This window comes from Sphingobacterium sp. UBA6645 (genome assembly GCF_002455685.1).
GTDB classification, from domain to species: Bacteria; Bacteroidota; Bacteroidia; order Sphingobacteriales; family Sphingobacteriaceae; genus Sphingobacterium; species Sphingobacterium hotanense.
The window spans coordinates 22,868-80,538 of record NZ_DKLH01000016.1 but is presented as its reverse complement, the minus strand read 5'-3'; the positions used below and the strand labels follow the sequence as shown (position 1 = coordinate 80,538).

The window sequence follows — 57,671 nt, the reverse complement described above, 5'->3', positions numbered from 1 at the left end:
AATAATGAGTACGAGTTGAATTGCTGGATCCATTTAATTGTCGATTAATAAAAGTTTCAATTTACTAAAGATATAAATTTTATTTAGAAGAGTCGGTTGTTATTTCAGTTTTTCGCGGTTTAATGCAAGTTTATTCGCTATATTTAATTCTTATATCATGATTTTAGATAATGTATTTAAAGGAAGTGGTAAATGCCGCTGATTCAAAACAATTCCTTGAATTGCCGGCCATAATAAACCGAGCTAACCGAAATTATATTCACCCGCTGAACAGCGATATCGAGTCGGTCTTTGACCGATCGAAGAACTCATATTTTGAGAAGGGTGACCTCATGCGCTGGAATCTTTATGATGTTAAGGACGAGGTTATCGGACGGATTGCCGCATTTTATCATTTCGATGATAAACTTGGAGAGAACCAAGGTGGATTCGGCTTTTTTGAATGTATCAACCAACAAGAAGCTGCAAACTTACTGTTCGATCAGGCAAAGAGCTGGCTTCAAGAGCATGGCTTGAAACAAATGGACGGTCCCATTAATTTTGGCACACGCGATCAATGGTGGGGTTTGCTGATTGCTGGATTCTACCCGCCGGTTTATGGCATGTTCTACCATCCCCCCTACTATCAATCGCTGTTTCGACAATATTCTTTCGAAGCCCTATTTGAACAATATACTTATCGCCGGAAAATATCGGTAGCATTCAGTCCCGCCGTCCTACATCGGGCGAGTAGGATTCAACAAGATCCGAACTATCGCTTCGAAGACATCAGTAAACTTTCCGAAAAGGAAATAATTACTTCTTTTATGGAAGTTTATAATGCCGCATGGAAAGATTTTGATGGTGTTAATACACTGAGCAGAGCCGAAGTAGCGCAATTAATTGCACATATGCGTCCAGCGATGGACAAGAAAATAATTTGGTTTTCTTACTTTAAACAACAACCGATAGGCTTTTTCATCAATTTGCCAGACCTAAACCAGCTGTTAGTGAAATTTTTACGTAACGGAAGTTTAAACATTTGCCAAAAAATTCGATTTTTGTACCGAAAAACAACAAGAAAGTGTACAACAATGGTAGGGATGGTTTTTGGAATTCATCCGGACTACCAAGGGAGAGGTGTCGAAAGCGCCTTCATAGTGAATTTTGCAAATTCCGTTTCTCAATTGCGTCCCCCGACATATCAGGAGATACAAATGAACTGGATTGGGAGCTTCAACAGAAAAATGATTGCCGTTGTCGAGTCCATCGGAGCAGAACGCTATAAAACACATTGTACGTATCGATTAACATTTTAACAAGGATATTATGTCATTAGACATGTTCAAACTCAAGTCAGCGCGGTTACAGGCTATGGTAAGCATCATAGTGGCGACTTTGGTCATCATATTCTCTTACTGGTATTTTACTGCCAAGCAGAAGGAATATACCGGTGCGATGAAGGAATATATGGATTTAGCGCAGGAGAAATTCTATTTGATCCAGGATTGGGAGGTAGAAATTCAACAGATTTCTAAATTCAATTCCTTGGAACATAATGTAGACGCTTATTCCAGAGAGCGTGCGCGTACGAATATTAATGCAACCATCAGCAAGCTGGCATCGACGAACATTTTAATCGACACTGTTCCACAAAGTATTGCGAAGATTCAAGCAGTCAGCGATAGCATTCTGAGCCGTAGTGCTATGAAATCCAGCAACAGCTTAAATACGATTTCTAATAACCTGTCTGATGAGCAGGATATGATAACGGCGGCGAGCAACATGATGACCAATGAGATTATCGCAAAGCGTGCTACAAAGACCGAACAAAAGCTAAAGTTTTTAGAAACTACGCGTTCGATTACGCTGGCACTAGGAATTGTCTCCTTGTTGGTTATCTTATATGTTATCTATCAGATCATGAAGCTTTCGATTTATTTGACAAAAACGTCGGAAGCAGAGCGTAAGCTCAACGATGAGTTTCAACGTACGACAGATAAACTGGAGGAACTAAACTGGGTTTTGCAGAATTCGGCAAAAGTCTACAATATTGTCAATGGCAACCTTTCAGAACACCAAATCGCCAAGAATGCTTTATCCATTGTCCGAGATGTATTGGAGGGACATGCTGCTGCGATTTATATTCGAAAAATTGATTCGTACGAGCTGACTTTAAAGGACTCTTATGGATTAGATTCCAAACAGCTTTTGAGCAACATATTGATTGGTGAAGGAATCGTCGGCCATGTTGCCGAGTCAAAACTGCCAAAGGTATTCGATATCACTGAGCTCAATCAAGTTAAATTGAGTTCAGGGATTGTTTCGGCACTTCCTGCAAAAGTTATTATCTTCCCTATCGTGTTCGAAGAATACTGTATTGGCGTACTTGAAGTTTTTGGTTCCTTCAGCAAGGAACGTGAAGAGAATATCTTAAATTTCCTTACGCGCGCCGGTCGCGCAATTGGTTCTGCGATCAAATCCAGACAAGATCAGAGTCTAGTAGAAGATCTATTGGCTGAAACGCAACATCAGACCGAAGAGTTGGAAGCGCAGCAAGAGGAACTACGCATCACCAATGAGGAGCTTGTTTATAAGACGAATTTGTTAGAAGCCTCGGAAGAGGAACTGCGGGTACAGCAAGAGGAACTTTCGCAAGCGAATAAAGAACTTAACCAAAAGGCGGCAGAACTGGAGAAACGCAACGTGGATTTGAAAGATGCGCAGCAAGTTGTCGAGCAGAAAATTACCGAGGTAGAGCAAGCCAGCAAATATAAATCGGAGTTCATGGCTAATATGAGCCATGAGCTAAGAACGCCATTGAACAGTATATTGATTTTGGCGAAGTTACTTCAGGACAATAAACAAAAGAATCTATCGGAAGATCAGATCAAATATTCATCCGTTATCTATAATGCCGGCTCGGATTTATTGCAATTGATCAATGAGCTGCTCGATTTGGCTAAGATTGAATCAGGTAAAGTTGAATTAAATAACGAAGTCATTCCGGTTGCAGGATTTGCCCATAATATCGAATCATTGTTTAAAGAAATTGCGGATGATAAGAAGATTGACTTTAAAGTGGATATCTCCGAGGCTCCTGCAGAATTCGTTTCCGACGAATATCGTTTAGAGCAGGTGACAAAGAATTTTCTTTCTAACGCATTCAAGTTTACGGAGCGGAATGGACAGGTCAGCTTGAAGATTAGCTTGAATCAGAATAATCTTAATTTCGCCGTTACCGACTCGGGCATTGGTATTTCGGCAGAAAAACAGACCTTGATTTTTGAAGCCTTCCGACAGGAAGATGGCTCTACGAGTCGTAAATATGGCGGAACCGGTTTGGGATTATCGATTTCTAAGGAAATAGCCTCACTTTTAGGGGGGCGCATTGTTCTTGAAAGCGAACCAAGTGTTGGAAGTAAGTTCACACTGATCATCCCTTATGTCGCACCTTCTGCCCTATCGCTAGAAGAATCGCCACAACCGCAAGAGGAACAAACGCCTGTAAGAGAGGTTGAGAAGCCAAAAGCGCATATTACTCCTGAACCAGCTGAAGAAAAACCGCTGAGCAGTGCTGAACTTGCTGGCGAAAAGGCTATTCTGATTATTGAAGATGATATTAATTTTTCTGAAATATTAAAAAGTTTTGCTGAGGGATACGGTTTTACGGCCCTTCAAGCTTATGATGGAGAAACCGGTATTCAATTAGCGAAATCGAAGCTTCCGGACGCTATTATCTTGGATGTGATGCTTCCGATTGCCGACGGCTGGGAAGTGTTGCGTACGCTAAAAAATGCGGAGGAGACGAAGCATATCCCTATTCATATGATGTCGGCAGCAAGTTTTGATAAAAAAGAGTTCTTAGAAGATGGAGCAATTGGGTTTATGTCAAAACCTGTAAGCGAAGCGAGTATAGAATCCGCATTTGAGAACATCAATTTGAACTTGAACAAAGGCGTTAAGAAAATTTTGCTGATCGAGGATCAAGAGTTCCAAAGTGATTTGATCAAGAAAGCTTTTGCAGAACAGCAGATCAATGTGATCCAAGCGTTCACCGTAGAATCCGGGCTAAAGAAATTAGAACAGGAAGGAAACTTCGATTGTATTATACTAGACATCAAGCTTCCTGACGGTAGTGGATTAGAGATGCTCGACAAGATTAAATCGGATAAAAAATACGAGAAGCTTCCGGTGATCATCAATACAGCATACGATCTATCGACCGAACAAACGGAGCGCATTATGCGCCATACCCAATCTATGGTTTTGAAATCGAGCAAATCGAACACCCGTTTAACGGATGAGGTGAATTTGTTCTTGAACAAGTTGACAGAGCCGACGTATAATCCTGTCAAGAATCTAGATAAGATTGCCAATAAGGAAAATTACGGAACCAGCAATTTGGACGGTAAGTGTGTGTTGATTGCGGACGATGATATGCGGAATGTTTTTGCATTGACTTCATCGCTGCAGGAATACAATATGCAGATTGAGATTGCTAATAATGGTCGCGAAGCTGTGGAGATGGTCAATGACCCTGCAAACCATATTGATATTGTGCTCATGGACATCATGATGCCTGAGATGGATGGCTATGAAGCTATACAGTTAATACGTAAAGAGAAAAAGAATAATAATCTACCGATTATAGCCGTTACAGCGAAGGCAATGAAGGGAGATAGAGAGAAGTCTATCGATTTGGGGGCTAGTGATTACGTAAGCAAACCAATCGATATCGACAAGTTGGTATCATTAATGCAAGTATGGCTAAGTTAGAGGATTCTTACGAATTGAGTTTTACAGAAATCGAAGATTTGATTTTTCTGTTGAAGAATATTTCCGATTTTGACCTTTCTGGCTATACTCGTTCGTCGTTGAAGCGCAGAATTCAGCGGATTATGGGTTTAGAGCAGATGGATATCGTCGACCTCAAGAACGCCTTGGTCAATGTACCAGGCTTTCAGACATATTTTGTTGAGGAAGTGACAGTCAACGTGACGGAGATGTTCCGTGATCCGGGTTTTTATAATAAGCTGGTTAACGACATTATCCCCTATTTATCAACCTTTCCAAGAATTAAGATTTGGAGTGCCGGATGTTCTACAGGTGAAGAGGTTTATTCCCTCGCCATCCTGCTAAAAGAACATGGGCTTAGCGATCGCTCTTTTATCTATGGAACGGATATCAACAGTAAGGTATTAGATATTGCGAAAAAAGGAATCTATCCGTTGAAGAAGTTCAAAGAATATACCGAGAATTTCAATGCCTTCGATTCCAAAGAGCATTTTGCGTCCTATTATACCGCACGTTACGATGCGGCTATCATCAATCATGATTTAAGACAGAATATTTTATTTTCTACACATAACTTGGCAACGGATCAAGTTTTTAATGAATTTCATTTGATAACCTGTCGAAATGTATTGATTTATTTTGATTTGAAGCTTCAAGAGCGGGTCATGAATCTGTTCTACGAATCTCTTGCGCTATTTGGCTTTTTATGCTTGGGTACTAAGGAAACCTTGTTGCGCCATGAGGTCATGAAGAATTTCAAAGTGGTAGACAAGGAATATAATATCTACCAAAAGATTAAATAAAATGGAAGAATTGGCAAAAAATATCATTGTGGTTGGTGGGTCCGCGGGGGCTTATGAAGTCATCGTGGATATTTTAGATCACCTTCCGGCATACTTTTCTGCGGCGATCGTAGTGGTTTTACATCGTAATTCTAAATATGAAACGAAAGTAGAGTCAAGTTTATCGCGACGCCTGAACAGAAAGGTCACTTCCGTGAAAGACAAGTTGCCCATTCTGGCCGACAACATTTACTTCGCACCTCCGGGTTATCATTTAATGGTAGAGCCAGACCATCGATTTTCGTTAGATATTTCGGAACCTGTTCAGTTCTCAAGACCATCTATCGACGTATTCTTTGAGTCTGTCGCTGACGTGTACAAAACAAACACGACGGCATTTTTGTTGTCAGGAGCAAATTCTGACGGAGCGAACGGTTTGAAACGCCTGGCTGAGCTGGGTGCCACCTGTTATGTGCAATCGCCCGAAGAGGCGAAAATCGATACGATGCCGAAAAGCGGTCAGAAAGTATCAAAAAATGTTACAACACTTACTAATGCTAAAATAATTACCTATTTTAGCCTATTAACATAATTGCTAAAATGAAGACTATCAACATTTTGCTCCTTGATGATAAGGAAGAAAATATCATCAGTTTGAGCGCATTATTGGAAGATGTTGACCATGTTAATCTTATTTCCTCAACAGATCCCAATGACGCATTGAAAATCTGTTGGAAAGAGGACATTTCTATTGCTTTAGTTGATGTCCAAATGCCCAAGATCAATGGATTTGAGTTTGTTTCAATTCTTAAATCCAATCCAAAGACGAGCCATATTATGGCGATCATGGTTACTGCGATTTCCAAGGAGGATAAGTATTTATTACAGGGGCTTGAAAGTGGCGCTGTCGATTACCTCTACAAACCGCTGAACCCCGAAATTACCGTTGCGAAAGTACGTTCTTTTGTACAGCAGATTTTGGTGCAACAAGAGCTGAAAGAGAAGAACCGCGAATTGGAACTTTCTCGACAGGAGTTATTAAAAACAAAAGAAGAGGCCGTACAGGCCAGAAAATCTAAGGAGATTTTCCTGGCGAACATGAGCCATGAGATCCGAACGCCTATCAATGGTATTATGGGGATTATGCATATGTTCAAAAGTTCGGAGCTCACCGCAGAGCAACGCGATTGGTTAAAGCGATTGGATAATGCTTCGCAATCGCTCCTGCTTATTATCAATGATATCCTCGACCTCTCCAAGATTGATTCGGGAATGCTGAAGATCGAATTCGAAGACTTTAGCTTGCTGAAAATGATTGAGGATATCGATCGAATATTTAAGATAAAGGCAACCCATAAGAATCTAAATTTTGAAATTGAAGTTGACGAAGGTGTTCCTCAATATATTCGCTACGACTCCCTGCGCTTACAGCAAATTATCAGCAATTTCATTTCGAACAGTTTAAAGTTCACCGAATCGGGTTCTATCATTCTAACGGTGAATTTGTTGGAACAGCGTGCTAATAACTTTCTGCTGCGCTTTATTGTCAAGGATACGGGGATCGGTATCAAAGCGGATTCTGTAGAGAAAATCTTTATGGCTTTCGAACAGGCTGATGATGGTATTACGAAGAAATTCGGTGGTACTGGACTTGGACTTGCGATTGTAAAACGTCTAGCGAAGTTGTTAAATGGTCAGGTGGGTGCAAAGAGTGAATATGGTAAGGGTTCGGAATTCTATTTTGAAGGCTGGTTTGAGGCATCGGACCATGACGAGCAGAAAAATGAGACGAATGCGCCTTCTTATAATACCTTTCCGAAGTTTAGCAATATGCGCGTCTTGGTAGCAGAGGATAATGATTTAAACTCCTTCATGCTTGCTCACATGTTGCGCAGCTGGAATTGTGAAGTAGATATCGTTCGCAATGGCCGCTTGGCTTTAGAAAACGTAGAAGCAAATCATTATGATTTGATCCTTATGGATACCCATATGCCAATCATGAGCGGCTTCGAGGCTATTAAAGAGATAAAAAATCATATTATACCGGAAAAACATGGTATTCCTATCATCACGATCTCCGCTTCTGTATTGGAGCATGAGCAGGCTGCAGCCTTCCAGGCGGGTGCAGACGGTGTGATTGGGAAACCTTTTGACCCGATTGAACTATATCAAAAGATTGTTTCTGTCACGGCAAAAATTAATTCTTAAATTATCTTTCATTTCGTAACGTTACACTCGTTAAAATGAATTATTTATAGTAAATTCGGAATATTAAATTTAATATTTAGTTATGAAAAAATTAATTTTAGCTCCTGCATTGGCTCTAGCTATTGCGGTTTCTTCTTGCGGAAATAATGCAGAGAAGAAAGAGGAGACTACTTCTACGGAATCCACACCGACTACTGAGGCTCCTGCTTCAACTACAGAAGAAACAGTACCAGGAATCGAAAATGTAACATCTTCACAAACTTGGACAGTTGAAGGAAATGATCAAATGCAGTTTAACATCAACTTAATTCGCGTTAAAGCGGGTGAGCCAGTTGAATTGACGTTGAAAAACGTAGGATCAATGCCTAAAGAGTCTATGGGTCACAACTTTGTAGTTTTGAAACCAGGTGTTGATATCCCTACATTCGGTGGCGAAGCTGCAGCTGCTGCTGACAGCGAGTACATCCCTAAATCATCACTTACTTCTATCGTAGCACACACGAAATTATTAGGTCCAGGTGAGTCTGATAAAATCACTTTCACATTGGAAAAAGGAGTTTATCCTTATCTATGTAGTTTCCCTGGTCACTTCGGTATCATGCAAGGAAAAATCGTAGCTGAATAATCTTATTTAGCTCCATTCATAAAATTAGCCTCGACTTGTTCGGGGCTTTTTTATTTCTGAAAGTGTCTGTTTTCAAAGTCCATCAAGAACTTTCATGCCTGTTGGTGTTTCATGGAAACATGAAAGTTTTGTTTCTATATCGAAGTATCCTGTATGCCTGTCATTTCAACGTAGTTTATGCATACGTTTGCTATAGTAAATATTGATTTACGTTCGTTAGTTCCATAGATAAATAGTAAATTTGAGGCCGTTAAACAAATAAAAACTCTATGCAATACGACGTAATTGTAATCGGTAGTGGTCCAGGTGGATATGTTGCCGCTATCCGTTGTGCTCAACTTGGTTTGAAAACTGCTGTTATCGAAAAATATAGCACATTTGGTGGTACCTGTTTAAATGTAGGTTGTATTCCTTCAAAAGCCTTATTGGACTCTTCGGAGCACTATCATAATGCCGCTCATAATTTTGATCAACATGGTATCTCTTTGAGCAGCTTAAAAATTGATATGAAGAAAATGATCGCTCGTAAAAACGACGTCATTGCTCAAAATACGGCTGGTATTACTTTCTTATTCAAGAAAAACAAAATCGATAGCTTCGAAGGCGTTGGTTCATTTGTGGATAAGAATACTATCAAGATCACTAAGAACGATGGTTCTACGGAAGAAATCAAAGGTAAGAACATCATTATTGCTACAGGTTCGAAACCAACAGCATTACCTTTCTTGCCAGTTGACAAAAGTCGTATCATCACTTCAACAGAAGCTTTAAACTTAACAGAAGTACCTAAGCACCTGATCGTAATTGGTGGTGGTGTTATCGGTCTAGAGTTAGGTTCTGTATATGCACGTTTGGGAGCTAAGGTTTCCGTTGTGGAATACGCGAAGTCAATCATCGCAACTATGGATGGTGGATTAGGTAAAGAATTACAACGTGTATTGAAGAAAAACTTAGGTATGGAGTTTTTCATGAGCCACAAAGTTACTGGTGCTGTTGCTAAAGGCAAAAAAGTAACGGTTACTGCAGAGGACTCAAAAGGACAAGAAGTTGTTTTAGAAGGCGATTACTGTATTGTAGCTGTCGGTAGAACGGCTTACACTGAAGGCTTGGGCTTAGAAAATATCGGTATCAAGACGGAAGAACGCGGAAACAAAATCACAGTTAATGAGCATATGGAAACTTCAGTAGAAGGAGTTTATGCAATTGGTGATGTTGTTCGTGGTGCTATGTTAGCTCACAAAGCAGAAGACGAAGGTATCTATGTTGCAGAACGCATTGTAGGTCAAAAACCTCATATTGATTATAACTTAATTCCTGGTGTAGTTTACACATGGCCAGAAGTTGCATCTGTTGGTCAAACTGAAGAGCAATTGAAAGAAGCTGGTAAGAAATACAAATCAGGAAGTTTCTCATTCAAAGCATCAGGCCGTGCGAAAGCATCTGGTGACACGGATGGATTTATCAAGGTATTAGCAGACGCAGATACTGATGAAATCTTAGGTGTTCACATGATTGGTCCACGTGCCGCAGATATGATCGCTGAAGCTGTAGTAGCAATGGAATACCGTGCATCTGCAGAAGATATCGGTAGAATCTGCCATGCTCACCCAACATTTACGGAAGCATTAAAAGAAGCTGCATTAGCAGCAACTGCAAATAGAGCGATCCACGCTTAAGCAGGATTATAATATTTAGAAAAGGCAAGCTGCGGCTTGCCTTTTTTTGTGAATGCTCTATTTCCAATAAATATCTAGAACTTCCATTTCTATTGGTATCTCAATGGAGACATGAAAGTTTTGTTTTAAATTTGCTCCATGAACTTTTATACTAGAAAATGGGTTAAACCTGAAGACCTAAACCCTAACGGCTCCCTATTCGGAGGAACTTTGCTTCGTTGGATAGACGAAGAAGCCGTTATCTACGCTATTGTGCAGCTGGGCAATCCACATGTGGTGACCAAGTTTATCTCCGAAATCAACTTCGTATCCTCCGCAAAACAAGGCGATATCATCGAACTGGGAATCGAAGCAATTAACTTCGGGAACACCTCTCTGACTATGCGTTGCGAGGTCCGAAATAAGATCAGTAGAAAGACTATCCTATCGATTGATAAGCTAGTATTCGTAAATTTAGACCCAAAGGGGAATCCTGTTCCACATGGTAGAACGGAGATTACCTATGCCTATATGGGGGTTGATAGAGACGTGAATCGACGTGATTAAGCTGCCTTTTGCGCTTGAATTTCACGCTTAAGATCTTTCTCTACCCAGAAAGAAACAACAGGGATTAAGCTTAAGAAGAAGTATTTTACAACGCGTCCAAACGACCAGTTATAAGTCTGCCAACAAGCTACGAGGAGAACAACAAAAATCACTACTAAGAATCCGTGAATTGAACCTGCCACTCGTACGGCCTCAGGAATCCCTGCGAAATACTTTAACGGCATGGCAACGAAGAAGAGTAAAATAGTAGAAATTGCTTCCCAAAGGGCTACTTGTTGAAAAATACGTAACATAGTGTGAATCTTAATTTGGCGCAAATTAATTGATTTGGCGGAGTTTTCGAAGCTGCTTGTCCTATCTTTCTAGTTTATGACACTTCTATGCCTTTTTCCAACCATTTAGGGTAAAGAAATGGAGAGACTAAATAAAAAATATGTATTTTTGGATAATTGTATAAGCATAACATAACGACACTTAATATTTATGAATTACGACATTATTGTTATTGGTAGTGGACCTGGTGGATATGTAGCTGCCATCAGAGCCTCTCAATTGGGGTTCAAAACGGCCATTATCGAACGTGAAGCATTAGGAGGAATTTGCCTTAACTGGGGTTGTATTCCTACAAAGGCACTTCTCAAAAGTGCGCAAGTATTCGAATATTTAAATCATGCAGAAGAATACGGTATCAAAGTAAATGGCGGAGAAGCTGATTTTGGTGCAATCGTTAAAAGAAGTCGTGGCGTCGCAGACGGTATGAGCAAAGGTATCCAGTTCTTGATGAAGAAGAACAAAATCGATGTGATTATGGGTACTGCAAAAATTAAAAAAGGTGGTAAAATTGATGTTAAAGCTGCTGACGGGACAACCAAAGAGTATACAGCAAAACACACCATCTTAGCTACAGGTGCTCGTTCAAGAGAATTACCTAACCTACCTCAAGACGGAACTAAAATTATTGGATACCGTCAAGCAATGAATCTTCCTAAGCAACCTAAATCAATCGTAGTTGTTGGTTCTGGTGCTATTGGTGTTGAGTTTGCTTATTTCTATAATGCAATCGGAACCCAAGTTACGATTGTGGAGTTCATGGATCGTATCGTTCCTGTGGAGGATGAAGAAATCTCAAAACAATTAGAGAAATCTTTGAAAAAAGCAGGTATCAATATCTTAACTAAATCAGAAGTAACTTCGGTAGATACGAAAGGTGACCTTTCTAAAGTGCATATTAAAACCGCTAAAGGCGAAGAGGTAATCGAAGCTGAGGTTGTTTTATCTGCTGTTGGTATTACGCCTAACATCGAAAACTTAGGACTTGAAGAAGTTGGTGTAAAAACCGATAAAGGTCGTGTTCTAGTTGATGATTATTATAAGACAAACATTGATGGCGTTTATGCTATTGGTGATATCGTTAAAGGACAAGCTTTAGCACACGTTGCTTCCGCAGAAGGTATTACATGTGTTGAGAAGATCAAAGGATTACATGTAGATCCGATTGATTATAACAACATCCCTGGATGTACATACTGTTCGCCAGAAATTGCTTCGGTTGGTTTCACGGAGAAAGCAGCTAAAGACGCTGGATACGAAGTTAAAGTTGGAAAATTCCCATTCTCTGCATCAGGTAAAGCATCTGCTGCGGGCGCAAAAGATGGATTTGTGAAAGTTATCTTCGACGCGAAATATGGCGAGTTCTTAGGAGCACACTTGATCGGTGCGAATGTGACAGAAATGATTGCTGAAGTTGTGGTTGCTCGTAAATTAGAGACTACAGGACACGAAGTATTAAAAGCTGTTCACCCTCACCCAACAATGAGTGAAGCGATTATGGAAGCGGTAGCTGATGCTTACGGCGAAGTAATCCACCTATAGTCGTTAGACAATAGATATAAGATTTTAGATATAAGACGCCTATATGGCGTCTTATTTTTTCTGAAAGTGTCTGTTTTCAATGGCCATCAAGAACTCTCATCCCTGTTGCTGTTTCAAAGGAAACATGAAAGATTCTTATCCCTAATCTATGGAGAATGTCTTACGATTATAGCCTATCGACTATCTTTCTTCTTCCAAATTTTCTCGGCCCATCTTCCGACAAACCAAAAGGAAACAGCTAGAATTAAGAAGAATACCGTGCGGTTGATGTTATCCCATAGATACTCAACGAAGCGCGTGTAGAGGTTCAGGATAAAAAAGACAAAGCCAATATCTCTGGACACATTATCTTTAGCTTTCATCCCATATAGAGCAAGCCCTAGAGATACACCAATCCCCAACAATCCCCAATAGAAAATTTCATATTGACGAACGGAAGACCATTTTTCGAGGTCACTATAATTTCCGAAGATGGAAAGCAGCCAGAGCGCAATCATCGTGTATAAAAGTCCAATCACATAGGAAGTAGATCGGAACATGGCTAGTGGCTTTATTTTATCTTGCGCAAAGACTGCGAAGGCCGTTAGTAGCGCCCCGAAGATCGTGAAGCGTAAAGGATAGTTCATTCCCCAGAATTTGAAACCCCAATTGCTATGCAAGGCGGTTTCCGTCGCGAACCAAATTCCCAAAGCTACTAAGGTGAACACCCAAATAAGCTTCGAGCCTAGTTTGACAGAAAGAAAGCCATAAATAATAATGGAGAGCAAGAATAAAATGGTGAAATAATGATCTGTTCGATCTAAGATCTGTCCCAAGAAACCAATACAGGCTGCTGTGGAAAAAGAACCTGCCAACATTAGTGTTTCATTGGAAAAAGTCTTTTCCGGATTCTTTTGTTTATTTCGGAAGCCCAGCATATAGAACAGCACGGCCAATCCAGCAAATACTAAACAAAATACTACATTGGGAGTATCATAGAATTTCTCAATGAGTGTATTGAGATAATCGTCCGAAAAGAGCGACACGACCGAAAATATCAGTGACGCTAATGCCACCCAAAACGCATAACGCGCCAATACCCCCCATTCAAATCCCTTATCATCCAGATTATCTTTTAGCTGCTTAACTTTATCATCATCCAACAGCGATTGCGATTGCCAATGTGACAAAGCGTCTTCAATAATCTCGCGTTCGTTTTTACTTACATCTAATTTCTTCAAGTGGCTCTATTTTTCTGATAGTGTACTTTCGTATTGTTAAATAAAGGTAATACTTTTTTAGGAACCGCTTATAACTCATATTTAAGGAACGCTCCTAATAATGTTCCTATAAAAATCTGTAACTTTGCATCTTGCAAAACACGGAGATATTAATGGCCCAGCATAAAGTAGTAGACCTAGGAGATCAGAGCGAAGTTGAAGTATTTGGAGCACGCGAGCACAACCTGAAAAACATAGATGTATCCTTTCCGAGAAATCAACTTGTTGTAATTACAGGATTAAGTGGCAGTGGTAAATCATCGCTAGCCTTCGACACCATCTATGCGGAGGGACAGCGCCGTTATATGGAGACTTTCTCTGCATATAGCCGACAGTTCTTGGGCGGCATGGAGCGTCCAGATGTTGATAAGATATCCGGATTGAGCCCTGTGATCTCCATTGAACAAAAGACGACCTCTAAGAACCCGAGATCAACCGTTGGAACTATTACCGAGATCTACGACTTTCTGCGCTTATTCTATGCACGCGTTAGTGAGGCTTTCTCCTACGTATCGGGCAAGAAGATGGAACGAATGTCTGATGATGAAATCACAGACCGTATCTTAAAAGAATTTGATGGCGAGGGGATCTACATTCTTGCGCCTGTCGTAAAAGGTCGTAAAGGACATTATCGCGAACTCTTTGAGCAGATCAGAAAACAAGGCTACACCAAAGTTCGCGTAGATGGAGAAATCTTAGATTTAGTTGCTAAGATGCAGGTCGATCGATATAAGATACATGATATTGAGATCGTCGTGGATCGCATCTTGGTTGAAAAAGATTCCAGAAAGCGTCTTTACACCTCGATTGGTCAAGCCTTGAAGACTGCAAAAGGTATTATCAAGATTGCCAACAAAGAGAACAAAGAACAGTTCTTCAGCCGATATTTAATGGATGCTGAGTCCGGAATCTCTTATGACGAACCGCAGCCCAACACCTTCTCCTTTAACTCTCCATATGGAGCTTGTCCAAAGTGTGATGGCCTAGGCTATATCTTCGAAATCGATAAGAATATCGTCATCCCGGATAAGTCACTCAGCATACAAAAAGGTGCTATTGTACCTTTAGGCCCCCTTCGTGAGTCCTGGAACTTCGCCGTACTAAAGGCCGTAGCAAAGAAATACGACTTCTCGCTGACAACGCCAGTAGAAAAGCTGTCTGATGAGATCATCGATATGTTGCTGTTTGGAGAGGAAGAACCTATCTCACTAACCGTATCCTATGGCTCGTACGGAGCCCGTGAATATAAGATTCAATTCGCTGGTATCTTCAAAATGCTTGAAGAGATGAGCGGAAAATACTCCGATGAAAGTCCCGCCTTGGAAGACTTCCGTACGCAGGTGGTTTGTCCTTCCTGCCATGGCGATCGTCTGAAAGTGGAGTCATTACATTTTAAGATTGACAACAAGAACATCGCTGAGCTTTCAGCATTAGATATTGTTGCTTTAAATGACTGGTTTGATGGCTTAGAAGAAAGACTGAATGAGCGTCAGGTCGTCATTGCAACAGAAATCATCAAGGAAATCAGAACCCGATTAGGCTTCTTATTAGATGTCGGTTTGAACTACCTAACACTTAATCGTAGCTCCAAAAGTCTATCCGGTGGAGAGGCCCAGCGTATTCGATTGGCAACACAGATTGGCTCGCAATTGGTCAATGTATTGTATATTCTGGATGAGCCAAGTATCGGTCTACACCAAAGGGACAACGAAAGACTCATCAATGCTTTAAAGAACTTACGCGATATCGGAAACTCCGTATTGGTTGTGGAGCACGACAAAGACATGATCCTCAATGCGGATTATGTAATCGATATGGGGCCAGCAGCAGGGCTTTACGGTGGGAGAGTCGTAGCAGAAGGTACTGCCGAAGATATCTTGAAAGCAGACTCCTTGACCGCAGCCTATCTAAATGGCAAAAAAGAAGTCACAGTACCTGAGAAACGTCGCGAAGGGAATGGACATAGCCTATCTTTAAAGGGCGCTACAGGCCATAACTTAAAGAATGTTGATATTGATATCCCACTTGGGAAATTAGTTCTTGTAACGGGTGTATCAGGCTCTGGCAAGTCATCGGTAATTACCAATACCCTATACCCTATCTTAAACCATCATTTCTTTAGGGCAAAGGCAAAGCCCCTTCCGTACAAGAAAATTGAAGGATTAGAGCATATCGATAAGGTGATCGAAATCGACCAGTCGCCAATTGGACGTACGCCACGATCGAACCCATCAACTTATACCGGTGTATTTTCAGATATCAGGTCATTATATGTACAGCTTCCTGAATCGAAGATTAGAGGTTATAAGCCGGGCCGCTTCTCTTTTAACGTGAAAGGCGGACGTTGCGAAACCTGTCAGGGAGCCGGCATGAAGATCATTGAAATGAACTTCCTTCCGGACGTTCAAGTTCCTTGTGAAACCTGCCATGGCAAACGCTATAACCGGGAAACCCTGGAAGTTCGCTATCGCGGAAAATCGATCGCTGATGTATTAGACATGAGTATAGACGATGCCGTGACCTTCTTTGAGAACATCCCTTCCATCTACCGTAAGATCAAAACCTTGCAAGATGTCGGATTAGGATATATTACCTTAGGACAGTCGTCTACAACCCTATCGGGTGGTGAAGCACAACGTGTAAAGCTTGCGACCGAACTGTCTAAGAAGGATACCGGAAAGACGTTCTACATCCTGGACGAACCTACTACAGGTTTGCATTTCGAAGATGTCAATGTCCTATTGGGTGTTATCAATCGTTTGGTCGACCGCGGAAACTCCATCCTCATCATTGAGCACAACTTAGACGTCATCAAAGCGGCAGACTGGGTAATCGATATGGGACCGGAGGGCGGAAAGAATGGTGGAACTGTACTATTCCAGGGAACGCCGGAAGGCTTGATCAAACAAAAGAACTCCGAAACCGGAAGATTCCTTAAGCTGGAAATGAAAGGATAGCATCCTCAACCATAAGTATAAAAAAATACCCTTAGCAAATCGCTAAGGGTATTTCTTATTTTAATTCAAAATCTCCAACGATATTCTGTCGAATTCTTGTCCTTACGGCTTTATCATTTTTCAATCCCGGATGCCACTTCGGCGAGCGCTTCATGACTCTTAACACTTCCTTCGCGAAAGCAGGACTAATTTTGTCTTTATTTGCTACGCGGATATCACAAATAGATCCATCCTCGCAAACGGTAAATTCCATGATCGCAGTCTGTCGAATTCCAAAATCGACGTAATCTGTACTATCTAAACGCGATATTACATCATAAGCATCAAAGCTTCGACTTATGAAACTCGACCATGCCGATACGCCACCAACAAACTCCGGAACCTTGTCCACATTGCGTACAATCGCAGTATCTAGCTTCACACTGTCAACACGCTCCTGAGCGATTGCTGAGGATGCAAGTAATAAGCCAATGAAAGCTAAGATAACACGCATCATCTTTAAATTTACAAAAAATTAACGAGGAAGACCTTCAACAGTTTTAAAGTTACCTTCTTCATCCTTAATAAAGCTCATCGGGTTTTCAGGATCCTTAATAATCTCAAACAAGGTATAACCCCATGGATTCCAGAAATTCTCCAAAACCTGACCATAGGTCTTCGCTTGCCAATTATCAAATATCGGCTTCATCGTCCAATCATTTAGCGGCATCGGTTCTACAAATACCTTGTCGCCAACCTCCATATAGGTGTATTCCGGCAATCGATTAAATAAATAGGCCGTATAAAAATACTTAGCACCAATCTCTTCAAATTGAACGGGATGTAACTTTTCGCCTTTTGTTAAAGCCAAGGCTTCCTCATGATAGATAGCGTTTGTTCCGTTATCTTGTAGCGTAGCAATCAAACCGAAGTCTTTCATCCGCAAGGAGAAAATCAAGGTATTGATTTCATCACGATATAGGAAAGTGTCCTCCGCATTATCAACATGAAAAACCTCAATGGTAAATGGATTTTTATGTTCAAACTCCATCGGGATTACCATAGATTGCAACATGGCATGCAGGTTCCTGAATTTCTGAACCAAGGCTTGCGAGAAGTTCAGCTCCTCACCGGTCATTACCGCATGACGGATACCCGCCTGTATCTCGTTAAAAACTACCCCATAGAGTATCTTTCCAATCCATTGGAACAAAACTTCCTGTTCCAATTCACGAACAGCTTCATAGCCCTTCTCTACAGCATGCTCGACTAAACCATCCACCGCTGCGACAGCCGCGGCAGCCCTTGTCGAACAGGGAAGCTGCAACTTTTTGTAGGTACTAAAGCTCTCGTCTAGCATCTTGAAAGGCTTCTCCTCCAGATCAAAAGCACGCATCATCCACATCGGAAACACCTGAATCTGCTCATCCTCAGACTGCAATGTCTCCCCTGTCAAGAAACAGGTTTTGTTATCAAACTTAAAATCTAAAAAGGGATTGTAGAGTTTTGTTGCCATAGCCCGCAAAGTTAATAGAAATGATTATTGGAAAGGTATAGGAAAAAACATATTACGGTCGAATGACCTTAAAATTCGGAGATTAAAAGATAAAATTACGAATTGGAAATGATATCTCTTTCCCTCGATTGTATATCATAAAATGCCCCCCATCCTTAATTTTTATATCCCAAACTACATTGTTAATTGGAAAAATTCGATCCTTTTCCCCATGAATGTGTAAACAATTAGTAGGACTATAGACGCTTTCCCAATGCATAATTTGATTCGTTGCCCATTTTAAGAAATCAGGAGCTGTATCCTGGATAATAACATCCAATAAGGCGCCTTCTTCTTTTGTCTTCACCCCAAACGCCCAATGTATCGCTTTCCTAGCCATCATCCCTGAAGGCTTTCTTGGCATTAACTTATATAGTGAAAACAATCTAGCAAGTTTTATGAAAGCGGGAATCTCAAATTTATTTTTCACGGAAGATACAAGAATCATTTTTTCGAAATCATAGTACTTAGCGAGTTCTGAAATACATAAACCTCCAAATGATACCCCTAAGACCAGCGCGCCTTGTTTTGGAATTTGGTGATATTCAGCTAAACGAAATAGATAGCTTTCCAAGCTTTCAGAAGCTCTAGGTTTCAACCATTCAATATGTACAGGCTGAAATCCAGACAAATCAAGATTCGAAAAGACTCGATAGTCCGCACCTAAGCCGGAGAACAGATAAATGGTTTTCATTATCTCAAGTTAATGAATCTATCCAATAACCGCCTTAAAATTTTCCAACAATAAGGAAGCATTCACCATGGATCCATCCGTATTCCTCAGCCCCTTCAGCTCCGAAGTCTTCCCTTTCTCCAAAAGACTCTTCATCTCCTTCTCTTCCAGGAATACACCGTGCAGCGTTCTCCATATCTTAAAATCACAGCCTCTGGCGTAATGGTCACATTGTGCCACCTTATCATATAATTGCACCTGACCCGCCGAACACTTCGGACACTTAATCTTACCTTTTTGCTGTGGCTTCAATTCTTCATGAGCAATCGCTACCCGCAACTGCATCAACTCCGAAGTAATCTTCACCGTATAGTCTTTGATGTGCTTCATAAACACATCATAGCTCACCTTATTAGCGCGCATCTCTTCCAGCTTCTGCTCCCACTTTCCAGTCAACGTAACTTTCGCAATCGAACGATCTTTTACCAAGAAATAAACCGCCAATCCTTTTTCCGTCGGAATCAGCTTCTTCTTATCCCGCTTGATATAATCCCGTTGAAATAAAGTCTCTATAGTCGCTGCGCGAGTAGCCGGAGTTCCCAAACCGCAGTCCTTCATCGCCTGACGCATCTCATCGTCTTCAATCTCCTTACCCGAGGTTTCCATGGCTTTCAGCAAAGACGCCTCCGTATGGATTGGCCTTGCTTTCGTGAAACGCTCCCCCAACTCCAACGTCAATATCTCCAACAATTCCTCCGCCGTCAGCTTCGGTAATTGCGCATTCTCATTATCCTGATCATCCGTATTTTTATCCTCATCGGGCGTATCAATCTGATCAGCCGATAGTCGCCATCCATATTGGCGAATAACAGTACCTTTTGCAATCAATTCTACGCCGGCAGCATCGATGGTCACCGTCGTAATATCTTTCAAGCAGACCTCCGAAAAACTCTCCACCATCCGCTTGGCAATCATATTATAGATGTTCTGCTGATCCATAGGCATAGGCCCCGGTTTCTCATCCGTAACCAAGAGGGCATGGTGATCTGTTACCTTCTTATCATCCACAGAGCGCTTGTTCAGCTTAGCTCCGATCAAATTCTTAGAGATTAGTGCAATGCTCTCCTGCGCGGTATCTGCTAGATGCTGGAATAACTCGTCGATCTTCTCAAAAACGTCCTCACCGATATAGCGAGAACCCGTACGCGGATAAGTAATCATCTTCTTCTCATATAGGGTCTGTGCGATGCTTAGGGTCTGATCCGCAGAATAGCCCCACTTCTTATTCGCATCCTGTTGCAAGGAAGTCAAATCGAAAAGTAAGGGTGGCTGTTCTTTGGTCTCCTTCGCTTCCACATTCACAACCTTCGCATTGCTACCCACCTGAATCTTCGCAATGGTCTCTTCCGCTACATCCTTCTTGTCGATCTTGTTAGAAGTCGCCTTAAATTGTATGCCCTCCTTCTCGAAGCCCGCCTGTATTTTATAAAAAGCTTGCGGCTTAAAATCCTTATTCTCCAAATATCGAGAACAGATCATCGCCAAAGTAGGCGTCTGCACCCGACCGAGAGAGAGCAGTCCCTTATTGCCGGCGGCTAAGGTCAATGCTTGCGTAGCGTTGATACCGATCAACCAATCCGATTCCGAGCGCGAACGAGCCGACATATAAAGGCTGTCATACTCAGTGCCCTCCTTCAGGTTGGCAAATCCTTCCTTAATAGCCTTATCCGTTTGGGAGGAAATCCACAAACGCTTGAACGGTATATTCGATTTTAAATAATAGTAGATGTTGCGAAAGATCAATTCCCCTTCGCGCCCGGCATCCGTCGCCACAATAATCTCTTCCGCCTGCTCTAATAACCACTTGATGGTGTTCAGCTGCTTCAAAGCACCCGCATCATCCATCTGCTTCCCATCCTTACGGACCTTCTTCACCTCCAATGCAAACTGCGCCGGAATAATCGGCAGATTCTTCATCGACCAATTGTGAAATCCATAAGCCTGCGGAGTACACAACTGCACCAAATGCCCAAAAGCATAGGTAAAAGCATACCCATTACCGGCAATATATCCATCTTTAACCTCCTTGGCGCCCATAACTCTTGCCAAATCACGCGCAACGGAGGGTTTCTCTGCTATTACTACTTTCATTTTACTGTAGAAACTTTTGGTAGTAGTTAGTAGTTAGTATTTAGTATTAAGACCCTAAACTTCAATTCAAAGCTCGCTAATAGAATTAATAAAGAGGAATTTTAAGAGGCTATGATTTATGAACCCCTCAGTAATAGAAATAAAATCTACCCCTATGTACTGTCTGATAAATCCTAATCAACTTCGGGTCTTACAAATAAATTCTTAAAAAGTATAGCCCACCATAGATCTAATTAATATCCACTTAATTCTAACGAAATAGTAGCCACCATAGGTCTAACTACTAAATACTAACTACTAAATACTAATCTAATGAGGCTATAGAAATCCCTTTGATCTTCCTATATAAGTCTACGGCGTAGACATCCGTCATGCCGGATACGAAGTCGAGTACGGCTCTGATTTTCGAGTAGGTATCCTCTTTTTCGGAGTGGAACTGCTCTGGCATCATCGCCACCAACTTTTTATCGAACATGGATTTATTTGTTTTAAGGTAAGCGGGAACAAACTCTTCTAAAAGAGCGTTCATCACTTTAAAACCTGCTATTTCAATTTGTACTACGGTTGGCGCATTGTAAATACGCTTGACCGAGATATCAGATATCTTCTGCATATGCGCGACGATATCTGGATTTAGGGCGTCCATCAATGCTTTGTCGAAGGTGCCGGCAAGGAAATCTTCCTCGCGGTCGACAAATACTTGCGCACAGCCGTTAATGAGTGTATTGATTGCTTTTGCCCGCAATAGGGATACCTTGCTGGCCGTATCGGCTAGACTATCCAAACGCGCACGCAGATCTTCGCCAGCACATAATGGCAACAAGAGTTCTTCAACTTCCTGATAAGCTAAAATCTTCAGATGGTGTGCATCCTCCAAATCAATGATATTATAACAGATATCATCTGCCGCTTCTACCAGATAGACCAGAGGATGGCGCATATAGCCTTTCGGGTTCTGCGGATCCTTGGCAATGCCAAGCTCAGCCGCGATCTGCTCGAAAGCTGCTTTCTCTGAATCGAAGAAACCATACTTTTTGCGGTGATGCGAACCTTTGACATGGCCATCAATAGCTGCACATGGATACTTTACGATGGAAGCAAGGCTAGTATATGTCAATGCGAAACCTTTCGGATCTTTCCCGTTGAAGGCATGTGTCAAAATACGCAGGGCATTGGCATTCCCTTCAAAATGTGTCAGGTCTGCCCACTGCTCTTTAGAAACCATTTCCTGATATTTTACGCCTTTACCGTCGGTAAAAAACGTAGAAATCGCCGCCTCGCCGGAGTGACCGAAGGCAGGGTTGCCCAAGTCGTGCGATAGACAGGCTGCCGAAATAATATTCCCAACCTCTTGTAAGAATGGTGCTTCCTGATCAATGTTCGGGTGTTTCTTCTTCAACAGATTATAAACCAAACGACCAAGCGAGCGCCCAACCGAAGCAACCTCCAAACTATGGGTCAATCGGTTATGAACGAACACCACGCCAGGAAGCGGAAAAACCTGGGTTTTATTTTGTAAACGACGAAAAGGTGAGGAAAAGATTAGGCGATCGTAATCGCGTTGAAATTCCGAACGGGCGTCAAAATGTTCGCTTGGCTCCCGATGCTCATATCCCCAGCGCTTTGCCGATATTAACTGATTCCAATTCATTAAAAATATCAGATTTTGCTAGGCAAATATACATTTTAAAAACGGGAGCTTAGGACAGATCACCCCTTTTTTGATAAATCATCCCCACAGATAAATTCAAAAAATACAGCCCTTGCATTAGGATAAGAACAAAAAATGAAATACTATAAAAGCCCTCCACGCGCATGAACATCTCACCTAACTGCTTCACCTGTTGGGCATTTTCCTTCAGCTCTTCAAAGCGCATGACAAAACGATTGGACAGCGCATTCCAGGTATAGAAATTAAGTGCCAAGCAAACAAAACAGATGAAATGCATAATCGACCAACGGTGGGAATAGAGCAGATGCTCCGTATAGCGATAAAGCACACTGAACAAAACTGCAAAGAAGGCAAGCGCAAAAACCGTTTCCTTCAACGGAACTGCGAGCACCCAGCCCACCCGCGGCTCAATAATAAAGGATGAATCCGGCGCGACGGAAAAAAAGCCAATCAGCAGTAAGAGAATGGCTATCGTGATGAAATAAGTATATATGGGTTTCATTACGCTTATTTTCCATTAATTTACAAAATACAGCGCGAATGCTCAAGTTTTTCTTTTGGCTAAGCATCGCTTAATTGCTATCTTTAGAGATAGAAATGCATCCTACAATGACTGTTTATAAACTCCCCGAGAAAAAAGATTTTGAAAGCCGTATACAAGGTAAGAACACCCATCTGATAACGCTTACCAACCGGGCAGGCATGCAGGTAGCCCTTACGGACTACGGCGCCCGATTGGTAAGTGCTTTGGTGCCCGACAAGTTCGGTAACCTGATTGATGTCGTACTAGGTTTCTCGAGTATCAATGGCTATCTGAAAGCGCAAGAACCTTATCACGGTGCTACCATAGGCCGCTTTTGTAACAGAATTGCGAATGGGAAGTTCACACTGAATGAGCAAGAATATACCTTGGCAAAGAATAATGGCAACAATTGCTTGCACGGTGGCCCGGAAGGCTTCCACAACCGCGTATGGGATCGACAGGTGAGCTTCAACAAGGTGGTCGATTTTTATTACACCTCTCCAGATGGTGAAGAAGGTTTTCCAGGAGAGCTCAAGACTACCGTTTCGTATGAGTTGACCAATGAAAATGAGATAGTAATCCATTTCAGAGCATCTACTGATGCCCCTACAATCATCAACTTTACCAATCATGCCTTTTTCAACCTGAATGGTGAAGGTAATGGCGATGTCCTGAACCATGAAATATTCATCAATTCGGAAGAGTTTGTTCCTATTGATGAGAACCAAGTTCCTACGGGCGAGATATTCCCTGTGGAAGGCACTGCATTGGATTTTAGACAACCCAAAAAAATTGTTGATTATATCGATAGTAAGGAAGCGCAGTTGAAGAATGCGGGCGGCTTTGACCATACCTTCGTCAACAATCAACCTCCAACGATTGCCGTTGCGTCTGCATATTCCAAAGAAAGTGGTGTACTATTAGAAGTATTTACAACGGAGCCGGGGATACATCTCTACGCGGGCAATTTCTTAGCTGACGATGAAGGAAAATCAGGACATAAATATTTAAGATATGGTGGGCTTTGTTTCGAAGCGCAACATTATCCGGATAGCCCAAACCATGCAAACTTCCCTTCTGTAGTCCTACAGCCAGGAAAAGAATACCAAAGCACGATTAAATATAAATTCAGCATAAAAAAGGAGGTTTAAAAACCTCCTTTGTATCTATATTCTTTCTAAAAAAGCTTTCAATTCATTTTTAGATTTTATTCTCACGAAATCACCATCTTTAAATTGCTGTTCAGACAATCGGAGTCTTTCACTCATTTCTTGGCCGAAAGATAACTCTTCTTCAGAAACAGGAGTTAAAAGGTAAGCTTGCTTTTTCCCTCGTTTAATAATTATCTGTTGCCCAAGATCCGCTAGCTCAAAAAATTCCTTCTGATTTTTTTTAAACTTTTTACTCGATGTCTCAACTATTCCCATTACGATTTTCAATTAGAATCAAAAATAAGAATAAATTATCACTATCAGATTATCAAGCTGTTAAGCTTTCAGCAAATCCTCTAAAGCCTGATGAACCTTCTCAAAACCAAAGGACTGCTTCACTTCCGAAAACATTCTTTCGATCTGATCATTGCAGAGATTGCCGATACTACCTTCATGTGTATGTTGCACCTCTTTTGAAGGATTAAAATTTCCCTCTTCAATGGCTAAGCCAATATTCTTATATGCCTCGCGGAACGGTACGCCTTTTAGCACCTCGTTGTTTACTACCTCTACACTGAACAGGTAATCGTATTTTGGGTCATCCAAGATGTTATCCTTGATCGTAATATTCTGTAGCATGTAGGTTGCAATCGCTAAGCAATCGTTTAATGATTGGAATGCCGGGAAAAGATTTTCCTTCAACAACTGCAAGTCACGGTGATAGCCAACCGGTAGGTTCGTCGTCATCATAGCAATTTCGTTTGGCAATGCCTGAATTTTATTGCAGCGAGAACGAATCAATTCGAAAACATCCGGGTTCTTCTTATGCGGCATAATGCTGGATCCCGTAGTTAGATGTGCCGGGAAGGAAATAAAGCCAAAGTTTTGATTGATGAATAAGGTGACATCCATGGCAAACTTCGCTAATGTCGCTGCAATGGAACTCATCGCCTGCGCTAATATCCTTTCCGTCTTGCCACGTCCCATTTGTGCATAGACCACATTGTAGTTCAAATCCTCGAATCCTAATAATTGGGTCGTCATGGTACGGTTCAACGGAAACGAAGAGCCATAGCCCGCCGCTGAGCCCAGCGGATTTTTATTGCACACTGCCCAAGCAGCCTTCAACAATTGCAAATCGTCTACTAAACTCTCCGCATAAGCCCCAAACCATAATCCAAAAGATGACGGCATGGCAATCTGCAGGTGCGTATATCCTGGCATTAGAACCGACTTATATTGATTGCTCAAGCTTATTAATTGCTCAAACAAAACTTCTGTATTCTTAAAGATACTCTCGATTTCTGAACGGAAATACAGCTTAAGGTCTACTAAAACCTGATCATTTCTCGATCTGCCGGAGTGAATTTTCTTCCCCGCCTCACCGATGCGCTGCGTCAGCATCATCTCCACTTGCGAGTGAACATCCTCTACCGAATCCTCGATCTGAAATTTAGCATCCAATACCTCCTGGTAGATGTTTTTCAGCTCCTTCTGTACCGCAACAAGATCCTCCTCGCTCATCAAACCAATGCTAGCAAGCATCTGTGTATGCGCTAATGAACCCAAAACATCAGCACCCGCAAGCTGCAAGTCCATCTCACGATCGCGCCCAACGGTAAAGGATTCTACAAAAGAATCCACATCAATATTTTTTTGCCAAATCTTCATGATCAATATTTTGTGAAACAAAAATACCAATTAAACAGACAAAAACAGGTAGTTTTTCGCATTGTTTTTCAATTAATCAACTACACTTGCGTTCGCTAACATATCCCGTTCAGCTATTCAAAAACGCCGTTTTTTAATCTAAAAACAACAAAAACTTAATAACATTAAGCATGGAATTCTCATAAAATCTACTAATCAAATAGAGTTAAAAATTGTTAAACTAAATTAAGTAACCACTTACTTTTTTTTAAAAAACATCTTGTAGGGTCTGAATTAAAGCCCTATGTTTGTGATGTAAAGGGGAATGAAAAAAAACAATTAGTGAGTAGCAACTCACGTTAATAACCACCTAGAAATACTAAACATGATAGACCCAAAAAGTCTTAAAACTTGAAAAATATTATTCTATCCAATTATAAACTAATTTTGATTTGAAGACTTGTCACTATGCCCACGACAAGTCTTTTTTTATGCCCCCTTGCTACCTTCTTCTCCACACTCCCCTTTCAAACCCAATGTATACCCCAATCACAACCGCTCTGAAAGGGCTATGATTTGGTTATCGATAGGTTTTACTAAAAGCAAGACCTAATCCAGCTCCGCCCCACGACTATTCCAGCCTTGTCCATACGTTCTTTTTCCATCAAACTCCTCATAATATTGAACTGAGATAACAAAGCATCTTTTTAAAAATCCTTATATTTGTGTTATTGGAAACGTAATGAAACGTTTTCTCATTCAATGTCATTATGGGAACAGAAAGTAAAAGACAGCAACGATTTGCCGGCGTAATTCAGCAGGATTTAGCGGAGATGTTTCAGAGAGAGGGGAATTCGTGGGCTCCTGGTGCCTTTATTACCGTAACAAAAGTGCGTGTAACGCCTGACCTCTCCATTGCTCGCGTATTTCTAAGTTTTTTAAACACAAATACTGCGAAAGCTGATATTGAAAGCATTCGTTCAAAAACTAGCGAGATACGTTATAAACTTGGTGCGCGCATCAAAAATCAAGCGCGTATTGTTCCGCAGTTGGAGTTCTTCTTAGACGATACCAACGAGTACGTGGAACATATGGATAAAATATTTGAGGAAATCAGCAAAGAGCCTCGTCAACCGGAAGAATAGTTTAGCCTAACGCATGCCCTATTTATTGGATGAAGCACAATTGGCTTTTCCACATCCCCGCTTGGCGGATGAAGACGGATTATTAGCAATCGGAGGCGATTTATCGGCAGAGCGCTTGTTGCTAGCCTACCAAAACGGAATTTTTCCTTGGTATGACGAAGACACGCCCATTCTATGGTATTCGCCACATGAACGCTTTGTAATACATAAAGGAAAGTTGAAGATTTCCAAAAGCATGCGACAGGTGCTGCGATCTAAGCGGTTTAAGGTCACCTACAATCAAGCCTTCGAGCAGGTAATCGATCAATGTGCGAGGATTGCGCGCGAGGGCCAGCAAGGAACGTGGATCTTACCGGAGATGAAAGCCGCCTATATCTCGCTCCACAAGCATGGTTATGCACATAGTGTTGAGGTATGGGAACAAGGTCAGCTAGTAGGTGGCTTGTACGGTATTAAAGTTGGAAATGTTTTCGGCGGGGAAAGCATGTTTTCCAAAGTTTCCAATGCATCGAAGGTAGCCCTGATAAGCCTAGCGGAAGATTTTGGAATCTCCATGATCGACTGTCAGGTCCATTCAGTGCATTTGGAAAGCATGGGTGCGTGTTTAATTTCGCAGGAAGGGTTTTTAGCAATCATACAACAACAAGAAATCAAAGCTTATGACTTTCAGCGAGTACTTTAACCTTTCAGCAGATATTTGTTATGTCAATAGTTCGGGAGATGGTTTAATTCCCAAGCGCAGCTTGGAATGGCGAAGAACCTGGGAAGAGCAATTCTTCGCGGCGGATACGGATCTACGTAATCAGCAAACAGCTTTTCTGGAAACTGTAAAGGATACCATCGCTAGAGTTTTTCATGCCGCTGAACATACTGTCTATTTGACACCAAATTTCTCTTTCGGTTATTCTACGCTCATTGACTTATTGCCTAAGGATTATCGCTATCTGGCATTGGAGGGCGAGTATCCATCGATCCTCTACCCTATCATTTCGAGAAACTTAGCTTATAAAACCGTTAAGGTGGACGAACAGGTTGAAGAAAATATCCTGGAAGCAATTGCGGACTATAAGCCAAATGTTTTGTTGATCAGCATCGTACAATATGTCAGTGGATTAAAGATAGACCCGCGATTTTTTAGACGCTTGAAAGAGGAACACCCTGATATCTGGATTATTGCTGACGGTTCGCAATATTTGGGTACCGAGGATTTCGCATTCGATCGTTCAGGAATCGATGCCTTGTCTTGTAGCGGCTATAAGTGGCTATGTTCGGGTTTTGGAAACGGCTTTCTCTTGTTGCACCAAAAACTACAAGCGGCATTGGAGCTAGGGTTAAAAGATATACCCAGACCGACGACCGATTTCTGGAGCAATAAAAGTGTGCTGGATACTTTCTTTCAGCCAGGACATGTAGATACGGTGAGCCAGGGTACACTGAAAGAATCCTTGCTGCTATTTGAAGAATTAGGATTGGAGGCAATTGGCGAACACATAGCGACACTTTGCGATGAAGCTTATCGCTTACTTGCTGAGCGCGACCTGCTATTGCCAGAGATTGCACGTCGACCGCTTCGATCTGCTTTGATCAATATTCAGCTGGATCAATCGCTCTATCCAAAACTTATGACAGAGGGCATAAAATGCTTCCCACGTGGAACAGGCATTCGAATTGGGCTACATTTATACAATGAGCTCGAAGATATACACAGATTAATAGCTACTATAGATAAATTGAGATGAATTTTAAGATAGGCGATTTAGTGCGGTTTGTAGACGAACCGATTGAAGGACATATTACCGCTTTTATGGCGAACGGCTTAGTCGGGGTAACCGACGATACAGGCTTTGAGATACCCGTTATGCAAGATAAGATTACTTTGGTTCATGGCAATATGCGCATGGAAGAAGATGAGGAACCGCAGCAAGTTAATACTACCGCGAAGTTTATCGAGAAAGGTATCTTCTTAGCACTGACCGGCGAGCAGAAAGAAGGCTTAGTGAAGTTTTTCATCGCTAATGAAACAAGCTATGAGCTTTTGGTTGCCGTTAAAGAGGTCAATGGCAATAAATGCACCGGTATTTACAACAATATTATTCCTGCACGCGAATACCATCAGATATATACTGCGAATTTCGCTAACATTCATAAATGGCCAAACCTGGAGTTTCAGATCTTGCGTACCTCTAGACGTCAGCACAACGAAGTGCCACCAATTGAGAAAACAATTAAGGTGAAGGCGTTAGACCTTATTAACTCTAAAGAACGGTCGGAAGTACTGCCGGATAAAGCTTGGTTATGGGAGTTGGATAAAATTGAAGAAAATATCGGCTTGGACAAATTGAAAGCACATTTTATTTCACACCGTCCAAAGTAACGAAGGATATAGTAAATTTTCTTATTATTTTCTTAAAACTCGTTTAGAGAAATATTTTTCCTTATTTTAGCAATTTACTATTGCCAAAATAATGCGAATATTAACCTGTCTCTCTATTTGTGCTTTACAAATAGTCCTCTTCACGTTTTCTACATTTGCTCAGACAGCGGATTCTATTACTTCAAGCTCGAACAGTGAAGATCTGTTGTTAAAAGAATCGAAAATACAAACGCAGCGCGATTCGACAGCACAGGCGGAACTATTGAAAGCCATAGCAGATATACGCGCGCGAGCTGCAGAGGCTGAGGCGGAACCGGCAACCGGCAGCCGAGCTAGAAAATCAGATTCCTTAAAGCGAGCGTCGCTGCTGTCCAAAATAAACAATTTAAGAAGTACAACGCCCGGCTATCCGGTGCAGTTGTATCAAGACACCCTATTTTCAATATATACGAGAATAGGCTCATTCGATGCCAAGGATCGCGCAGCTGCCATATCGCATAAAATCTATCAGCTATTTGATGCGCCCGATTTCAACCCGGACTTCTTAAACATCGTCGAGAACGAAGAGAGCTATGATATCGTGTATAATGGTGAAAACATCATTATCAGTGTTCGACTGCTGGATGCCCTTTGGGTAAACAAAAGCAGTAATGAACTCGCAGAATCATATATCGCTAAGATCAGAGAAAGCGTCGTTAAACAGCGCGAGGCACATAGCCTGCTCAATCTCGCAAAACGAATTGGTCTCGCCTTACTTGTTCTGCTCCTGATGACGGGTATGGTAATCCTGATCAACCGCTTTTTCAAATTTCTGGCAGGCAAGATAAGTGTTGGGAAAGATCGGGTGCTTTCTGCACGACGAATGCGCAAATTAAAAATCATCAAAGCTGAGCATATAGAACAGGCCATGTTGCGGATGAATACGATACTACGTGTCCTTATCTTGTTCCTCAGTATCTACCTAACCCTGCCTTTACTGTTCAGTATATTTCCGGAAACGGAGTCTTGGACGGGAATGCTATTAGGTTGGATTCTGAGCCCACTTAAAGCGGTTCTGCTTGCCATCATCGATTACCTTTCAAACTTGTTCCGCGTAGCGGTGATATTCTTGATCTTTAAGTATCTGGTAAAATTTACGCGCTATGTTTTTCATGAGTTGCAGCGTGGAAATATACATTTAAGTGGTTTTCATGCCGATTGGGCTTTGCCCACATTCAATATCCTGCGCTTTGTCCTTTATGCATTTATGATGGTATTGATCTTCCCTTATTTGCCCGGTTCAAGCTCACCGGCATTTCAAGGGGTTACCGTATTCATTGGTATACTCGTTTCCTTGGGATCATCCAACGCGATTGCCAATGTCGTAGCCGGCTTAGTCATTACCTACATGCGTCCCTTTCAGATTGGCGATCGCGTAAAGATTGGAGAAGCGGTTGGGGATGTTTTAGAGAAGTCCATGCTCGTAACCCGAATAAAGACCATCAAGAATGAGGAGATTACCGTCCCTAATTCTATGGTACTCTCCAGCACGACCGTCAATTATTCAAATCAATCGAAGAAAGAACAACCCGGATTGATTGTTCATTATAGTGTTACCATTGGCGATGATGTGCCTTGGCAGAAGGTATACACCTTATTGAAAGAGGCAGCATCTCAAACCATCCATATTGAAACACATCCCGAACCCTTCGTTTTGCAAACAAACTTAAATGACTTCAATATTTCCTATACCATCAATGCCTACACGAAACAGCCAAGCAAGCAGGCTTTAATCTACAGCAACCTATTAGAAAATATTCAGGAGGTCTTCCATCGCGAACAGATCGAGCTATTATCTCCAAGCTATCATGTGATGAATAAATTGTCTTGAACCTCTGGTTTAGAAGGAGAAGATTGTCTTGAACCTTTGGTTTCGAAGGAGAAGATTGTCTTGAACCAGGAAAGGAAGGATGCAAGGATTATCAGGATCGTTTTGAACGGGATATGGGTTTTGTCTTGAACCAGGAAAGGAAGGATGCAAGGATTGGCAGGATCACGTTGAAAGAAAAGAAGTGGCTGTTTCCCTTTCTTTCCTGATTCAAAGATACAATCTCCAATAAAAATGGCGCCTATACGGCGCCTTACTCTAATATCTGATGTCTAATATCTCATATCTAGACTAATATCTCATATCTAAACTACCCCTAGCCTTCCCCCTTCGTTCTTACACTCAAGGAAATCAATACAGCACCTACGAAGATTACTATCCATCCCCAGCTTAGGGTAACGGCTTTGGAAATCAACCCGTCGATAAGCTTCATGCCGAAGTAATTATTGATTTGAAAGTACACTGCTGCGAGCGCTAAGGCAAGCCAGGCTAGTAATGCGATACTTGAAATCTGGAAGGCTCTTAATTTTCGCATAAAGAAGAGGAGCACATTTAAGCCGAGGATACCCATGGTGATTAGAAATAGGGCGGTGTCGACTTGATATAGGTTCCAATCCTTCTTCAATGGAATGTTTAGAAATGGACAAAATATGGAGGATAGGAAAACAACGACGAATCCTATCAGTGCGAATGGTTTCAATAAAACTTTCATAAGTTAATTTTAAACAAATATGAGCATTTAATGCTTATTAACTACGAAAAATCTATGCGAATAAGTACGGTTTTTGGGCGTTTGGATGCCGTAATTGCTGAAAATCCTTAGTTTAAAACTGTGTTGTTCGTCATTTATTGTTATTCGCGTTTATGATTGTAATCACATTTTTTTAGAAAACATTTCAGAAGAGGCTTTATTTCAGTGTTTTAACATTTCTTTAACACTATTTATAATCGTTCTAAATTCACTGTATTGACAGATTTTTGACATTTAGCATGTTGTTTTAATCTACATTTGCATAACAAAATTATTGGCGAAATATTAGGCTTTGAAGAATTTAAAAGTTATAGCGTTTACCCATAAACATGTCGATCTAAAAGATTTGGGGAGTTTGGTTATATGCAATGAGGAGTTGGATAGCCGCCTTATTAACCTAAAAAACAGTTTAGACATCTCGGAAATATTTTACATCGGTACTTGTAACCGCGTAGAGTTTGTGTTCTATGGTGCGCATGAATTGAACGATGATTTTGTAGTACAGTTTCTAGACAAGATGAACTTCTGCGTTCCTGCTGAACGCATGCAATGCTACCTGGGTCAAGTCGACAGATATGAAGGCTTAGACGCTTTGAACCATTTGTTCCGCACATCATGTTCTCTGGAGAGCTTGGTCGTTGGGGAGAAAGAAATCTTAGCGCAGATTCGTCGTGCATACGACCGTTGTAGAGCTGCAGGCTTCACGGGCGACTTCCTTCGTTTAATGATGGATCGTTTAGTAAAAACAGCAAAAGAAGTTTATACCTATACCAATATCTCACGCAACCCAATTTCGGTTGTTTCTCTAGCATACCGCAAGCTTCGTGAGGTTAAATTATCAGAAAACCCAAGAATTCTGGTTATCGGTTCTGGTGAGACCAATCAAAATTTAGCGAAATACCTAAGAAAACATAAATACAGTAACTTTACCATCTTCAATAGAACAGTTGCCAACGCAGAACCTTTAGCAAAGGAATTGCAAGGGCAAGCTTATCCATTGAGCGAACTGAAGAACTATAAAAAAGGTTTCGATGTGATGATTACCTGTACAGGTGCGCCTGAAGCGATCATTAACGAAGAACTTTATACTTCATTGCTTAATGGTGAGGATGATAGAAAGGTAATTGTTGACTTAGCGGTTCCTAATGATATCGATGCGGCAGTTATTGCTAAATATCCTATTCAATACATCGAAGTAAGCAGTTTACAACAGATTGCAGAAAAGAATATCCAAGAGCGATATGATGAATTGGAAAATGCCGAGGAGATTATCGCACAGAACATTAAGGAGTTCTTACCTATATTGAAGCAACGTCGCGTTGAAGTCGCTATGAAACAAGTTCCTGAGAAAATCAAGGAAATACGTTCGATGGCGATGACCGAAGTGTTCGCGAATGAGGTAGAACAGCTTGATCCTCAGGCTCGTGAGATTCTGAATAAAGTCATTAATTACATGGAGAAAAAATATATCAAAGTACCTATGGTAATGGCGAAAGAGATTCTAGTGAAATCTGCAGAATCAGAGAGCAATTAGTCTTAAAATTTCATAAATTATTCGGTAATCTGACATTAAAAGGGCGGAACTAATTCCCTATTTCCTTAACTTTGCAACCGAATCATTCATTTGTAAATCTTTGAACGTGAATAGAAAACTTACCATCGGTACACGAGGCAGTGAATTGGCATTATGGCAAGCTAACTTTGTGAAGGATCGATTAGCAGAGATTGGTGTTGAAGCCGAACTTAAAATTATTAAAACCCAAGGCGATATCATCCAACATTTACGTTTGGATAAGCTGGAAGGAAAGGGATTCTTTACCAAAGAATTGGAAGAAGAGTTGCTATCTGGACAAATTGATCTAGCTGTGCATTCACATAAAGACCTTCCTACAGTAAATCCTCCGGGATTGATTATCGCAGCGGTATCAGACCGTGAGGATCCTTCGGAAGTACTGATTATTCATAAAGACTGTGTGGATATCAGCAAGCGCCTTTCGGTAAAGCATGCGGCAACCATCGGTACCTCTTCTAATCGTCGTAAAGCACAATTACTTTCTATCCGTCCGGATCTGGAGTTCGACGACTTACGTGGGAACTTACAAACACGCGTTCAGAAATTAAGAGATGAGAAATATGATGCGATTATGTTGGCGAAGGCTGGCGTAAGCCGTATCAACATGGATCTTTCCGATTTTCATATTGAGGAGTTATCTCCGATTATGTTAGTCCCTGCACCTGCGCAAGGGGTGTTGGCTATTCAGATCCGTGAAGATGATAAGGAACTTTTCGATGTTCTTCAAGGCATCAATGATGCAGATGTCGCGGAAACAATCGCCGTTGAGCGTAAGGTATTGAACCTGTTTGATGCCGGATGCCATGCGCCACTAGGTAGCTACTGCCGTAAAGTCGATGGAAAATTCCAATCTTGGACTTCCATTGCGGATGATAACGAAGACTTCCCGGATCGCGTATTCTTAGAAGCAGAAACTTCGGAAGGTATGGCCGAGAAGATCTTTTCGAAATACAGCAAGGATAGAAAGTTGCCTTCCTCAATTTTCATTACACGCGATTTGGATGAGAACTCCTACTTAGCGCGATCTTTAAAGAAACATAATATCGCGGTTGACGATCGTTCATTGATCCGTATCTTCCCTACCATCAATAAGCTGGATTCATTTATCTTGAAGCGTGCAGACTGGATTTTCTTCAACAGTAGAAATGCCATTGAGCACTTCTTCAAATTAGAACCTCTAATTTTGAAGAAGACAAAGATTGCAGTTTTAGGGAGAGGATCTGAAGAGACGCTACGGAAGTTCAATAGAACGGCTGATTTCACTGGCGACCACCTTGGTATCAATACGGAAGGTATCGGTTCGGAGTTTGCGAAATTGGTAGATGGGCAGACGGTTCTATTCCCTCGTGCCGAAGGCTCTTTACAGACAATCCGCAAGGCATTGACCGAGAATACCAAGATTATCGATATGCCGATCTATGAGACGGTCATTGAAGAAGAGGTGGACAAGAGCAATGCTGATGTATTGATCTTTACAAGCCCTAGCAATGTGGAGGCTTATTTCCGTGAGAACTTGGTTGATCCGGGGCAGAAAATCATCTGTATCGGAAACAGCACTGCCAAAGTGATCAGCGAAATGGGATTAAAATATACCCTTCCATATTCCCCAGATGAGATTGGATTAGCAGAAGCTATATTTGGATTAGACTATTAAAAACAATATATAAGGGGGCATGCCCCCTTTCATTTTAAATAATTATCATGATACACCGTCCTAGAAGAAACAGAAAATCAGCAGTTGTGAGAGATATGATTCAAGAGAATCACTTGTTTGCTGCTAATTTGATTTTCCCCTTGTTTATTGTAGATGGAGAAAACCAAAAGGTTGAAGTATCCTCCATGCCTGGTATTTACCGTTATTCTGTTGACAACCTTCTGCGTGAGGTTGAAAGCTGTATGAATATCGGGTTGAAGGCATTCGACCTATTCCCGGCTGTTGAGGAGTCTTTAAAAGATAAATATGCTACGGAGAGCTACCGTAAGGGCACCTTATATTTACGTGCAATAGAAGCCGTAAAACAGCGCTTTCCGGAGGCTTGTGTAGTTACTGATGTGGCTATGGATCCGTACAGTTCCGACGGTCATGATGGAATCGTAGAGAATGGTGAAATCTTGAATGATGAAACCTTAGAGGTATTAGGAAAGATGGCGTTAGCACATGCTGAGTCGGGGGCTGATATTATCGCGCCTTCGGACATGATGGATGGCCGTATTGGTTATTTACGTGATGTTTTGGATACGAATGGATTCACAAATGTTTCACTGATGTCTTATACAGCGAAATACGCATCGGCATATTACGGTCCTTTCCGCGACGCCTTGGGTTCGGCTCCGAAAAAAGGCGATAAGAAAACTTATCAAATGAATCCGGCAAATAGCCGCGAGGCACTAATTGAAGCGCAATTGGATATGGAAGAAGGTGCAGACTTCTTAATGGTGAAGCCTGGTCTTCCATACTTAGATGTGATTAAATTACTTCACGACAACTTTGATTTACCGATTGCTGCGTATAACGTTTCTGGTGAATATGCTATGTTAAAGGCTGCTATCGCTAACGAATGGTTGAGTGAGCAGGTTATTTTGGAGACGCTATTGAGCTTTAAACGCGCGGGAGCAACTTCTATCCTGACCTATCATGCGAAGGAAGTGATCGAAAAAGGCTGGGTGAAATAGCTGATAAATCAATTAAATGGCTATTTTTGTAGGGCTTACAAATTAGCCTACTATCATTCTTTTGAATACAATGGAACATACTAAAATTAAAGACTTATTAAAATCGGAAGAATTCGGAAAAGAAGTAATCGTAAAGGGTTGGGTTCGTACTTTCCGTAATAATCAATTTATTGCTATCAACGATGGTTCGACCATCAATAATATACAGGCTGTTGTTGACTTTGAGAATACAGCAGATGAGATCTTAAAACGTATTACTACTGGTGCGGCAGTACGTGTGAAAGGCACTTTGGTAGAGTCGCAAGGAAAGGGACAGCGCGTAGAGGTAAAAACTACGGAAGTTTCTATTATTGGGGATTCTGATCCTGAGAAATATCCTTTGCAACCGAAAAAACATAGCTTGGAGTTCTTACGTGAGATTGCGCACCTACGCTTCCGCACAGGAACGTTCAATGCGGTTTTTAAAGTTCGTAATGCGCTTGCATTCGCTGTGCACAAATTCTTCAACGAAAGAGATTTCGTTTATATGCATACGCCTATTATTACGGGTTCGGATGCTGAAGGTGCTGGCGAAATGTTCCAAGTGACTACCTTAGACTTGAATAATCCTCCGCGCACAGAGTCTGGAGCGATAGACTTTAAAGAAGATTTCTTCGGTAAAGCAACTAACTTAACCGTATCTGGCCAGTTAGAGGGAGAATTAGCGGCTATGGCCTTTGGTAATATCTATACTTTCGGTCCTACATTCCGTGCGGAGAACTCGAATACGACACGTCACTTAGCGGAATTCTGGATGATTGAGCCGGAGATGGCTTTCTACGAGTTGGAAGATAATATGGATTTGGCGGAAGACTTATTGAAATATGTGATCCGTTATGCCCTTGACACTTGCCCGGAGGAGATTGAATTCTTGAAGAACCGTTTGTTGGAAGAAGAGAAATCAAAACCTCAAGCAGAACGTTCTGAATTAAACTTAGTAGAGAAGTTAAACTTCGTAATCGGCAATGACTTCGAACGCGTAACTTATACGGAAGCGGTAGAGATCTTGCAGAAGAGCAAGCCAAATCAAAAGAAACAATTTAAATACTTGATTGAAGGATGGGGAGCAGACTTACAGTCTGAGCACGAGCGTTATTTGGTGGAAAAACACTTTAAGAAGCCGGTAATTCTTACAGACTATCCTAGAGAGATTAAGTCTTTCTATATGAAACAGAATCCGGTAGATGCGGAAGGTAGAAATACTGTTCGTGCGATGGATATCTTGTTCCCGGGTATTGGTGAGATGGTTGGAGGTTCACAACGTGAGGAAAACCTAGAAAAACTAATTACCAGAATGGGCGAAGTTGGTATTCCAACGGAAGAGATGGAATGGTTCCTAGATACACGTCGCTTTGGTTCAGTACCACACTCTGGTTTTGGAGTCGGCTTTGAACGCTTAGTATTATTTACTACAGGAATGACGAACATACGGGATGTAATTCCTTTCCCAAGAACACCTAATAATGCGGAGTTTTAAACCGCATTGCATATAAACACAAAAACCGTCAAAACAAACTAATTTTGACGGTTTTTGTTTATCCTAAGAAACACATTACGATTAGACATGGCTATGCTAGTAAAAATATACAACGACAACCCGAATCCTAAATCTATTGATCAGGCGGTAGAAATCCTGCGCAAAGGTGGGGTAATCATCTATCCTACGGATACAGTTTATGGTATGGGATGCGATATTACGAATCAGAAGGCAATTGAAAGGGTTTGTGCTATCCGCGGTTTAAAGCCAGACAAGTCTAACCTTTCATTTATCTGTTATGACCTAACGGATATCTCTCAATACACGAAGCCTTTTGACACGACGGTGTTCCGGGTGTTGAAGAAAGCTCTTCCTGGCCCATTTACCTTTATTTTCAATGCGAGTTCACAGGTTCCGAAACTATTGAGCTCGAAGAAAAAGACGGTAGGTATTCGTGTTCCCGATAATAATATCGTGAGGGATATCGTGAAAGCTTTAGGTAATCCTATCGTAACGACATCCATCCACGATGAAGACGAAATCATCGAGTACTCCACTGATCCCGAATTGATCTATGAGAAGTATCAGGAGAAAGTAGATCTTGTTATTGATGGCGGATATGGTGACAACGTTGCATCCACGGTTGTTGATGTGACTTCCGGCGAATTTGAGATTATCAGGGAAGGAAAAGGCGACTTGGACTTATATTTATAGTCCCTGCTCCTCTACCCTGTTCTTTATAGCGGCGTTGAAGGCCTCGAAGCCGGCTAATGTGTTTCCATGTATCATTTTTTTCAGGAATGGCACAAGGATACCCGAGAATATCTCGCCTTGTATTAGTCTAGTTTGCTCCGCCGAAATTTCCTCGAGGAAAAAATAATGTTCACCATCGAAGATACCACTGATACCTAACCTACCCTTCCAACGCAATTCTTTATCTTTGTCGATTTTCAAGAAAATAGGATTCATCTTGATGGAAGTGCCTCCGGGTTGTTGCAAAAGAACCTTCGTTCTTTTCCCTACAATTGGAGTTCCCTCAAATTCGCGAACGCTGGGGCTCCATTCCGGATATGCTTTAAAATTGCTCAATACATCCCAAACAGCTGCTGCTGGCGCATTAATCATCACCTGAGTTTCTAGTATTTCTTTCATACTCCAAAGGTAGTGGCAGAAACTCCAAAGCCACTTGACATTTATCAAGAAGATTTTTTTGTAAATTAAAGCTGGATAATCAATATGAGATCTCTATGGAGGATAACATTCTACAGAAAGTAACATCGGCATTCTCAGCTTTATCGTGCATCGAAGGTATAGTCCTCGGAGGTTCTAGAGCAACAGCAAGCTTTAACCAAGACTCTGATATTGACATTGGTTTGTATTACAAACCTCACTGTCTTGATTATGATGAGCTGAATAGTATAGCGAAATCCCTAGATGATCAACATCGGAATCATTTAATAGGAAAGGAAGGCGATTGGGGGCAATGGGTAAATTTTGGAGGGTGGTTGCAGATAGATGGAAAGGCGGTAGATCTTATTTTTAGAGATTTAGGGCGGGTAGAAAATGTTATCGATCAGACTAATGCTGGTATATTTTCTAACAATTACCATTTAGGACATCCACACGCCTACCTCAGTTTTATGTATCGTGGGGAATTGGCAGCGAGTAAAATACAATATGCCAAAGACCATAGCTTTCGAGATCTTAAAGCATTAGCACAGCAGTATCCGGACAATCTACAGGCTTCGGTAATACAATTCTACTTATTCGAAGCCGACTTTTCCTTGATGCTTGCTAAGAAGGCTATTTCCTCAGCGGATCGGTATTATCTCAGTGGACATATCTTCAGGATGGTATCTGCATTAAATCAAGTCATTTTCGCTAAGAATAAAGTGTACTTTTTAAACGAAAAAAAAGCGATTCAACGTATTGATCGCTTTGAGTTCGCTCCAAGTAAGTATGAAGAACGGATTAATGAAATATTTGGAAGATTATATGAGCAGGACAGTCCAAGTATCGGCATGTTAGAGGTCTTGTTAGCCGATGTGCAGAATTTAATCTCTTTCTATTAGGGTTTTGACTATTAGCCCTTACTCCGTATCCTAGATAGCGTTTCAGGACTCATACCTAATACTGAAGCGATATACTGTAAAGGAACCTGATTGAACAGATCTTTTTGTTGCTCAAAATACTGCTGATATCGCTCCTCTGCGGATAGTGCAATGAAATTAAAAATACGTTGCTCTAAAGCCATAAAGCATTTGGCAATAAAACGTTTTTCTAATACATTCCAATCTGGAATCTCATTTTCTAATGTTAGGTAATCCTGCTTGTTTAGTGTCCAAAGAGTTACTGGTGTTAGAGCATCAATACTCCAGATAGCCTTCTGGTCAAAAAGAAAGGATGCCAAGTCAGTTATAAAATATCCGTTGCCACCAATCCATTGAGTAACTTCCTTATTTGGTGTCATCTTAAACACTCGACAATAGCCTGAACTTACAAAGCTTAACTTCTCACATTGCTTACCTTCCGACAAGAACATGGCATTCTTATCTAAATGTTCCTCTTTGAAGTTAGATAAGATTAAGTCGGCCTGATCATCCGACACTTCAAACATCTGAAATAAAGACTCCTTAAAGTTCATGTTTTATGGTTTGCACACCTAACTTTCGCTTCCGCTCATATATATAGGCTATATTGAATACTAATATAGCCAACATAATCATGGAAAAAGCGATAATCTGTTGTGTGTTGATTGGTTCATGATAATAAAAAACGGCTAAAAAGAAACTAATTATGGGGTTTAGATACATTAGAATCCCAACGACAGAAGAATCCAAGCCTTTCAAAGCAAAGATATTCATGAACAAAGGGATGATGGTATAACCAACGGCAATAATAAGTACAAGCCAATAAAACTCATTTGTTTTCACAGTAGCTGTATCTACAATACTTAATAGCGGCAAAAGAAGGAACATGCTGACCACGATGTGAATTGTCAAAGAAAAGAACTTATCAATTTGGAAGCTATTCTTTTGTAAGATTAGATAGAATGCATAAGACAATGCGATGATCATGCTGTAGAACAAGTCCATGAAATGTCCATAAGCTAAAATGACACAACTAAGGGCCGCCAAAACAACAGCTAACCATTGTCCGTTATTCAACTTCTCGTTCAAAAATATGCTGGCTAAAATAGTGGTTAGAATGGGGCAAATTAAGTATGCTAGCGACGTGGCATTGACGCTAATAGCGTTCATGACGTAGATAAAGGAAAACCAATTGAATGCAAGAAATACGGCTGAAGAAACAACATTGGCAATCAATTTCAATTGCCCTTTTCTATCTAGTGTTCTTATATAATGAATGCTAGCGAGTGTTTGCTTTCTCCTGAATAAGAAGCAAGCGATGACAATAGAAATTGCAGCAAAGATAACACGATGAATAAGGATGTCAAGCGCTCCGAACGCACTGAGGGGTTTTAGTACTAAGGCGAAAGTACCCCAAATAATAAACCCCAGCAATGCTGATGTATAGTACTTCATAGATAGAGAAAAACAGTATAAAAAGAACTAAAGGATAACGAATTCTTCGATCACTACCTGACCCACATATTCATTAACACGCCCTATTATCTGACGGCGCATAATGGCTAGCTCATTCTTGATAACTGCAGACTCTACTTTTACAAACAACTTTCTATCGCGAATATAAATTTGTTGGGTTCGGTTGGCGATGGCTGAGCCAATTAACTCAGGCCATGCAGATATAATAGAAGTTTCGTCGAATTTACGGCGCAGACGGTACACATCAAGTAACTTATCCACGGCTTGTTTAATCGTGATATCGTCACTTCGTCTAAATGCATCGTCGCTATATTTCGCCATGAACCTGTCCTCCTTCTACTTCAAAGATACGAATAGGTTTTTCAATTTCTTTAAAAATGCGCTCGATTCTTGAGGAATCCGTATCGGTTAAAAAAATCTGTCCGAACTCATCCTCCGAAACTAATTGCATCAGCTTCTTAGTCCGCTGATCATCAAGCTTATCAAAGATATCGTCCAGTAATAATAGCGGCTTGAAATGCTTTTTATTCTTTAAGAATGAGTACTGGGCAAGCTTTAGTGCAATTAAGAAAGACTTTTGTTGTCCCTGCGACCCAAATTTCTTTAATGGCATCCCTTCATGTATACTGAACAGTAAATCATCTTTATGGATTCCAACGGTTGTCCGCTCTAGCGCACGATCTTTATCAAGTTGAGAACTCAATAGTTGCAGAAAATCATTACTCAGCAATTGCGATTCATAGATGAGGCTCACCTGCTCTGAGTCGTCGGATAGAAACTGATAATACCGCTGAAACTCCGGAAGGAAAGCCTCCATAAACTCACGTCGTCTTTTAAAGATTCGCTCACCGCTCTCCACCAACTGCAGGTTAAGAACCTCCAACAATCCAACATCAAAGACACCGGTTTCACGAATGTTTTTCAACACTGTATTTCGTTGTAACAAGATTCTGTTGTAATTGATGAGATAGTCCAGATAATGGTTATCCGTTTGCGAGATGACGTTATCAATAAACTTACGACGCTCCTCACTGCCATCCATGATAATAAAAGAATCATTAGGCGATATCATCACCAAGGGGAATTGTCCGATATGATCTGCTAAGCGGCCATACTCTTTCTTATTCTTCTTAAATTGCTTCTTTTGGTTCCGCTTTAAACTACAGGAAACCTGATCGGCCATCAGCTCCCTATCGAACTCACCCTGCACCATAAACCAATCTTCCCCCTTCTTGATATGTTGAGAATCAATAGGATTGAAATAGGATTTACAAAGAGAAAGATAATGGATAGCATCTAACAAGTTAGTCTTCCCTGCACCGTTCTGCCCTGTGAAGGCATTGGTATCAGGAAGAAACTCTAATGTAGATTCCGTATAGTTTTTAAAGTTTAATACCGAAAGGTGTTTGAGCCACATAGCAACACAAAGATAGGCTTTTTATGTTGCTCTATCTTATTTTACCTCTTCAAAATCGATGAACTCACCCGCAGTAGCAGTACCTTTTTTCGGAGATTGCTTTGGCGGAGTAAACTCGACTTTTACTTTTCCATCATGACGCGTCTCACGTTGATTGTATTCTCTAAACGGATCGCCATAAGATTGTTGGAAGGGACCTTCGTTGGCATATTGTTGCTGTTTGTTCATCAAACGCTCTGTTAGCTTACGCATAAAGAACGGCATGAGCAGACGCATACCAAACTTAAAAAGGTAGTAAAATAAAATAATGGATATAAGGAAATAGATAAATGTCATTTTTAATGCTTTTTACCAAATTTAAAAAAATATTGGTTTCAAACTAAATTCTATTGTCAGGCAAATATCAGTTAACAAATTTTTACGATTTGCCTCTAGCCTCTTCAATCGCGTTAAATAACTCTTGAGGATGCTGTGAGCCAATTACATAAATGAGTCCATCGCGATCGGTTAACCATACGGCATCCTTGCCACCGGAATAAAAACGAATCTTCCCATTCTTGTGCAAGTTGTAGACCGGATTGTTGAAAATAAAGCTGGAATAACGTTTCTTCTCGACTTTAACGATAGAACTCAAATCAATCTTAACAACAGAGGTTGTCCATAAGCCGCTTAACAATACATGGGTGGGGAAAACCTTAGTTCTATAACTAATCATGTAAAGCATGATGATGGATACAATCAAAATACCACCACCAACGATGAAGAACAATTGCCGGGAAAGCATATGCTCTAAATTGATGTAGTAGGCAATGAAGCAGAACAAGGCGAGGATCAAACGAACACTGATCCATGTCATATCTCTACCTAAATATTGCTTCTCTTTAAAAAGTAATTGTTCCTCCATACTTCCTATTTGTACACTAAAGTAAGTACTTTCTTTGTATTTTCAGTCACTTTGTACCGATTATCTAGGCGATGGTTGATAATCCAAATAATCTCCCCATTTCCATTCAGCAATATTGGCACACGGTTCTTTTCGAAGCGATCTATTTTCTGCTGAATGAAAAAATCGCTCAGCTTCTTTCTCCCCTTCATACCTAAAGGCACAAAGACATCGCCCTCGCGCCAATTCCTGATCTCTAGTGGATAAATTAAGAGATCGGCATCCACATCCACCTGATGCTTTTCTTTATGGAGAAGATCAATACTCCCCTTCTTCAACTTCAATTTCGCATTCCCAAGATCCACAACCTTCATCCCCTTCTCGATCTTAATTTCTAGCTTTCCCACATCTCCTCTAGATCGAAGAATCAACTTATCGCGATCCAGTAACAGTTCATGGCTATTGGATTCAAACAGCTGCCCCATCCCTCTGTCAAAGCAATCCTGCAAATCGATCAGTATCTCTTTGTTGAAATTATAAGGTTTAAAAAGTTCAAACAAGAGGTAGCTATCATTTATATACGGCGCCAGTGATTCCATTGTTATGACAGTACGACTCTCTTCTTCCTGAAATACTTGCGCACGAATAGCCTCCACCTGTTTTTTTATAAAGTTATAGCTATCTTCAAAATGCTTGATATTCTGTATCATGATAGCTTCAAATTCGGGCTGTATTTCCTTAAACTTCGGGATTATCTCCAAGCGTACTTTATTCCTTGCATACTTAGTCGAAAAGTTGGACTGATCGTCCCGATACCTAACATTATACTCACCTACGGTTTTTTCCACCTCCTCAGCCGTTAAACAGAGTAGTGGTCGGACGATATCCTCACGTCGAGGCGATATACCTAGCAAACCTTGCAGGCCCGTAGAGCGCGTTAAATTCAACAGAGCAGTTTCAATATGGTCGTTCAGATGTTGGGCAATGCAGATAACGGTACATCCTTCCGCGGCCTTCAATTCCTCGAACCAAGCATAACGTAGCGTCCTTGCAGCCATTTGAATGGATTCCTTATGCTTTTTAGCATATTTCTCCGTATCGAAACGCTTTACAAAACACGGATACCCCAGTTCATCGGCGTACTGTCGAACCAGCGCCTCGTCCAGATCAGAATCTTCGCCTCGCAACTGGAAATTGCAATGTGCAATAATGCACTGATAACCCAAATCGTGAAATAAACAAGCCATCAACATGGAGTCTTTACCCCCGCTCACGGCCAATAGAACCTTGTCTGCCGTAGACAGCAGTTGCTTCTCTTTGATAAAGCTTTTTAACTTATTGATGGTAGCCATACATCAAAAATACGCAATCCATTTCTTGAGCACTAATTTCATCACGAAAATTGGTCTGCTTTTCGCTAATATCTACAATATGTTGATTTGTAGATTAAAATTTAGCCTTTAACAATTTTTTGCTAATTATTTATATATTTTTGCGCTTGTGAGGTACCTATTCATTCTTCTAACGCTTCTGTGCTGTATTTCCGGCTATGGACAAACAACACTTACACCTGCCCCTACCGGCAGCGAAATGCGTTTATTATCCTCTTCCAGCAGTAGATTCATCAATCAAAAAATCCTACGCAGTTATCATCCAGTCTACGAACATAAAGGGTCTACTCTTTCTGCCGATAGTGGAGATCTGTATAAGGACGATATCGGACGTGAATTCTTTGAAGCCCATGGCAATATTGTAATCACGCAAACTTCCGGATCAGTAATCTACGGCACCCACTTACATTACGACGCCGCCTCCCAGCAAGCCGTTTTGACTAAGAATGTACGTATGGTAGACGGGCAGACAACCCTTACTACGAATTACCTCACCTACAACATGCGCAGCCAACGCGGAACATACCGCAATGGTGGTCGTATTGAAGGGCAGGGCGACACCATCACTTCCCAAAACGCTTATTATTTCGAAACATCGAAAGATGCTTACTTCAACAACAAAGTCGTTGTGAGATCGCCCAACGTCATTATCTATACCGATACGATGCAGTATAACACCATGTATAGAGATGCTTTCTTCTTCGGGCCAACAAATATAAAAGGACGTAAAGGGGAAAACCTATACACCGAAAAAGGAACGTATAATACCGCTTTCGGGATTGCAAAATTCAACAAAAACAACCTTTATACCGAAGGTAGTCGCTTCTTAAAAGGCGATAGCTTGTTCTACGATCGAAACAGAGGGATTGGCGAAGCCTTCCGTAATGTAGTGTTTGTGGATACGCTTGATAAATTCTATTCGAACGGAGGCTATGGAAAATATATCGAAGCTGACCAGTCCATCCTCATGACAGACAAACCTCTTGTCAAATACGTCATTCAGAATGACACCACAAAACAGGCAGCAGACTCGTTAAGTACAGACAGCCTACAGGCCAATAAAAATCTATCGAAACGAGAAATCAGAAAGCTCGAAAAAGAAAAAGAGAAAGAGAAAGAACTCAAAGCGCAAGAAAAGCAGCTTACAGAAAAAGATATTAGCAGCACGACCGATTCTACAGAAAATAAGGCGGTTGCCCCGATCAAAGAACCTCCCAAAGTGGATACGGCCTATATGACCGCAGACACCCTCTATTCCAAAGTGATTTTTGTAAGGGATTATAAACCCTTAGACCTCAAACTCGACCGCAACGGCGGACAGATTGAGGAATCTACGGAAGTAAACTATGGCGATATGGACGACTCAACCTCGTTTGATGATTCTGACAGCCTTAGTATCGGCGAGCCGATTCTAGAAAAGACATTGGAAACCGCCGAGCCTAAAATTCTCAAAAAATCAGAAACGGTGAAACCCGTTACACCTGCGAAAAAAGCACCCGAAAAAGCCAAAGTGCCCGACTCCATGAATATTGAAGTCACCACAAAAGCCGACAGTGTTCTACGAAGGAAGGCTGAAATGCCAACAGGAACGGAACACGACGACCTACTGTCCGATGCACTGAAAACTGCTCAAACGGCGGATACCCTATTAAAGGACTCCACACAGATCTTTGCTGATACGGCGAGAACCCGTATCGTCCGAGCAAACTATAATGTTAGAGTATTCAAATCGGATTTACAAGCCGTGGCAGACTCCGTTTATTACGGCATGGTCGATTCCATGTTCCGCTTTATGGGCAAACCGATGATCTGGTCCGACGGATCGCAAATCTCAGCAGACACCATTTTTATGCAGATCAAAAACGGGAAGATGGATAATGCTTTGTTAAAACAGAATGCCTTTATGGTAAATGCTGTTCTAGACACGCTCAAGTTCAATCAGCTCAAGGGCAGAAAGATTACTGCATTCTTCGCTAATAATGCTATAGAGCGCCTCTTTGTCGATGGAAATGCTGAAAATCTAGTCTTCTCGACAAACGACAAGACCAATACCATCACAGAGATGTTCCACGACCGCAGCAGTCGGATTAAAATTACCATGGAAAACAATAAGATTATTGACTATGTTTCGATTCGAAAGATCGACCAGAAAATATATCCTTTTAAGCTAGTCACGCAGGAACTGGAAGTACTGCCTGGTTTCCAATGGAAACCCGAAGACCGGCCAAAGTCTGTCGAGGACATGTTAAATCGGAAGCGGGCTGGGCAATCCCTAATTTCTGAACCGGACGATGAAGATGAAGGCGATGAAAACACTGGGGAAATAAAAACGGAAGCAACAAAGTCCATAGACACTAAAAAAGCAGAACCGACCGAGAAAATATTAGAAGAAGCAACCGAAAATTAAAGGTTGCTTTTTATTTACCCAAATATCTTGAACCCCTACACACAAGATGTCAAAGAACACTATCTGCCAATTCCTCACGGTATGACAAGCTAATTATTCTACATACAATTATTCTCACATGGCTAATAACTGCATCTAAATCTATAGCTACATACTCGAAAAGAATAATTAACAAATTGATTTATTCTTGAAATCTATTTTAAAGAAAATGTGTACCTGTCTTTTTATCGATGCCTTCCAACGAATGTAACATTACGAGGCAAGAGCTTTGAAAGAAGTGACTTTCTCACCCTCCGCTTAGCCTTTTAAAAATTCAACTAGCTTGGCAATAGCCTGCGCGCGGTGGCTGATTCTGTTCTTCTCTTCCATGCTCATCTCAGCGAAGGTATGCTCATAACCGTGAGGAATAAAGATTGGATCATAGCCAAAACCTGCTGTCCCTATTCTTTCTTTAATGATATTTCCTTCTACCGTGCCTTCGAAAAAGTGCTGCTCGCCATTTAAGAAGAGCGAAATCACTGTTTTAAAGCGCGCTGATCTATTTTCAGTATCGCCCAAACGCTCCAATACCAAATCGATATTCTTTTCCATATCGCGAGAACCAGAATAACGTGCAGAGTACACGCCAGGCTCACCATTTAAAGCGTCGATCTCCAACCCTGAATCATCCCCAAAGCAGTTCACTCCATATTTGGCAATCAAATAGTCCGTCTTCTGTTGAGCATTTTCTTGAAAGGTAACTCCAGTTTCGGGGATATCATCCTCACAGCCAATATCTGCCAATGATTTAAGAGTAAATTGCTCCCCAACCATCTGTTGTACCTCTTCTAATTTATGTGCGTTGTTTGTCGCGAATATTAATTCCATAGTCTATCTATAATTGCCAAAAATAGCAATATGGATAGGTAAAAACATAAAAAAAATCAGGAATTACGAGCCTATAAAGGTTTTGAATTCGCCCCAGAAGAGTTTCTTCTTCTGCACATCGGCAAACATCTCCTCAAAACTGAAGGTATTGAATACCGTAGCGATTTTGCCCTTCATGTAAGAATTATGCGCAATCGTAGGAAGCTTCAGCGAAGTAGGCTCTACACCGAGCAAGGTAATCTTCTTCGGTTGAAAGAACTTCATGATGCGGGTCCAATCGTTGGGGTTATGCGGATTGGCCAAATTAACAACGGCAACATTGCTTGCATTGAGTTGCAAGGCGCCGATAGTTTTTAAGAACGCCTCCTCTGCTGCTGGCGAGAAATACGGATATTCAGGATAACGAAGGATGAACAGTACGCCCGTCGACTTATCGCCCTGAAAAATAAATTCCTCAGCTGCTGTTTCAGCAGCAGCAGCCTGAGGAATATCTTGATTAGGATAGTTATGGATCGAACCGCCAGGCAAGGCAGTCTCCTCGCCCATCGTAAAGATGGTCTCAGACATCAATGCCTGCAAGGCCGCAACATTATCTGTGGTTAAATTCGATTCCAATGTACAATCCTATTGTTCTGTAATTATCTTATTGACCTAATACCCAAGCAAAGATCAACGGTGCAACGATTGTTGCATCAGATTCAACGATAAATTTCGGAGATTCTGTATCTAGCTTACCCCAGGTAATTTTCTCATTTGGAACTGCTCCAGAGTATGAACCGTAAGAAGTCGTTGAATCAGAGATCTGGCAGAAATATGACCAGAAAGGAACATCATGCCATTCTAAATCTTGGTACATCATCGGAACAACACAGATCGGGAAGTCACCAGCGATACCACCACCAATTTGGAAGAATCCTACACCTTTACCTCCTGAGTTCGCACGGTACCATTCTGTTAAGTAAATCATGTACTCAATACCAGTTTTAACGGTATGTACATTCAACTCACCTTTGATAACGTATGAAGCGAAGATATTACCTGTCGTTGAATCTTCCCATCCTGGACAGATGATTGGAATATTCTTTTCTGCAGCTGCAAGGATCCATGAGTTTTTAGGATCGATTTCATAGTATTGCTCTAAATCACCAGACAACACTACTTTGTATAAAAATTCGTGCGGGAAGTAACGCTCGCCTGCTGCTTCTGCGTCTTTCCACGCTTTTTCTAAATGCGATTGTAAACGTCTGAACGCCTCTTCTTCAGGAATACAAGTATCCGTTACACGGTTGTAATGGTTTTCTAACAATTCCCACTCATCCTGAGGAGTCAAATCACGGTAGTGAGGAACACGCTTATAGTGAGAGTGTGCTACCAAGTTCATCACGTCTTCCTCTAAGTTCGCTCCAGTACAAGAAATGATAGCGACTTTATCTTGACGGATCATTTCAGCTAATGAAATACCCAATTCAGCAGTACTCATTGCTCCTGCTAAAGAAACCAACATTTTACCACCTTCAGCAAGGTGCGTTTCATATCCTTTTGCCGCGTCTACTAAAGAAGCCGCGTTAAAATGAAGATAATTCTTCTCGATAAATTGAGAAATAGGTCCGCGTTGTGTGCTCATGTTTTTTTATATCTGATATTGGGGACAAAGGTACTGATTTATTCCCTAAACAGTCCAAGCCTAGCGATTTACTTTCTACGTAGCAATTTTTTGAAAATATAAGCGAAAAAAGCCAATATAATAACCAAAATGGCCAATATCAGTATCTCCGTTAAGCCTAAACTCCAAGTATCATTATTTAACATATGATATTTTATTTATTAAAATTTTATATCTGTCAATCTTCGACGATGTATTTATATCCTGATGTACCGAATCCTAGGATTTTAAGAGACCACCCATTTATCGCAGGTCTCCAAAAATGCAGGATCCATGTCTGCTCCAATACCGAATCCCTCTCCGATATGAATCTGGTAGCCATCGTATCGAATCCCGCCAATTACAGGATCTTCCAGATGCCCCACCATACAGGTGTCCAGATCAAAGAACTTCACATTTGGCGCGGCATAAGCAAAATGCGCCTTTGCAGCTAATGCCAAACGGCTTTCCAACATACCGCCGATCATACAAGGGATATTGTATTCCTGCGCTACAGCTTGAATTTTCAACGACTCGGTAATCCCCGATGATTTAGAAAATTTGATGTTGATATAATCGCAACTATCCGTACGACATAAGCGCTCGGCATCATGATGATTATAAACAGATTCATCAGCCATAATCGGCACTATGGTTTCACTACGCAATTGGGCCAATAAATGATCATTATAAGTACGCATAGGTTGCTCACAGAACTGTATCTTTAGAGGCTCTAAGCCTTGCAATGCTTCCACCGCCTCTTCATAAGTCCAACCCTGATTAGCGTCGATACGAATCGGAATATCAAAGCCGACCGCTTGTCGAATCGCTTTGATTCGTGCAACATCATCCTGAGGCTTCTTCCCAAGCTTTACTTTTAAGGCAACAGCGCCGCCTTCATGAAGTTTCAGTGCTTTGGCAGCCATTTCTTCCGGGGAAGCAATACCTAAGGTTATATCCGTAACGATGTCACGGACTTTTCCGCCTAAAAACTGATACAGCGGCTGCCCTGCAGCTTTTGCTGCCAAGTCATATAAAGCCATGTCAAAGGCCGACTTGATCGTCGCATTGCCAGCGATATATAGATGCAGTTCCGCCATCCGTTCTGCTATCTGCAAGGGGTCTTTCCCTAACCATATTTTCGCGAAATCTTTAGCCAGCGCAATACAGGTATTTTGCGTTTCCCCAACGATCATCGGAAAAGCAGAACATTCCCCAACACCGAAGTGCTCGCTATCGGTTCTTACACGAATAAAAGTATTCTGGGCGTAATCCATTGTCCCTGTGGCAATCACAAAAGGCTCCATCGGAATACTGAGTCTATAGATTTCAATTTCGGTTATGGTCATGACTTCGTTTGTTATATCATCAAATTTAGCGAATGATATTCCATTTTTACAATCGTTTAGCGAATCAAATACAATTTCAATAATAAAAACGTATAATTTTATATTATACTCAACGTTTTAGTTTATTTTTTATTAGTTTTTCAATAAACTGTTAATTTTATTCGTATATTAGCAAACCTATTGTTAAAATATAAAATATTCACAACACGATGCAGCAAGAAGGACTATACAATCCAGCGTTTGAACATGATGCCTGTGGGGTAGGTTTTGTAGCCCATATAAAAGGACAAAAATCACATCGACAAGTGCAAGATGCACTGACGATGTTAGAGAACATGGAGCACCGCGGGGCATGCGGATGCGACCCGGAGTCGGGAGACGGAGCGGGTATCATGATCCAGTTACCGCATGAATTTCTTTGGGAAGAATGTATTAATCTAGGAATTCAACTACAGGAGCCTGGCTATTATGGCGTCGGCATGCTGTTCCTTCCGAAGGAAGGAGAGATGAATGCTATTTGCCGACAAGTAATCGCAGAAGCTGCAGCCGAGCGCAATATGGAACTATTGGGCTACCGTCCAGTGCCAGTAGATCGTGCCGGAATTGGCCCAACAGCCTTGAGTGCAGAACCGGAAATCGTACAGTTCTTTATCTCCAGACCGGAAGGCGTAGGAAACACCGAAGATTTTGAACGGAAGTTATATGTCCTCCGACGCTTAATCATCCAGAAAATCAAAACTCACCAAGCCTACCCTCTACCACTTTATATTGCCTCACTTTCTTGCAAAACAATAGTCTACAAAGGTCAGCTGACCACTTATCAGGTAGGGTCATACTTCAAAGATTTACATGACCCACGTGTAGTGTCCGCTTTCGGATTAGTGCATTCGCGCTTCTCAACCAATACATTTCCATCTTGGTCGCTCGCGCAACCTTTCCGGATGATTGCCCATAATGGCGAGATCAATACATTGACCGGAAACTTGAACTGGTTCTATGCAGGCGTTCGTGCACTATCCTCACCGTATTTTACAGATGAGGAGATGGAGATCTTATTGCCGGTTGTAGATCGTGGACAATCAGATTCGGCTTGCTTAGATAACGTTGTTGAATTATTGTTGCACAGTGGCAGAAGCCTACCACATGTGATGCTGATGCTCGTGCCGGAAGCATGGGATGGAAACGATCAGATGGATCCGTTGAAGAAAGCATTTTATGAATATCATGCAACTTTAATGGAGCCATGGGATGGACCGGCAGCACTTTGCTTTACCGATGGTAATATTATTGGTGCAACATTAGATCGCAATGGTCTTCGCCCGCTACGCTATGCCATCACCAACGACGATCGCGTTGTTGTAGCCTCAGAAGCTGGTGCATTGCCAATCGATGAAGCTACCATTATTAAAAAAGGAAGACAACAACCTGGTAAAATATTCGTCGTGGATATGGAAGCGGGAAAGATTCGTTCAGATGAAGAGGTGAAAGGCGCATTAGTTCGTCAGCAACCTTATGGCGAGTGGATCAATAATTATAAAATCAAACTAGAAGAGCTCGCAGACCCGCGCGTTACTTTTACATACCTATCTAAAGAGTCGGTATTCAAGTATCAGCAATCCTTTGGTTATTCTCGCGAGGATATCGAAACCATTCTTACACCGATGGCTCTGACCGGCTATGAGCCCATTGGCTCAATGGGTACAGATGTGCCCTTGGCAGTCCTATCCGATCAACCGCAACATATCTCTAGCTATTTTAAACAATTCTTTGCACAGGTAACCAATCCACCGATCGACCCTATACGCGAACGTTTAGTGATGAGTTTAGCAACCTTTATTGGAAATGCCGGCAACATATTGATTGAGGACAAAAAATTCTGTCATTGTGTTACCCTGGAACACCCTATCTTAACTTCTAGCGAACTCGAGAAACTGCGATCAATTGATACGGGGGTATTCCAAGCGAAAACCATACAAAGTTATTTTCGTGCAGATGGCAAATCCGGCTCCTTAGAAGCCGGTCTGGAAAGACTTTGCCGCTATGCCGACGATGCTGTAAAGGACGGCTTTGAAGTTATCATTCTCTCAGATAGAGCGATTGATTCGCAACACTGCGCGATTCCTTCCCTACTTGCCGTTTCTGCCGTTCATCACCATTTAATCAAAACTGGAAACCGCGGTGCAGTAGGCTTAGTTGTTGAAGCCGGAGATGCTTGGGAAGTTCACCATTTTGCTTGTCTACTGGCTTTCGGTGCTACAGCAATCAACCCTTATATGGCGCTGGCAAGCATCCGTACTATGCGCGAGCAAGGTCAACTAGATACTGATTTAACGTGGGACGACCTTAAGAAAAACTATGTGAAGGCTGTTTGCAATGGCCTATTGAAGATATTCTCAAAGATGGGTATCTCGACGCTGCAATCCTACCATGGTGCCCAAATCTTTGAAGTGTTGGGAATAGACTCTTCGGTTGTCGACAAGTACTTCTGTGGCGCTGTTTCACGTATTGGAGGATTAACATTAGATGACATCGCCAAAGAAGCGTTAGCAAAACATTGGCGAGGATTTGAGCATAGCCGAGTGACGCCGACTTTACTTCCTGAGGGTGGATTATACCAATGGAAACGTCGTGGCGAAGGACACCTATGGAACCCACAAACAGTACATTTGCTTCAGCAAGCTTGTCGCACGGATAGTTTTGATACCTATAAGAAATATGCGAGCCTGATCAACAACCAAAAAGAGCATATGTTTACTCTTCGTGGACTGTTAGAATTCGCCAAACATCGCACCCCAATTTCTATCGACCAGGTCGAGCCCGCAAGCGACATCATGAAAAGATTTGCAACTGGCGCTATGTCATTTGGTTCGATATCCCACGAAGCGCATAGCACTTTGGCAATTGCCATGAACCGCATCGGTGGTAAATCAAATACCGGAGAGGGTGGTGAAGACGAATTCCGCTATGCAAAATTGCCAAACGGAGATTCTATGCGCTCTGCCATCAAGCAGGTCGCTTCCGCACGCTTTGGAGTGACATCAAACTACCTAACCCAGGCCGATGAAATACAGATCAAAATGGCACAGGGTGCTAAACCTGGTGAAGGCGGACAATTACCGGGACATAAAGTGGACGATTGGATTGCAAAAGTAAGACACTCCACACCTGGAGTGGGCTTAATTTCGCCACCTCCACATCACGATATTTATTCTATCGAAGATTTGGCACAGCTTATCTTCGATTTGAAAAATGCTAATAGAGACGCCCGTATCAACGTAAAACTGGTTTCCAAGGCCGGCGTTGGTACCATCGCTGCAGGTGTGGCAAAGGCGCATGCTGACGTAATCTTAATCGCTGGTTATGACGGGGGGACTGGTGCTTCCCCCATCAGCTCTATCAAGCATGCGGGTCTCCCTTGGGAACTCGGACTCGCTGAAGCACATCAGACATTAGTACAAAACAAACTCCGTAGCCGCGTTGTACTACAGGCTGACGGACAAATGAAAACCGGTAGGGATTTAGTCATCGCGACGCTCTTAGGCGCTGAAGAATGGGGCGTAGCAACGGCAGCTTTAGTGGCTGGCGGCTGTATCATGATGCGCAAGTGTCACCTCAATACCTGCCCTGTAGGTGTTGCTACACAAGATCCTGAATTAAGAAAACTATTCTCCGGAAAACCGGAAGATGTAGTCAATCTGTTTAGATTCCTTGCTGAAGAAATGCGCGAGATTATGGCGCAATTAGGCTTCCGCACCATCAACGAAATGGTCGGTAGAGCTCAATTCTTGAAGAAAAGGGAAGATTTACCACATTGGAAAGCGTCCAAAATTGATTTCTCAGGAATCTTACATGTGGCTGCAAACGCTAGCGGACAGACCCTATACAATACAGAAGAACAAGATCATGGCATGAGCATGATCTTAGACTGGGGACTACTAACACAGGCGAAACCTGCATTGGAAAGCAAAACACCAGTGTTCGGAACCTTCCATGTGAAGAATACGGATAGAACGATCGGTACCCTACTTTCCAATGAGATTTCAAAAATATATGGATCGGAAGGTTTGCCAGACAACAGCATCAACTTTAAATTTAAAGGATCCGCGGGTCAATCCTTCGGTGCTTTCAACACCAAGGGAATCTCCTTCGAGCTGGAGGGTGAAGCAAATGATTATGTGGGCAAAGGTCTTTCAGGAGCGCAATTGGCGATCTACCCTGCTGCCGAAAGTAGCTTAGTGCCTGATGAAAATATCATCATCGGTAATGTGGCGCTCTATGGCGCGACTTCTGGACATTTGTTTATCAATGGTCGTGCTGGTGAGCGCTTCGCCGTACGGAATTCAGGTGCAACAGCAGTAGTTGAGGGCATTGGCGATCATGGATGTGAATACATGACCGGTGGTAGAGCCCTTATTCTTGGCGAAACAGGTAGAAACTTCGCTGCCGGAATGAGTGGTGGTATCGCATGGGTATATGATCTAAATGGCAACTTCCGCGAAAACTGCAATAAAGAAATGGTCGACCTGGACCCATTGGACGCAGAGGACGAAACGGCAATTATCAACCTGCTGAAAAGACACATATTACTAACGAAGAGCGAAAGGGCAAATACCATTCTTACGAACTGGGCTACAGAAAAGAGCAAGTTCATCAAGGTATTCCCAAGAGAGTACAAACAAGTGATTCAGGTAAAGTTAGTAACAGCATAATCAAGGAGGAAAATTATCATGGGAAAAGCAACAGGATTTTTAGAATATGAAAGAACGCTTCCTCAGAAAGATGCTGTGGAAAGCAGAAGACAGAATTATCAAGAGTTCGTACAACCTTATACGGACGATCAATTAAATAATCAGGCAGCGCGTTGTATGAACTGTGGAATACCATTCTGCCACTCAGGATGTCCACTAGGGAATGTTATTCCCGAATTCAACGATGCTGTTTATGATGGTAAATGGGAAGAAGCCTATCAGATTCTTTCCTCCACCAACAACTTTCCGGAGTTCACCGGCCGTATATGTCCTGCTCCTTGTGAGTCGGCATGTGTACTTGGGATCAACAAATCGCCGGTTGCTATCGAAGAAATTGAGAAACATATCATCGAAATAGCCTACAAGAAAGGCTATGTACAACCGAATAAGAGCTATTTAAAAACTGGAAAACGCGTGGCTGTTGTTGGTTCCGGCCCTTCGGGCTTGGCTGCTGCTGCACAGCTCAACAAAGCAGGACATGATGTTGTCGTGTATGAGCGTGACGATAAGGTTGGCGGATTATTACGATACGGCATCCCTGATTTCAAGTTGGACAAATCGGTCGTTGATCGCCGAATCTCAATCATGGAACAGTCGGGTGTAGAGTTCCGAACTAATGCAGAAGTTGGCAAGAACGTGCCGGCACAGGAGCTAAAAGCATACGATGCTATCGTTCTTGCGGGCGGATCAACTATCCCACGCGACTTAAAGATTCCGGGTCGCGAATTGAAGGGTGTGCATTTTGCGATGGACTTCTTAAAACAACAGAACAAAAGGGTAGGCAATTCCCCTATCGAAGTGGAAGAGATCCACGCCGCCGGCAAAAATGTATTGGTTATCGGCGGTGGTGATACGGGCTCTGACTGTGTGGGAACTTCCAACCGTCATGGCGCAATATCCGTAACACAGTTCGAATTAATGCCAACGCCGCCACAATCCCGTACAGACGCGATGCCATGGCCGACATACCCCATGTTATTAAAAACAACAACCTCGCACGAAGAAGGCTGCCAAAGACATTGGAGCATCAGCACCAAAGAATTCTTAGGTGATGAAAATGGGAACCTCCGCGCTGCAAAGGTGGTAGACCTATCTTGGGAGACCGATGAGAACGGACGCCCAACCAAATTTGCCGAGGTCGAAGGTTCCGAGCGTGAAATCCCTTGCGAACTTGTAACACTAGCCATGGGATTCCTGAATCCGCAACACGAAGGCTTATTGCAACAACTTGGCGTCGATCTTGACCCGAGAGGCAATGTCCTGGCAAGCGAAGCAGAATATAAAACTAACCTCAGCAACGTATTCACCGCCGGCGATATGCGCAGAGGACAGTCCCTCGTCGTATGGGCAATCTCCGAAGGCCGCGAATGCGCCCGAAAGGTAGATGAGTTTTTGATGGGGAAATCGGAATTAGAGAATAGACATTAGATTTTAGATAATAGAGTAT

The 57,671-nt window shown here is 41.7% G+C and carries 49 protein-coding genes (1 of these 49 cut by a window edge); 25 read left to right on the top strand and 24 right to left on the bottom strand.

Features of this window, described 5'->3' with window-relative positions:
* Positions 1-33: the beginning of a flotillin-like protein FloA gene (gene floA / locus B2400_RS03010; RefSeq protein ID WP_149527075.1), read on the bottom strand. Its footprint begins 945 nt before the window's first position; 33 of the gene's 978 nt are visible here — the first part of the coding sequence; it begins with the start codon at positions 31-33; its stop codon lies beyond the left edge, outside the window.
* A gap of 137 nt (positions 34-170) precedes the next feature.
* Here floA and B2400_RS03005 point away from each other — a divergent pair, with 137 nt between their 5' ends.
* The 8 genes from B2400_RS03005 (at position 171) to B2400_RS02970 (ending at position 10,613) form a co-directional block, all read left to right on the top strand.
* A complete protein-coding gene (locus B2400_RS03005) occupies positions 171-1,298 on the top strand; it encodes a hypothetical protein (protein ID WP_293930672.1) in 1,128 nt (375 codons plus the stop codon).
* Positions 1,299-1,308: 10 nt separating this feature from the next.
* Complete coding sequence (locus tag B2400_RS03000) at positions 1,309-4,758, top strand: response regulator (protein WP_293930670.1); 3,450 nt, start codon at positions 1,309-1,311, stop codon at positions 4,756-4,758.
* On the top strand, positions 4,746-5,579 hold the full coding sequence (locus B2400_RS02995; protein ID WP_149527078.1) for a CheR family methyltransferase: 834 nt from the start codon (positions 4,746-4,748) through the stop codon (positions 5,577-5,579). Before B2400_RS03000 ends, B2400_RS02995 begins: the two co-directional genes overlap by 13 nt.
* Position 5,580: 1 nt before the next feature.
* A complete protein-coding gene (locus tag B2400_RS02990; RefSeq protein WP_293930667.1) occupies positions 5,581-6,150 on the top strand; it encodes a chemotaxis protein CheB in 570 nt (189 codons plus the stop codon).
* Between the two features lie 8 nt (positions 6,151-6,158).
* Entirely contained in the window at positions 6,159-7,766 is a 1,608-nt protein-coding gene (locus B2400_RS02985) for a response regulator (protein ID WP_149527080.1), read from the top strand.
* Positions 7,767-7,848: 82 nt separating this feature from the next.
* Entirely contained in the window at positions 7,849-8,391 is a 543-nt protein-coding gene (locus B2400_RS02980; RefSeq protein ID WP_149527081.1) for a plastocyanin/azurin family copper-binding protein, read from the top strand.
* Positions 8,392-8,660: 269 nt separating this feature from the next.
* Positions 8,661-10,067, top strand: a complete 1,407-nt coding sequence (gene lpdA, locus B2400_RS02975; RefSeq protein ID WP_260044093.1) for a dihydrolipoyl dehydrogenase — start codon at positions 8,661-8,663, stop codon at positions 10,065-10,067.
* Between the two features lie 138 nt (positions 10,068-10,205).
* Positions 10,206-10,613 (top strand): acyl-CoA thioesterase, encoded by a 408-nt coding sequence (locus B2400_RS02970; RefSeq protein ID WP_293930664.1) that lies wholly within the window; start codon positions 10,206-10,208, stop codon positions 10,611-10,613.
* On the opposite strand, the gene B2400_RS02965 is transcribed toward B2400_RS02970, so the two are convergent.
* Positions 10,610-10,906: a DUF3817 domain-containing protein gene (locus tag B2400_RS02965; RefSeq protein ID WP_149527084.1), complete on the bottom strand. Its 297-nt coding sequence runs from the start codon at positions 10,904-10,906 to the stop codon at positions 10,610-10,612. The two genes, B2400_RS02970 and B2400_RS02965, sit on opposite strands and share 4 nt — an antisense overlap.
* Before the next feature lie 190 nt (positions 10,907-11,096).
* On the opposite strand from B2400_RS02965, the gene lpdA (B2400_RS02960) reads away from it, so the two are divergent.
* Entirely contained in the window at positions 11,097-12,485 is a 1,389-nt protein-coding gene (gene lpdA / locus B2400_RS02960; protein WP_260044099.1) for a dihydrolipoyl dehydrogenase, read from the top strand.
* Between the two features lie 173 nt (positions 12,486-12,658).
* Here the strand turns inward: lpdA (B2400_RS02960) and B2400_RS02955 are convergent, their stop codons facing one another.
* Complete coding sequence (locus tag B2400_RS02955; protein WP_293930662.1) at positions 12,659-13,705, bottom strand: DUF2157 domain-containing protein; 1,047 nt, start codon at positions 13,703-13,705, stop codon at positions 12,659-12,661.
* A gap of 152 nt (positions 13,706-13,857) precedes the next feature.
* Here B2400_RS02955 and uvrA point away from each other — a divergent pair, with 152 nt between their 5' ends.
* On the top strand, positions 13,858-16,701 hold the full coding sequence (uvrA, locus tag B2400_RS02950; RefSeq protein WP_149527087.1) for an excinuclease ABC subunit UvrA: 2,844 nt from the start codon (positions 13,858-13,860) through the stop codon (positions 16,699-16,701).
* A gap of 55 nt (positions 16,702-16,756) precedes the next feature.
* Here the strand turns inward: uvrA and B2400_RS02945 are convergent, their stop codons facing one another.
* The 6 genes from B2400_RS02945 to B2400_RS02920 all read right to left on the bottom strand — a co-directional run bounded on the left by B2400_RS02945 (position 16,757) and on the right by B2400_RS02920 (position 23,233).
* Entirely contained in the window at positions 16,757-17,197 is a 441-nt protein-coding gene (locus B2400_RS02945; RefSeq protein ID WP_293930661.1) for an energy transducer TonB, read from the bottom strand.
* 18 nt (positions 17,198-17,215) lie between these two features.
* Positions 17,216-18,196 (bottom strand): hypothetical protein, encoded by a 981-nt coding sequence (locus B2400_RS02940; RefSeq protein ID WP_293930659.1) that lies wholly within the window; start codon positions 18,194-18,196, stop codon positions 17,216-17,218.
* 82 nt (positions 18,197-18,278) lie between these two features.
* Positions 18,279-18,929, bottom strand: a complete 651-nt coding sequence (locus B2400_RS02935; protein WP_293930657.1) for an alpha/beta hydrolase — start codon at positions 18,927-18,929, stop codon at positions 18,279-18,281.
* A gap of 18 nt (positions 18,930-18,947) precedes the next feature.
* Positions 18,948-21,059, bottom strand: a complete 2,112-nt coding sequence (locus B2400_RS02930) for a type IA DNA topoisomerase (protein ID WP_286651091.1) — start codon at positions 21,057-21,059, stop codon at positions 18,948-18,950.
* A gap of 304 nt (positions 21,060-21,363) precedes the next feature.
* Complete coding sequence (locus B2400_RS02925) at positions 21,364-22,710, bottom strand: deoxyguanosinetriphosphate triphosphohydrolase (protein ID WP_286651090.1); 1,347 nt, start codon at positions 22,708-22,710, stop codon at positions 21,364-21,366.
* Positions 22,711-22,759: 49 nt separating this feature from the next.
* Positions 22,760-23,233, bottom strand: coding sequence for a hypothetical protein (locus B2400_RS02920; RefSeq protein ID WP_293930655.1), 474 nt, complete (start codon positions 23,231-23,233; stop codon positions 22,760-22,762).
* Between the two features lie 107 nt (positions 23,234-23,340).
* On the opposite strand from B2400_RS02920, the gene B2400_RS02915 reads away from it, so the two are divergent.
* Positions 23,341-24,405 carry an aldose epimerase family protein gene (locus B2400_RS02915; protein WP_149527094.1) on the top strand — a complete coding sequence of 355 codons (1,065 nt, stop codon included), beginning with the start codon at positions 23,341-23,343 and terminating at the stop codon, positions 24,403-24,405.
* Positions 24,406-24,420: 15 nt separating this feature from the next.
* Here the strand turns inward: B2400_RS02915 and B2400_RS02910 are convergent, their stop codons facing one another.
* Both B2400_RS02910 and argH read right to left on the bottom strand, forming a co-directional pair.
* Positions 24,421-24,681 carry a hypothetical protein gene (locus tag B2400_RS02910; RefSeq protein ID WP_286651088.1) on the bottom strand — a complete coding sequence of 87 codons (261 nt, stop codon included), beginning with the start codon at positions 24,679-24,681 and terminating at the stop codon, positions 24,421-24,423.
* Positions 24,682-24,741: 60 nt separating this feature from the next.
* The gene (gene argH / locus B2400_RS02905; RefSeq protein WP_286651087.1) at positions 24,742-26,076 is read right to left on the bottom strand and encodes an argininosuccinate lyase; all 1,335 of its coding nucleotides are present in this window, start codon (positions 26,074-26,076) and stop codon (positions 24,742-24,744) included.
* A gap of 749 nt (positions 26,077-26,825) precedes the next feature.
* Between argH and rbfA the strand changes: the two genes are divergently transcribed.
* From rbfA to B2400_RS02880, 5 genes are all read left to right on the top strand, one after another.
* Positions 26,826-27,200: a 30S ribosome-binding factor RbfA gene (rbfA, locus tag B2400_RS02900; RefSeq protein WP_149527097.1), complete on the top strand. Its 375-nt coding sequence runs from the start codon at positions 26,826-26,828 to the stop codon at positions 27,198-27,200.
* Positions 27,201-27,213: 13 nt separating this feature from the next.
* Positions 27,214-27,882: a leucyl/phenylalanyl-tRNA--protein transferase gene (gene aat, locus B2400_RS02895; RefSeq protein WP_293930652.1), complete on the top strand. Its 669-nt coding sequence runs from the start codon at positions 27,214-27,216 to the stop codon at positions 27,880-27,882.
* Complete coding sequence (locus B2400_RS02890) at positions 27,860-28,939, top strand: aminotransferase class V-fold PLP-dependent enzyme (protein WP_149527099.1); 1,080 nt, start codon at positions 27,860-27,862, stop codon at positions 28,937-28,939. Before aat ends, B2400_RS02890 begins: the two co-directional genes overlap by 23 nt.
* Positions 28,936-29,574 carry a hypothetical protein gene (locus B2400_RS02885; protein ID WP_149527100.1) on the top strand — a complete coding sequence of 213 codons (639 nt, stop codon included), beginning with the start codon at positions 28,936-28,938 and terminating at the stop codon, positions 29,572-29,574. The genes B2400_RS02890 and B2400_RS02885 overlap by 4 nt, the downstream gene beginning before the upstream one ends.
* 91 nt (positions 29,575-29,665) lie before the next feature.
* Positions 29,666-31,444 carry a mechanosensitive ion channel family protein gene (locus tag B2400_RS02880; RefSeq protein ID WP_293930649.1) on the top strand — a complete coding sequence of 593 codons (1,779 nt, stop codon included), beginning with the start codon at positions 29,666-29,668 and terminating at the stop codon, positions 31,442-31,444.
* A 313-nt stretch (positions 31,445-31,757) separates the two neighbouring features.
* Here B2400_RS02880 and B2400_RS02875 read toward each other — a convergent pair whose 3' ends face one another.
* Positions 31,758-32,153, bottom strand: a complete 396-nt coding sequence (locus B2400_RS02875; protein ID WP_293930648.1) for a hypothetical protein — start codon at positions 32,151-32,153, stop codon at positions 31,758-31,760.
* Between the two features lie 331 nt (positions 32,154-32,484).
* Here B2400_RS02875 and hemA point away from each other — a divergent pair, with 331 nt between their 5' ends.
* From hemA to B2400_RS02850, 5 genes are all read left to right on the top strand, one after another.
* Entirely contained in the window at positions 32,485-33,726 is a 1,242-nt protein-coding gene (gene hemA, locus B2400_RS02870; protein ID WP_286651084.1) for a glutamyl-tRNA reductase, read from the top strand.
* A gap of 106 nt (positions 33,727-33,832) precedes the next feature.
* Complete coding sequence (hemC, locus tag B2400_RS02865) at positions 33,833-35,419, top strand: hydroxymethylbilane synthase (RefSeq protein WP_149527104.1); 1,587 nt, start codon at positions 33,833-33,835, stop codon at positions 35,417-35,419.
* Between the two features lie 47 nt (positions 35,420-35,466).
* Entirely contained in the window at positions 35,467-36,438 is a 972-nt protein-coding gene (gene hemB, locus B2400_RS02860; protein ID WP_286651083.1) for a porphobilinogen synthase, read from the top strand.
* 70 nt (positions 36,439-36,508) lie between these two features.
* The gene (asnS, locus tag B2400_RS02855) at positions 36,509-37,954 is read left to right on the top strand and encodes an asparagine--tRNA ligase (protein ID WP_293930647.1); all 1,446 of its coding nucleotides are present in this window, start codon (positions 36,509-36,511) and stop codon (positions 37,952-37,954) included.
* Positions 37,955-38,047: 93 nt separating this feature from the next.
* Positions 38,048-38,668 carry an L-threonylcarbamoyladenylate synthase gene (locus B2400_RS02850; protein ID WP_149527757.1) on the top strand — a complete coding sequence of 207 codons (621 nt, stop codon included), beginning with the start codon at positions 38,048-38,050 and terminating at the stop codon, positions 38,666-38,668.
* On the opposite strand, the gene B2400_RS02845 is transcribed toward B2400_RS02850, so the two are convergent.
* Positions 38,663-39,106, bottom strand: a complete 444-nt coding sequence (locus B2400_RS02845) for an SRPBCC domain-containing protein (RefSeq protein ID WP_149527107.1) — start codon at positions 39,104-39,106, stop codon at positions 38,663-38,665. The genes B2400_RS02850 and B2400_RS02845 overlap by 6 nt on opposite strands.
* Before the next feature lie 95 nt (positions 39,107-39,201).
* Between B2400_RS02845 and B2400_RS02840 the strand changes: the two genes are divergently transcribed.
* Positions 39,202-40,026: a nucleotidyltransferase domain-containing protein gene (locus tag B2400_RS02840; RefSeq protein WP_149527108.1), complete on the top strand. Its 825-nt coding sequence runs from the start codon at positions 39,202-39,204 to the stop codon at positions 40,024-40,026.
* Positions 40,027-40,037: 11 nt separating this feature from the next.
* Here the strand turns inward: B2400_RS02840 and B2400_RS02835 are convergent, their stop codons facing one another.
* From B2400_RS02835 to tilS, 7 genes are all read right to left on the bottom strand, one after another.
* On the bottom strand, positions 40,038-40,598 hold the full coding sequence (locus B2400_RS02835; RefSeq protein WP_293930644.1) for a Crp/Fnr family transcriptional regulator: 561 nt from the start codon (positions 40,596-40,598) through the stop codon (positions 40,038-40,040).
* Positions 40,588-41,499, bottom strand: a complete 912-nt coding sequence (locus B2400_RS02830) for an EamA family transporter (protein ID WP_293930642.1) — start codon at positions 41,497-41,499, stop codon at positions 40,588-40,590. Before B2400_RS02830 ends, B2400_RS02835 begins: the two co-directional genes overlap by 11 nt.
* A gap of 27 nt (positions 41,500-41,526) precedes the next feature.
* A complete protein-coding gene (locus B2400_RS02825) occupies positions 41,527-41,841 on the bottom strand; it encodes a DUF721 domain-containing protein (RefSeq protein WP_149527111.1) in 315 nt (104 codons plus the stop codon).
* Positions 41,828-42,937, bottom strand: coding sequence for a DNA replication/repair protein RecF (gene recF / locus B2400_RS02820; RefSeq protein WP_149527112.1), 1,110 nt, complete (start codon positions 42,935-42,937; stop codon positions 41,828-41,830). Before recF ends, B2400_RS02825 begins: the two co-directional genes overlap by 14 nt.
* Before the next feature lie 36 nt (positions 42,938-42,973).
* On the bottom strand, positions 42,974-43,273 hold the full coding sequence (locus B2400_RS02815) for a DUF4834 family protein (RefSeq protein WP_149527113.1): 300 nt from the start codon (positions 43,271-43,273) through the stop codon (positions 42,974-42,976).
* 82 nt (positions 43,274-43,355) lie between these two features.
* The gene (locus tag B2400_RS02810) at positions 43,356-43,841 is read right to left on the bottom strand and encodes a hypothetical protein (protein ID WP_149527114.1); all 486 of its coding nucleotides are present in this window, start codon (positions 43,839-43,841) and stop codon (positions 43,356-43,358) included.
* A gap of 5 nt (positions 43,842-43,846) precedes the next feature.
* Positions 43,847-45,172, bottom strand: a complete 1,326-nt coding sequence (gene tilS, locus B2400_RS02805) for a tRNA lysidine(34) synthetase TilS (RefSeq protein WP_293930641.1) — start codon at positions 45,170-45,172, stop codon at positions 43,847-43,849.
* Positions 45,173-45,320: 148 nt separating this feature from the next.
* Here tilS and B2400_RS02800 point away from each other — a divergent pair, with 148 nt between their 5' ends.
* Positions 45,321-47,618 carry an OstA-like protein gene (locus tag B2400_RS02800; protein WP_293930640.1) on the top strand — a complete coding sequence of 766 codons (2,298 nt, stop codon included), beginning with the start codon at positions 45,321-45,323 and terminating at the stop codon, positions 47,616-47,618.
* A gap of 297 nt (positions 47,619-47,915) precedes the next feature.
* Here B2400_RS02800 and B2400_RS02795 read toward each other — a convergent pair whose 3' ends face one another.
* The 4 genes from B2400_RS02795 to B2400_RS02780 form a co-directional block, all read right to left on the bottom strand.
* Positions 47,916-48,485 (bottom strand): non-canonical purine NTP diphosphatase, encoded by a 570-nt coding sequence (locus B2400_RS02795; protein WP_149527116.1) that lies wholly within the window; start codon positions 48,483-48,485, stop codon positions 47,916-47,918.
* 63 nt (positions 48,486-48,548) lie between these two features.
* Positions 48,549-49,100 (bottom strand): hypothetical protein, encoded by a 552-nt coding sequence (locus tag B2400_RS02790; protein WP_246172306.1) that lies wholly within the window; start codon positions 49,098-49,100, stop codon positions 48,549-48,551.
* 28 nt (positions 49,101-49,128) lie between these two features.
* Complete coding sequence (locus B2400_RS02785; RefSeq protein WP_149527117.1) at positions 49,129-50,109, bottom strand: deoxyhypusine synthase family protein; 981 nt, start codon at positions 50,107-50,109, stop codon at positions 49,129-49,131.
* A 266-nt stretch (positions 50,110-50,375) separates the two neighbouring features.
* Positions 50,376-51,476: a mandelate racemase/muconate lactonizing enzyme family protein gene (locus B2400_RS02780; protein ID WP_293930637.1), complete on the bottom strand. Its 1,101-nt coding sequence runs from the start codon at positions 51,474-51,476 to the stop codon at positions 50,376-50,378.
* Between the two features lie 209 nt (positions 51,477-51,685).
* On the opposite strand from B2400_RS02780, the gene gltB reads away from it, so the two are divergent.
* Both gltB and B2400_RS02770 read left to right on the top strand, forming a co-directional pair.
* Positions 51,686-56,185, top strand: a complete 4,500-nt coding sequence (gene gltB, locus B2400_RS02775) for a glutamate synthase large subunit (protein WP_293930635.1) — start codon at positions 51,686-51,688, stop codon at positions 56,183-56,185.
* Positions 56,186-56,203: 18 nt separating this feature from the next.
* Positions 56,204-57,652: a glutamate synthase subunit beta gene (locus B2400_RS02770; RefSeq protein ID WP_286651069.1), complete on the top strand. Its 1,449-nt coding sequence runs from the start codon at positions 56,204-56,206 to the stop codon at positions 57,650-57,652.
* Positions 57,653-57,671: the final 19 nt, after the last annotated feature.

What these genes read in the sequence shown, in the direction of transcription:
- B2400_RS03005 (WP_293930672.1), top strand. Translation starts at nt 171, where the DNA reads ATGTATTTAAAGGAAGTGGTAAATGCCGCTGATTCAAAACAATTCCTT.
- B2400_RS03000 (WP_293930670.1), top strand. Translation starts at nt 1,309, where the DNA reads ATGTCATTAGACATGTTCAAACTCAAGTCAGCGCGGTTACAGGCTATG.
- B2400_RS02995 (WP_149527078.1), top strand. Translation starts at nt 4,746, where the DNA reads ATGGCTAAGTTAGAGGATTCTTACGAATTGAGTTTTACAGAAATCGAA.
- B2400_RS02990 (WP_293930667.1), top strand. Translation starts at nt 5,581, where the DNA reads ATGGAAGAATTGGCAAAAAATATCATTGTGGTTGGTGGGTCCGCGGGG.
- B2400_RS02985 (WP_149527080.1), top strand. Translation starts at nt 6,159, where the DNA reads ATGAAGACTATCAACATTTTGCTCCTTGATGATAAGGAAGAAAATATC.
- B2400_RS02980 (WP_149527081.1), top strand. Translation starts at nt 7,849, where the DNA reads ATGAAAAAATTAATTTTAGCTCCTGCATTGGCTCTAGCTATTGCGGTT.
- lpdA (WP_260044093.1), top strand. Translation starts at nt 8,661, where the DNA reads ATGCAATACGACGTAATTGTAATCGGTAGTGGTCCAGGTGGATATGTT.
- B2400_RS02970 (WP_293930664.1), top strand. Translation starts at nt 10,206, where the DNA reads ATGAACTTTTATACTAGAAAATGGGTTAAACCTGAAGACCTAAACCCT.
- B2400_RS02965 (WP_149527084.1), bottom strand. Translation starts at nt 10,906, where the DNA reads ATGTTACGTATTTTTCAACAAGTAGCCCTTTGGGAAGCAATTTCTACT.
- lpdA (WP_260044099.1), top strand. Translation starts at nt 11,097, where the DNA reads ATGAATTACGACATTATTGTTATTGGTAGTGGACCTGGTGGATATGTA.
- uvrA (WP_149527087.1), top strand. Translation starts at nt 13,858, where the DNA reads ATGGCCCAGCATAAAGTAGTAGACCTAGGAGATCAGAGCGAAGTTGAA.
- B2400_RS02945 (WP_293930661.1), bottom strand. Translation starts at nt 17,197, where the DNA reads ATGATGCGTGTTATCTTAGCTTTCATTGGCTTATTACTTGCATCCTCA.
- B2400_RS02940 (WP_293930659.1), bottom strand. Translation starts at nt 18,196, where the DNA reads ATGGCAACAAAACTCTACAATCCCTTTTTAGATTTTAAGTTTGATAAC.
- B2400_RS02935 (WP_293930657.1), bottom strand. Translation starts at nt 18,929, where the DNA reads ATGAAAACCATTTATCTGTTCTCCGGCTTAGGTGCGGACTATCGAGTC.
- B2400_RS02930 (WP_286651091.1), bottom strand. Translation starts at nt 21,059, where the DNA reads ATGAAAGTAGTAATAGCAGAGAAACCCTCCGTTGCGCGTGATTTGGCA.
- B2400_RS02925 (WP_286651090.1), bottom strand. Translation starts at nt 22,710, where the DNA reads ATGAATTGGAATCAGTTAATATCGGCAAAGCGCTGGGGATATGAGCAT.
- B2400_RS02920 (WP_293930655.1), bottom strand. Translation starts at nt 23,233, where the DNA reads ATGAAACCCATATATACTTATTTCATCACGATAGCCATTCTCTTACTG.
- B2400_RS02915 (WP_149527094.1), top strand. Translation starts at nt 23,341, where the DNA reads ATGACTGTTTATAAACTCCCCGAGAAAAAAGATTTTGAAAGCCGTATA.
- B2400_RS02910 (WP_286651088.1), bottom strand. Translation starts at nt 24,681, where the DNA reads ATGGGAATAGTTGAGACATCGAGTAAAAAGTTTAAAAAAAATCAGAAG.
- argH (WP_286651087.1), bottom strand. Translation starts at nt 26,076, where the DNA reads ATGAAGATTTGGCAAAAAAATATTGATGTGGATTCTTTTGTAGAATCC.
- rbfA (WP_149527097.1), top strand. Translation starts at nt 26,826, where the DNA reads ATGGGAACAGAAAGTAAAAGACAGCAACGATTTGCCGGCGTAATTCAG.
- aat (WP_293930652.1), top strand. Translation starts at nt 27,214, where the DNA reads ATGCCCTATTTATTGGATGAAGCACAATTGGCTTTTCCACATCCCCGC.
- B2400_RS02890 (WP_149527099.1), top strand. Translation starts at nt 27,860, where the DNA reads ATGACTTTCAGCGAGTACTTTAACCTTTCAGCAGATATTTGTTATGTC.
- B2400_RS02885 (WP_149527100.1), top strand. Translation starts at nt 28,936, where the DNA reads ATGAATTTTAAGATAGGCGATTTAGTGCGGTTTGTAGACGAACCGATT.
- B2400_RS02880 (WP_293930649.1), top strand. Translation starts at nt 29,666, where the DNA reads ATGCGAATATTAACCTGTCTCTCTATTTGTGCTTTACAAATAGTCCTC.
- B2400_RS02875 (WP_293930648.1), bottom strand. Translation starts at nt 32,153, where the DNA reads ATGAAAGTTTTATTGAAACCATTCGCACTGATAGGATTCGTCGTTGTT.
- hemB (WP_286651083.1), top strand. Translation starts at nt 35,467, where the DNA reads ATGATACACCGTCCTAGAAGAAACAGAAAATCAGCAGTTGTGAGAGAT.
- asnS (WP_293930647.1), top strand. Translation starts at nt 36,509, where the DNA reads ATGGAACATACTAAAATTAAAGACTTATTAAAATCGGAAGAATTCGGA.
- B2400_RS02850 (WP_149527757.1), top strand. Translation starts at nt 38,048, where the DNA reads ATGCTAGTAAAAATATACAACGACAACCCGAATCCTAAATCTATTGAT.
- B2400_RS02845 (WP_149527107.1), bottom strand. Translation starts at nt 39,106, where the DNA reads ATGAAAGAAATACTAGAAACTCAGGTGATGATTAATGCGCCAGCAGCA.
- B2400_RS02840 (WP_149527108.1), top strand. Translation starts at nt 39,202, where the DNA reads ATGGAGGATAACATTCTACAGAAAGTAACATCGGCATTCTCAGCTTTA.
- B2400_RS02835 (WP_293930644.1), bottom strand. Translation starts at nt 40,598, where the DNA reads ATGAACTTTAAGGAGTCTTTATTTCAGATGTTTGAAGTGTCGGATGAT.
- B2400_RS02830 (WP_293930642.1), bottom strand. Translation starts at nt 41,499, where the DNA reads ATGAAGTACTATACATCAGCATTGCTGGGGTTTATTATTTGGGGTACT.
- B2400_RS02825 (WP_149527111.1), bottom strand. Translation starts at nt 41,841, where the DNA reads ATGGCGAAATATAGCGACGATGCATTTAGACGAAGTGACGATATCACG.
- recF (WP_149527112.1), bottom strand. Translation starts at nt 42,937, where the DNA reads ATGTGGCTCAAACACCTTTCGGTATTAAACTTTAAAAACTATACGGAA.
- B2400_RS02815 (WP_149527113.1), bottom strand. Translation starts at nt 43,273, where the DNA reads ATGACATTTATCTATTTCCTTATATCCATTATTTTATTTTACTACCTT.
- B2400_RS02810 (WP_149527114.1), bottom strand. Translation starts at nt 43,841, where the DNA reads ATGGAGGAACAATTACTTTTTAAAGAGAAGCAATATTTAGGTAGAGAT.
- tilS (WP_293930641.1), bottom strand. Translation starts at nt 45,172, where the DNA reads ATGGCTACCATCAATAAGTTAAAAAGCTTTATCAAAGAGAAGCAACTG.
- B2400_RS02795 (WP_149527116.1), bottom strand. Translation starts at nt 48,485, where the DNA reads ATGGAATTAATATTCGCGACAAACAACGCACATAAATTAGAAGAGGTA.
- B2400_RS02785 (WP_149527117.1), bottom strand. Translation starts at nt 50,109, where the DNA reads ATGAGCACACAACGCGGACCTATTTCTCAATTTATCGAGAAGAATTAT.
- B2400_RS02780 (WP_293930637.1), bottom strand. Translation starts at nt 51,476, where the DNA reads ATGACCATAACCGAAATTGAAATCTATAGACTCAGTATTCCGATGGAG.
- gltB (WP_293930635.1), top strand. Translation starts at nt 51,686, where the DNA reads ATGCAGCAAGAAGGACTATACAATCCAGCGTTTGAACATGATGCCTGT.
- B2400_RS02770 (WP_286651069.1), top strand. Translation starts at nt 56,204, where the DNA reads ATGGGAAAAGCAACAGGATTTTTAGAATATGAAAGAACGCTTCCTCAG.